A 57,671-nucleotide genomic window follows, 5' to 3' on the forward strand; every position below is an offset into this window, starting at 1 on the left:
GGCAAAAATGCGCTATACTAAAAAGGAAGCAAGAGAGCTCCGGACGGCTGTCTTAAGGATGCTGCTGTGGCTTGGCGATAAGCTGGATGCCGCAAAGCTGGCCTTGATCATGTCCGTGGCGGATTTATATTACAAGCCTGTTTCGCAAGAGGACGAGGACATTATCCGCCAGCTGCACGCGGAAGGATTACAAGGAGGGAGGAAGATCATGGAATTGATGCCGGCATGGAAGCGTTGGGGTTACGAGGAAGGTTTGGAAAAGGGCCTGGAGCAGGGAATGGAGCAAGGGATTGAAAAAGGTATGGAAAAAGGATTGGAAAAAGGTATGGAAAAAGGTATGGAAAAAGGATTGGAGCAAGGCATCCGAACGGTGGCCCGAAATCTGATCGCCATGGGGATTGATGACGCGGCTATCATCAAAGCAACCGGTCTTTCTCCGGACAAAATCCGCTCCCTGCGAAAATTGCTGGAGGATGACGCATCCGGCCGGCCCAATTGACAAAGTTCGCCGGATTGGATATAATATACCAACGTATATGGTAAAGCACTGAAGGAAATGAGTAGACCATAGCCCGCCGTGTTAGAGAGAAGGTTCCGGGTTTGCACCTCATGGAGGGCTTCCCGGCTGCAAGAACCTTTACGGTGAAGAATGGCCGAAGCCCTTTCCCGAGCGCGGAGCGAACTCCGCCGGCTAAGAACCGTTATCTTCCTTCGAGGAGACTTTGATGGCCTTGCCCGCAGCAGCGGCCGGGGCGCAAAGTAACCAGGGTGGTACCGCGATATTCAATCGTCCCTGTTTTCAGGGGCGTTTTTTTTTATGATTTTGAAGTGGTTTATATTTTTATTAGGGGGCTCCCCCAAAAGTACCCGGAATCTGCTACATAGCGTCACGTCACTTTTGGGGGAATTACCTGCGAGGAGGCAGAACCATTCATGAAAGCTAGTGAAATCAGAAGCAAGTGGCTTGAGTTTTTCGCCAGCAAAGGACATAAAATCGAGCCCAGCGCATCCCTGGTGCCCCACAACGATCCCTCTCTCCTGTGGATCAACGCCGGTATGGCGCCGCTGAAGCCCTACTTCGACGGCCGGGTGAAGCCGGAGAACCCGCGGATCACCAACGCCCAGAAGTGCATCCGCACCAACGACATTGAGAATGTGGGCAAAACCCGCCGCCACCATACCTTTTTTGAGATGCTGGGCAATTTCTCCATCGGCGATTATTTTAAGGAGGAGGCCATTACCTGGGCCTGGGAATTCCTCACCGGCCCCCAGTGGATCGGCTTTGCGCCGGAGCGGCTGTCCGTAACTGTGTATAACGAAGACCAGGAAGCCTTCGAGCTCTGGAACAAGAAAATCGGCATACCGGAAAACCGCATCTACAAGCTGGACCGGGACAGCAACTTCTGGGATATCGGCGAAGGCCCCTGCGGCCCCTGCACCGAAATCTTCTATGACCGGGGCGACAAATACGGCGATCTGAACGATCCCGAATGCTGGCCAGGCGGAGAGAACGAGCGTTTCCTGGAGGTCTGGAACCTGGTATTCTCCCAGTTCAACCACAACAAGGACGGCAGCTATACGCCGCTGCCCAACAAAAATATTGATACCGGCGCAGGTTTGGAGCGCTTTGCCTCCATTCTGCAGGATGTGGACTCCAACTTTGACACCGACCTGTTCCAGCCCCTTATCCAGAAAACCTGTGAGATTGCCGGCGTCGCCTACCAAAAAGACAATGACACCGATGTGGCTCTGAAGGTTGTGGCCGATCATATCCGTACCGTCGCTTTCTCCGTGGGAGACGGCGTGCTTCCTTCCAATGAAGGCCGTGGCTACGTCATCCGCCGCCTTCTGCGCCGTGCGGTGCGCTACGGGAAATCCGCTCTTGGGATGGATAAGCCCTTCCTGTATCTCCTGACCCCGGTAGTGGGCGAAATTATGGGCGTATATTACCCGGAAGTGGTGGAAAAGCGGGAGTATATCGAGAAGGTCATCCGCACCGAGGAGGAGCGCTTCCATGAGACGCTCTCCGACGGCCTGGCCATTCTGAACAGCCTGGCGGAAAAAGCCAAAGCGGCAGGCGCCAAGGAGCTGTCCGGAGCCGATGCCTTCAAGCTGTACGATACCTACGGCTTCCCCTTCGATTTGACTGAGGACTTCGCCATGGAGAACGGTCTCTCCATAGACCGGGAAGGCTTCGACAAGGCCATGGAGGAGCAGCGGGAGCGGGCCCGTTCCGGACGCCACGCCACGGAAAGCATGAAGGTGCAAGGCGGTCCTTTGTCGGATTTTACGGATAAAAGCGAGTTTATTGGGTATACTGATCTGATAGCAGAAGCCCGGATCATCGCCCTGGTTGTATCCGGCGAGCTGGTGCAGGAAGCGGCAGCTGGCGCAACCGCCCAGGTAATTCTGGACCGGACGCCCTTCTATGCCGAATCCGGCGGTCAGGTCAGTGACCTGGGCCTTCTGGAGGGAACAGGCGTGGTGGCCGATGTCCGCGAGGTGTCCAAGGCGCCCCACGGCCAGCATGTGCATACGGTGCTGGTGCGCGAAGGCGCATTGAAGGCAGGCGCCATAGTGTCCGCCCTGGTGGACCGGGTGAACAGAAGCCATATTGTCAAGAACCACACCGCCACCCATCTGCTGCACAAAGCGTTGAAGGAAGTGCTGGGCCAGCATGTCAACCAGGCCGGCTCCCTGGTATCCGCCGACCGTCTGCGCTTCGACTTCTCCCACTTTGGAGGCATTAGCGCCGAGGAGCTGCAGGATATTGAAATCCGGGTGAACCGCCAGATTTGGGAAGGCACGGAAGTGGATATTTCCAGCATGCCCATTGATGAAGCCAAAGCTATGGGGGCCATGGCCCTTTTCGGCGAAAAATACGGCGATGTGGTCCGTGTGGTGCGGGTTGGTGACTACAGCATCGAGCTCTGCGGCGGCTGTCATGTCAGCTCCACGGCGCAGATCGGGCTGTTCAAGATTATCAGCGAAAGCGGCATCGGCTCGGGCGTCCGGCGGATCGAAGCGGTAACCGGAAAGCAGGCCTACGAATACCTGGATGCCCAACTGGAGCTCTTGAAGGAAGCCGCCCAATTGCTGAAAACGGGCGTGGCGGATGTTCCCAAGCGGGTGGAGGCCACTCTTGGCCAAATGAAGGAGCTGTCCCGGGAGAATGAATCCCTGCGGGCCAAAGCAAGCCTGGCGGAAGCAGGCAGCCTCACTGACAAGATTCGCAGCATTGGCGGCATTCCGGTATTGGCCGAGCAGGTGCATGCGGGGGATATGGATTCCCTGCGGAACATGGTGGACAGCCTCAAGGCCAAGCTGGGCTCCGCCGTTATCGTGCTGGGCTCCGTCCAGGAGGACAAGGTGAATCTGGTGGCGGCGGTAACCCCTGATTTGGTAGCCAAGGGGCTCCATGCCGGCAAGCTGGTGAAGGAAGCTGCGTCGCGCTGCGGCGGTGGCGGCGGCGGCCGTCCGGATATGGCCCAGGCAGGCGGCAAGGACCCGTCCAAGCTGGCCGAGGCGCTGGAGCTGGCGGCCGAGCTGGCAGGCAAACAAGGCGCAGGTGTATAATGGCGGTATGGGCGGCTTGCAGGAATGCCGGAGAAGGCCGCCCGCCCTCGGAAATCTTCCGATACAAGTTTTATCATTCCGAATAAAGGTATTTTGACAGCCTTTGGAGAATATAACCAGAGTAACATGCGATTTCGTATACTCCTTATAGGCGGAAATTATTTCTCAAGCGGGAGGTGCCGGTTGTGAATTCGATGGACAAAACGATGAAGTTTGATGTCGTGCCTGAAGGAGTGGAGACTTCCCCGAAGGAAGTGCTGCTGGCCGTATACGATGCGCTGCAGGAAAAGGGGTATAACCCCATCAACCAAATCGTCGGGTACCTGCTTTCCGGCGATCCGGCTTATATTCCCCGGCATAACAATGCCAGGAGCCTGATCCGCAAACGGGAGCGGGATGAGCTGATTGAGGAACTGGTGCGGGCCTATCTGTCCCAGCACAAAACCTCCCAGAAATAGCCGGAGCGAAATATTTTGGGACCCGTGGAACAAACGAATTTTGTAAAAACAAGGGAGCACGGACGGACACATGCGATGGATGGGACTGGATTACGGCGACCGGAGAATCGGTGTGGCCTTAAGCGATGAGCTGGGCTGGACCGCCCAGGGGCACTCGGTGCTGGAGCGCCGCAAGCCCGAGGATGATACGGAAAAGCTCCGTCGGATTGCCGCGGAGCACGGCGTGACGGAAATTGTCGTCGGACTGCCGAAGAATATGAACGGCTCCATCGGTCCACGCGGTGAATTATGCCAAGCCTTTGCCGAAGGGCTTCGCGCCGAACTCGGGCTTCCCGTGCATCTATGGGATGAACGGCTGACCACGGTGGCAGCGGAGAAAACGCTGCTGTCCGCCGATGTCAGCAGAAAAAAGCGCAAGCAAGTCATCGACAAAATGGCGGCGGCAATTATTTTGCAAGGTTATATGGATGCCAAATCGAAAGGGTGAGCAGGATGGCGAACAAGCCGGTAAAGGAAGAAGAGCCGGAAATCATTTACATTCCGGATGAGGAAGGCAATGAAGAAGAATTTGAAGTCATCATGCGCTTTGAGGTGGACGGCAGCGACAAAAAGTACATGATGCTGGTGCCGGTTGTCGCCTCGGAGGAGGAAGAGGAAAGCGACGAGGTGTACGCCTTCCGGTATGAGGAAGAAGGAGACGACTTGCAGCTGTTCACCATCGACGATGAAGAGGAATGGAATATTGTAGAGGAAACCTTCAACACATTGATGGAAGAAATGGATGAAGAGGTCACTCCATGAAAACGCCTTCCTTGGACGATGTGAAACCCCTGTCCATTCTGAAGGAGGTCTTCGGGGAGGAAGTGCTCCTGGAGGATGAGACCGGCGCTTCGGAAGCGCAGCGGATTTTGGCGGAATTTGAGGTGGACGGCGTCCGTTATGCCGTGCTCCAAAGCCACCGGATGAAGCGCGAAGACGAAACGGCCCTGTACCACATTGTCACCGACGAGCAGGGAGAGCTCCAGCTGGCAGAGGTGCCGGATGATGACGAATGGGAAACCATCCTTGAATTATACGACGAAATGACAGTTTCTTTTGACGAGTAAGGCCGGAAAAATGGAACACGAAAGCGAAGTATGGTACGATGGAGGGAGCGGCTCTTTGGTCGCTCTTTTTTTCGTGAAGCTGCGATTTCAGATAGAGGAGGAACCCAGGCTTTGATGGCGGAGGCACTTGAGCAAAACCCGAAAAAAAGGAGCGGATGGAAAACCGCTCTGCTTATTTTATTGATTCTGCTTCTTCTGGGCGCCATGGCCGCGGGAGGCGTCGGCTACTATGTGTACCGATCTCTCTTGCCTATGGAGGCGGGAGAGCCGGTGGAGGTGTCCATCCCGTCCGGAACGGGCTCGGCTGCCATTGCCAAGCTGCTGGAGGAGCAGGGCATTATCAAAAACGGCTTGATCTTTTCCGCTTATTTGAAGGTCAAGCATGAGGGAGACCGGTTTCAAGCGGGCAATTACCAGCTGGCTCCCGGCATGACCCTTGCGGAAATTACCGACAAGCTCAACCGCGGCGATGTGATCAAGGAGGAGATGATTCGCTTTACCATTCCCGAGGGGTATACGGTGCTGCAAATTGCCGAGAAGCTGGCTGCCGACGGCATCGTCAACAAGGATTCCTTCCTTGCTTTGGCCAATGATTCCGGCAAGTGGACGTATCCCTGGATCACAAGCATCCCAAGCAATGCCCAGCTTCGTTACCGGCTGGAGGGGTATCTGTTCCCCGAAACCTATGAAATGAAAAAGGAAAGCACGGAGCAGGCTATTTTGGAGCGGATGCTGGCCGAATGGGACAAGAAGCAGAAGTCGCTGCCCCAGGGCTGGGAAGCCCAAATGGACAAGCTGGGGCTGGACCTTCACGGCATTCTCACCGTCGCCTCCCTGGTGGAGCGGGAAGTGGCGGTGGATGAGGAACGGCCGCTGGTGGCAGGGGTCATCTACAACAGGCTCAAGCAAAAAATGCCCCTGCAAATCGATGCTACCGTCCAATATTTGTTCGACAAGCAAAAGGAGCGTTTGTTTGAAAAGGATTTGCAAACGCAAAGCCCCTACAATACGTATTTGAACCCGGGCCTTCCTCCCGGCCCTATCGCCAGCCCGGGATTGTTGTCCATCAAGGCGGCGCTGTTCCCGGAGGAAACCAAATACCTGTTCTACGTTACCAAGAAGGACGGAAGCGGAGGCCATCTGTTTGCCGAAACCTTCGAGGAGCACAAGAAAAACAATGCGGCCAGCAAGCTGGAAAAATAAGAGACTGCCACGCAGCTCCTACCTTCTTCTGCCGCCGGAAAAAAGGAGTAGGCTTAAGAGATGAAACGTACGGAATTGCTTACAGCCGCCGGCTCCCTGGCGGAGATCCGGCATTACGCCGAAGCCGGGGCGGATGCCGTTCAGATCGGCGAGCACCGTTTCGGAGCCCGGCTGCCCGGAGATATTCCCGTTGGGTTGCTGAAAGAGGCTGTCCAAACGGCCCATGGCTGCGGCATGAAGGCTTATGTGGTGGCCAACCGGATTTTTGACAATGCGGCGGTGGCAGAACTCCCGGATTATCTGATCCAGGTTGCCGAGGCGGGAGCGGATGCGGTAGGGTTCGGCGATCCCTCGCTCCTGTCCGCCGCCAGGGAAGCGGGGCTTGACCATCTGCCCTTGCATTGGAATCCGGAGATGACCGCCACCAACTATATGACGGCCAATTATTGGGCGGACCGGGGAGCGGTCAGGGCTGTTCTGGCCCGGGAGCTGAACATGGAGCAGGTGCTGGAGTTTAAAAAGCGCTGCAAGGCGGATGTGCAGGTTCAGGTGCATGGAGCAACCAACATTTTTCACTCCAAACGCCGAATGGTCAAAAGCTACATGGAGCACCGCGGAGAATCCGCCGCCCAAGGCGCCTTCGGAATGGAGCAGGGGCTCTATCTGATCGAGGAGGAGCGTCAGGACGAGCGTTATCCCATCTATGAGGATGAGGCCGGAACCCATATCATGAGCGGAGATGACTTGTGCATGCTGGATGCGCTGGAGGAACTGCTGGCCGCCGGCATTGACAGCATGAAGGTGGAGAGCCTGCTGAAGCCCGTGGCATACAATGCGGCGGCGCTCTTTGCCTATCGCCAGGCCATTGACGCTTATGCCGCCGACCCGGAGGGCTACAGCTTCCGCGAGGAGTGGATGGAGCCGATTATCCGGCTGCAGCCGCCTAACCGCCCGCTCACCTACGGATTTTACTTTAAGGAACAGGTCTATTGAGCATGAAGCATCACACTATACCAAAGGCAGGCGAAAAGCGCATGGAACAAGCAGCATCTATTGTCAGACAGCAGCATACCCGCAAGCTGGCCAAACCCGAGCTTCTGGCGCCTGCCGGCAGCCTGGAGAAGCTGAAGTTTGCCGTACGCTATGGAGCGGATGCGGTATATATCGGCGGCCAAAAGTACGGCCTTCGTTCAGGCGCCGACAATTTCAGCTTTGAGGAAATGCGCCAGGGGGTGGAATTCGCCTCCCGGTATGGAGCCAAAATCTATGTGGCCGCCAATATTTTTGCCCATAATGAGGATATACCCGGACTGGAGGAGTATCTGGCCAATCTGCAGGAGGCGGGGGTAGCCGCCATTATCGTAGCTGATCCGGCTATTATCGAAACCTGCAAAAAGGCCGCTCCCCGGCTGGAGCTCCATCTGTCCACCCAGCAATCCACCATGAACTGGAGAACGGTGAAATTCTGGAAGGATGAGGGTGTGAACCGGGTAGTGCTGGCCCGCGAGGCCGGTCTGGAGGAAATTCTTGAGATCAAGCGCAATGTGGATATTGAGATTGAAGCGTTTATCCACGGCGCCATGTGCAGCTCCTGGTCAGGACGCTGTGTGCTGTCCAACCATTTTACGGACCGGGATTCCAACCGCGGCGGTTGCTGCCAGTCCTGCCGTTGGAAGTATGACCTGTTTGCGGCGGCCCCCGAGGAAGGAGACGGGCTGGCGTTGGCGGGACCGGAGGAGCACCAGTTTACCATGGGCGCCAAGGATCTGTGCATGATCGGGCATATCCCGGAGCTGGTGGAGTCGGGTGTGGACAGCTTCAAAATTGAAGGCCGCATGAAGAGCATCCATTACGTGGCCACGGTGGTCAATGCCTACCGGCAGGCGCTGGACGCCTATATGGCCAGTCCCGCGGAGTATACCCTCCGCCAGGAATGGCTGAACGAAATCCACAAGGCCGCCAACCGGCCGCTGAATACGGGCTTCTTTTTTGAGGAGCCGGGTCACGAGGATCATATCTACGGTCCCGAGGAGAAAATGATCGACTATGATTTTGCCGGATTGGTGGTGGATTATGATCCCGGCACCGGCTATGCCGTTGTGGAGCAGCGCAATCATTTCAAACCCGGGCAGGAAGTGGAGTTCTTCGGCCCCGAGGGACGGTTTTTTACCCAGAGGGTGGAGGCTTTGCAGGATATGGACGGTGTGCTTCTGGACGCCGCCCGGCATCCGCTGCAGCATGTCCGCATGAAGGTGGATAAACCGGTTAGCCCCTTCGATATGATGCGCAAACGGAAAATGTAAGCGTGGGGAAAGCTTCCAGTCAATTGTAAAAACCTCCAAATTATTTTTTATTGGAGGTTTTTATCTTTTGTAAAAAAACTATAAAGGAATTCATATAGATTTGTCGAAGAATGTATGGAGACGAGAATAAGACAGAATACATAGGATGGTGGATTATGAAAATTCAACTGCCTGACTCCAAGGGGATTGCGGACCGGATAAAGCAGGTTAGGGAAACGCTTACAAAGGATGGTGTGGAAGGCACTCTCTCTGGTAACACGAATAACCGAATGTCCTTTAATCCGGTAAGATCGGTAAGTGTGAAGCTCTTTTTGATTTTCTTCTCGTGTATTGTGCTTCTGGTTCTGGCGGTGGGCATTTTTTCATACATGGAATCCAAAGAGATTATCAAGAACAAGGTCGCCCAGGCTACCGAAAAGACGATTGAACTGGCCGGCAGCAATACGGAGCAGACCTTGAAGGTGTACGAGGACATCACCATGCAGATGCTGACGGACCAGGATTTCATGAAGTCGCTGCGCAATATTTCCGATCCCAGCCTGAGCGCTTACGACCAGCTTCTGGCCCAGCAAACCGTTAGCACCCGGTTAAGCTCATTCTTCTCCGGCAAGAACGATGTTTCCAGCGCAGTGCTGATCGGACTGGCCGAGAACGGCAAAAATATCGGCACGGACAGCAGCACGGTTGCCGTCCGCGAAAGCGCGAGGGAGCAGGAATGGTTTAAAAAGGTCGTGGACGGGGACGGCGCCGCAGTTTGGCTGCCGACCACTTCCGACAGCTATTGGGGCAACATCAAAGGCGTATTTGGCATGGGGCGCCTGCTGAAGGATATCCAGACCGGCAGCAAGCAGTTTGTGCTTTTGGTTGAGTTGAAGGAAAAGATGCTGCACGCGGGGCTTGAGAGACTGAACGCGGACGGCAGTGCCCCGGTTGTTATTATTGACCAAAACGGCAATCTGGTCCGGACCCCCGATCCGGAGCGGGTAGGCAAACCCTTCGATGTGGCTTTGAGCGGCGATGATCAGCTGCTGGGGGCGGAAAGAGCGGCCAACCGCACCATCGACGGCAAGCTGACCATCTTCAAAAAGCTGGGCGTCTCCCCCTGGACGGTGGCTACAGCTGTTCCGGTGGATGATCTGGTGAAGGACGCCGAGAAAATCTTTAACCTGACGGTTATCATGGTGCTGGTGGCCATGGCCTTCGCAATTGCTTCCGGCTTCTTCGTAGCCTGGATGGTGGGCCGGCCGCTGATCTCCCTGCGCAATCTGATGCAGCAAGGGGAGCAGGGCAATCTGACGGTGCGGACGCGCTTCACCAACCGGGATGAAATCGGCCAGTTGGGCATAAGCTTCAACCAGATGATGGAGCAAATCACCAAGCTGGTGCAGCAGACCAACCACTCCGCCCAGGAGGTGCTGAGCACCTCCAATGTGCTGCTGAACGTATCCAAGCAAACCGCCATTTCCGCCAAGGAAATCGCCGTTGCTACGGAGGAAATCGCCAATGGCGCGTCCAGCCTTGCCGTGGAGGCGGAGAAGGGCAACACCATCACCTATGAAATCGGGCTGAAAATGCGCGAGATGGCCAAGGCCAATGAGGAAATGAACCATGCCACCATCCAGGTGGAGCAGGTCAGCGAACGGGGCACGGTGTACATGGCGGATTTGATTGCCAAGACCAATGATACCGAGCAAATGACCCGCAATATGGTGGAAAAGGTGGATCACCTGAAGGAGAGCACCTCTTCCATCCGCAAGATTCTGGACATGCTGAACAACATCTCCAAACAAACCAACATTCTTTCCTTGAACGCAACCATTGAGGCCGCCCGGGCCGGCGCAGCAGGCAAGAGCTTCATGGTGGTCGCCGATGAAATCCGCAAGCTGGCGGAGCAATCCAAACAATCCATTGAGATTGTCGGCCAGATTACGGACACCATCCAGCGGGAAATTGATGAAACCGTAACGGCCTTGTCCGATGCCTATCCGGTTTTCCAGCAGCAGATTACCTCCGTGAAGGAAGCGGATTTGATTTTTGGCCAGGTCCGCAGCCAAATGGACGGATTGAGCGAGCGGCTTAACGGTGTCAACCTCTCGCTGGAATCGCTGGAGGAATCCCAGGGGACTCTGACCGAGGCCATGAGCAACGTCAGCGCCGTGTCCGAGGAATCCTCCGCCACCTCTCAGGAAGTGGCATCTCTAAGCAACGAGCAGCTGAATGTCAGCGAGGGTTTGGTCAAGCTGTCCGAAAGCCTGGAATCCTTGTCCGTATCGCTGCAGGAGCAGCTGAAGAAATTTACGGTATAACTTAATCTTGAGCCCTCTATTCAAGCAGGCTTCCCTTCAACTAAGGGGAGCCTGCTTTTGGTTTGGGCATGGAATTGTTGCCCATACTGGAGAGATAGAGAGGAATGATGAAGATGGATAAGCGCCGCGTATTCTTCATACTGCTTGGCCTTGTTTCGGCTATGGCGGTTCTGGTAGGCAGGCTTTTTTGGCTTCAGACGGTCCAAGAGGTGCAAAGAGCGTCCGTTCCCGTGGATCTGGTCCGCCAATCCGTGCTGCAGCGGGAGCAGCGGCTGATGCTGGATTCCGGCCGGGGCGATTTCTACGACCGGAACGGGCTTCCCCTGACGGGTGAAACCTATTCCGCCCTGCTGGTCTTCCCCGTGTCCATAACGGCCGCTGTCAGTCAGGAGGAGGCCAATACCATGGGCCGGCTGCTGGGCATAGAGCCCGAAGCCTGGGTCCGGTTCCGCCGGGAGCTGACGGTTCCCCGCTTCTGGACGGGCACTGCCGGGAATGCGCCGCTGCCCCTCTCCGCCGGCGCCGCCCAAACCATCCGCAGGCTGCAGCCGGCGGCTGTGGCGGTGGTGCCCTATAAGCAGCGTTATCTTCCCCCTTATGATGCAGCCCAGCTCATTGGCTATATCGGGCAGGACCCGGAGCGGGTGAAGGCGGAGTTTATGCCCATGGTCAAGGCGGGGCGGCTGGCTTCGGACAGCCTGATCGGCGCGTCAGGCCTGGAGAAATCCTTTCAGACCCTGTTAAACGGGCTGGGAGGCACCTTCCTGTCCCTGTATACCGATTCCCGCAATGAACCTATTCCCGACCTTGGCTACCGGCTGCACGCCCCGGAGAATCCCTATTATCCGCTGAAGGTGATGACAACGTTGGACGCCGGGCTCCAGAGCGGGTTGGAGGAGCTGGCGGACAAGGCAGGCCTGAAGGACGGGGCGATTGTGGTGCTGGACGCCCATACGGCGGATATTGCCGGTATGGTCAGCCGTCCGCGCTTTCGTCCGGACAGCAGCGTCGATCCGCAGGCTAAGGGCTGGGCCAACCAGGCTCTTTTGGAGGCGGCGCCGGGCTCCATCTTCAAAACCGTCGTGGCCGCCGCCGCCCTGGAAGCGGGCGCGGCCCGTCCCGATGAGCGGTTCGAATGCAACGGGGCCTGGGGCAAATACCATTTTACCTGCTGGAAAAAGGAGGGACACGGCGCCCTTACCTTTCGCCAGGCTTACGCCCAATCCTGCAATATCGTTTTCGGACAGATCATGCTGCGGCTAAAACCCGGGCAATTGGAGGAGACCGCCCGCAAGCTGGGAATCGGCAGCCCTGTGGGCTGGGCCGGGAAGCTTCTGCAGGACCCCGCTTTCCGCCAGCTGGACCGGGAGGACAGCGGAACAGTCTGGTCGTCCGTAGCAGCCCGGGAGGACGAAGGAGCCAAGCTTCAGACGGCCATTGGCCAACGGGATGTGCGTATGACTCCCCTGCAGGCCGCCAATATGGTGGTGACTCTGCTGAATGGCGGACAGCTCCAGTCCGTCCGGGCCGTGAAGGAGGTGCGCTACGGTACGGACCGGGTTCTGGCGGAATTTCAGGCCAAGCCTCTGGCCGAGGGGGAAGGCATCTCCAGGAAAACCTCGGAAACACTTCTGCGCTGGATGCAGGATGTGGTGTCCTCCGGCACGGGAACGGCGCTAAAGGGGGCCGTCTGGTCCTTGGCGGGCAAATCGGGAACCGCCCAGGTTCCGGAGGGGGGAGCCGATTTGTACAACCAATGGTTCATCGGATACGGCCCGGTGGAAGCCCCCCGTTATGCCGTTGCCGTTGTTTCTCTCAAGCAGAAGGCAAGCGGTGACCAGGCGGTTGCGCTGTTTCGGCAGGTGATGGATTTTTTGGCCGGATATGAAAAAAAGGAGCAGAAAAAATGACGTGCTCCCATATGTTTGCAGAATAGCTTCTTGACAAACGCAGGTTGTCAGAGAATGCCGGTAGGCGTTTATCTGCGTCACCGTTGGGCGGACAGAGAATTCGTTATTTTGCGAATGTGATCCGTTTTCGGATTTACACGGACAGAGGCTCCGCTATTTTGCTCCAGAAGCATGGATTCCCCCGCTTTTTCAGATTTAACGGATCGTGAGTCCGCGGGGGAGAAAAAAAGGCGGATTTTAGCGAAATAGCGGAGCCGGAGTCCGCGAAACTCAAACGCCAAAACTCAACCCCCAAAACTCAACCCCCAAAACCCGACCCCCAAAACCCAACCCCCAAAATTCAACCGTCTTGATGAACGCGCAGCTCCAAAGGACGCCGCAGGCGTTTTTTTAGGTTTTCGACAATAGCAACGAACATTTTATGACAAAATTCACTCTTTTCTGATATGATGGATGAAATCGAGTCTAAATTGGAGTTGGAGGGGTATTATGAATGAATTGGTAAAAATTGGACGGGGAATACGCCGGTTTCGGTTCAGTCTGCAATGGAAGACCATTCTGGTCTGTGTGCTGCTTTTGGCAGCCCCTGGTTTTACAATCGGCTATATCGGGTACAATACGGCCAAGTCCGAGATGAACATCCTGGGTGAAGCCGCCTTGAAGCAAAATGTGGACATGACGATTCAGCTGATCGACGCGTACCAGAGTATGGTGGATCAAGGCGCGATTACCCTGGAGGAAGCCCAGGAGCAGGTCAGAATCCGCACGGTGGGCCCCAAGAAGGCGGACGGGAAAACACGGGAGATTGTGAATAAAATCGGAGAGTACGGCTATACTTTCGCCATTGACGCCAAAGGCATGGATGTGATGCATCCCAGCCGGGAGGGAGAACTCCTCTGGGAGATGAAGGATTCCGACGGCGTATTGTACATACAGGAAATTATCCGCGCAGGCGCGGAAGAAGGCGGGTATGTCTATTACAGCAATCCCCTGCCCGGTACCGATGAAGCGGCCCGGAAGGTGACCTATTCCAAAAGCGAGCCCCATTGGGGCTGGGTGGTGGCCGCCGGCTCCTATCTGGTGGATTTTAATGCCGGCTCCGACAAAATCGGCGACATGATGCTGGTTGTTCTGGCAGTATTCACGGTGGCGGGATCGGTATGCGCGGCATTGTATGCCCGGCATATTGCCAAACCCCTCCGGCAGATCACCGGCCAGGTGGAGGAGATGGCGGGAGGCAATTTGCAGCTGGAGGAGCTGCGGGTCAGGAACCGCGATGAAGTGGGACGTCTGGCCGAGCATTTTTCCGTCATGAAGGAGCAGCTTCGCGGGCTGATCAGCCATGTATCCTCTTCCTCCCTGCAGGTCGCCTCCACAGGTGAGGAGCTTTTGGCCGGCAGCGGAGAGACCAGCCGGGTCGCCGAGCATATCGCCCGTTCCATCCAGGAGGTGGCGGAAGGGGCCCAGCTTCAATCCGGCATTATTGACGAGATCAGCCAGCTGACCCGCTCCGCCAACGACAGTGTGGCCAGAATCAGCCAGGGGTCGGAGTCGGCTGCCCAAGCCTCGACGGAGGCTGCCCGGACGGCGGATGAGGGAACCCAGACCATGGTGGAAACCATGGAGAACATGACATTGATCAAGGACAAGATCATGGGCATTGAAAAAACGGTGAGACTGCTGGAGGAGAAGTCCGGCGCCATCGGGGAAATTCTCGGGCTGATCACATCCATCGCCTCCCAGACCAATATTCTGGCGCTGAACGCCGGCATTGAGGCCGCAAGGGCAGGGGAGCACGGCAAGGGCTTCGCCGTGGTAGCTGCCGAGGTGAAGAAGCTGGCCTTGCAAACCGGCAGCGCGTCGGAGGAAATTGGCGCTTTGATTGACGAAATCAAGGGAGAGATTGCCCAGGCGGCGGCCGCAACCAGGGAAGAGGTAACGGCAGTAACGGCCGGTCTGGAATTGGCTTCCGCGGCCAATATATCCTTCCGGAATATTCTCCAGGCGGTGGGGGCGGCGGCGGAGCATTGCAGAACAGCGGCGGATGCCTCTGCGGATGTCTCCGTCCGTATGGACGGCCTGGCCGCTGCGGTGGAGCAAATATCGGCGATCTCCGCAGAGGCCGCAGGCCAGTCCCAGAATGTGGCTGCCGCCGCCCAGGAGCAGAATGCCTCCATGGAGGAGGTTGCCGCCGCAGCGCAGCAGCTGTCCCAAATGGCCGACGAGCTGCAAAGACTGGTATCTTTTTTCAGGGTGGATGGATAAAGCATGGTTTCCGCCGTCGAAAAATGGTATAGTTACTAGAAGTGCGGCAAAATGCTGCCATCCATGAATGTGACAATAGGGGGACGCGCAATAATGGAAGACAATAACGGAAAAAATGACAGCTGGGAACGGGATAGCGGCAACGCCGATCTCCCTGGAAACACCCAAGAGGAAAATCAGACTGAACGGGCTATCCCTACGGAGGGAGATGAATTCGGCCCTGAAGCGTTTGCGGATGAGCCGGCCGAAGAGGCAACGGCGGCTCCTGCCGTTGCTGCTCCCGCTAAGGCCAATCCCTTGCCCTGGTTCCTGTTTGCCATTACCCTGGCCGCTTTGGCAGTGGTTCTGTACCTGGGCCAAACGGACAAAGCCGGAATCGGCGGTGCGGCAGCCAAGGTGAACGGCGAGAAGGTCACCAAGCAGGAGCTGTACGACGCCATGTACAAGCAGGGCGGCGAATCCACCCTGGACAGCCTGATTTCGGAGAAGCTGGTGGCCCAGGAAGTGGACAAGGCCCAGATCAAGGTGGATGAAGCGGCGGTTGACGCGGAGCTGGCTCAGATCAAGGAGCAATTCCCGGATGAAGCCCAATTCAACAGCGCCATGGAGCAAAGCGGATTTACTCTGGATTCCCTGAAGGCGGAGATCCGCAAAAACCAGGAAATCAGCAAAATCTTCGAATCCAAGATGGATTTGAGCGATGCCAAGCTGAAGGAATATTTTGATAAAAATGTGGAGCAATACAATACTCCCGAGCAGCTGATGATCTCCCACATCCTTGTGGAGAACAAAGAGGATGCCGACAAGATTCTGGCCGATCTGAAGGCAGGCGCGGACTTTGCCGCTGTTGCCAAGGAGAAGTCCACGGATACCGGAAGCAAGGACAACGGCGGCTCCCTGGGCAGCTTCATTGCCCGCGGCCAAGGACTGGATCAGGCCTTCGAGGATGCGGCATTCAAGCTGAACAAGGGTGAAATGAGCGAAGTGGTGCAATCCTCCTTCGGCTACCACATCATCAAGGTTATGGACAAGAAGGAAGCGGTCCAGGCCAACTTTGACAGCCAGAAGGAAGATGTGAAGAAGAACATGGTCGGCGAAGAGGTGCAAACCAAGGGCGCCGAATGGCTGGAAAACCTCAAGAAGGACGCAAAAATCGAAAAGCTGTAATGCCGGGAGCATCCCGCATCCTGCATCCCGCCTGCAAACGGTCACCCGGCCGTTGTGGGGCGGGATGTTTGTCATTGTTGGAAACTGCGGTCAACATATGTTACCATTTGAAAAAGAAAAAGATTCTGCGACCTGGAGGTACCGCCCTTGACTGAACACAACAGGCAGCCTATTATCACCATCTGTTCGGATTCTGTGGGCGAAACCGCCGAAGCGGTAGTAAAAGCCACAATCCGCCAGTTTGATCTTCGCAACGCCAAAATCAAACGGTACAGCCATGTGCTGACGGAAGCGGAAATCCGCGATATTGTCGGCGAGGTGGCCCAGAACGGCGGCATGATCGCCTATACTCTTGTGCAGCCGGATTTGCGGGAGCTGATCCGCGAGGAGAGCCTGCGGCTGGGGGTTCGTTCTGTGGATGTGATGGGTCCGATGATTCAGGCCTTTATTGATTCCTTCGACGGTTCGCCCACACGCAAGCCGGGTATGCTGCACCAGATGGACGATGATTATTTCCGGCGGGTGGAGGCCATTGAATTTACCGTCAGCTGCGACGACGGCCGCGACCCCCGGGCGCTGCTCAATGCGGATATCGTTCTCATCGGCGTATCCCGAACCTCCAAGACGCCGCTTAGCATGTTTCTGGCCCACAAGGGCTACAAGGTGGCCAATCTGCCTCTGATTCCCGAGGTGAAGCCGGCGGCGGAGCTGTTCCAGATTCCGCCGGGCAAAATTGCCGGACTGATCATGGAACCGGAGAAGATGTTGAAAATCCGCGTGGAGCGCCTCCGGGCCTTGGGGCTGACCGCCGGAGCCAAATACGCCAATATGGATCGGATTATCTTCGAGCTGAATTACGCCAGAGAGCTGATGGAGCAATTGGGCTGCCTCACCATCAATGTCTCGGACAAGGCCATCGAGGAAACAGCGGGAATTATACTGGAGCATATGTAGGAAGGGGAAGGGGACGAAGCACGGATGATTTTTCTTCGTAGAGAAACATTTAAGCAATATCTGCAGTTTTATCCGGTGACCAGCGCCATTCTGGGAATTGTCGCGGTGCTGTTTGCGGCGATGGAGATTACGGGCAGCTCCAATTCCATAAGGACACTCCTGGATTTTGGGGCCATGTACAGCAACCAGGGCGAAACCCATGAATGGTGGAGATACATCAGCTCCATGTTTTTGCATATCGGGTTTTCCCATGTGCTGTTTAACGCCTTTGCCCTGTATGTGTTCGCTCCTCCCCTGGAGCGGCTGCTGGGGAAATTTCATTACGCCGCTTTTTTCCTGCTGTCGGGGCTGGTGGGCAATGCCTTCAGCATGCTGTTTACCGAACCGCCCTTTATTGCCGCGGGAGCTTCAGGGGCGATTTACGGGATTTACGCCGCATACCTGTACCTGGCCCTGTTCCACAGGCATGTGCTGGATGAGGGAACCCGGACCACGGTGATTATGATTGTGGTGATGGGCGCTATTTCCTCCATCGTCATCAGAAATGTGAACCTGTACGCCCATCTGGGCGGCTTTTTGACCGGATTTGCTTATTTTGCCGTGCTGACCCGGAGGTTAAGACGGCGGCGGTCCTAGGCCCTACCCGGATGCAAAATGAAAAGCCTGCTTGCGAAAAAATGCCCTTTTTTCGCAGACAGGCTATTTGGCGCTATTGTACGCAATGGGACGTTGCATGATTCGGCAGCGGCAGGGCGGAGGGTCAGCCCAAATATTCCATCCTGCGGTGAAGGGACACATTCTCTCCATAGGTGGCACGAAGGGTCTGGAGCAGATCCACCATCATCCAGTACATTTCCCTGGGACGCTGATTGGCAGGTCTTACGGTGTCGATCCGCACGCCATTCACAACTACATCAAGAACGATCATTACGCTTCACGACCTTTCCATGAGCTATCGTTTTGAGTAGACTATAACACAAATGGATAGGCCGTGTAAAAATATTTAATCAATTCAGATTATTAATTTTTTGTTGATTGTATGGATTGGTGGATAGCCGCGGCGGCTTTTTTGCCTGCGCCCATGGCAAGAATGACTGTTGCCGCTCCCGTCACCACGTCGCCGCCTGCATATACCCCGGGCTTGCTGGTTTCCATAGTGGTTTCCTCCACGATGATCCCGCCCCAGCGTTGAGTGGAAAGGCCGGGGGTTGTAGAGCGGATCAGCGGATTGGGGCTTTGGCCGATGGCGATAATGACTGTATCCAGCTCCATGGCAAAAATGCTGTCCGCTTTCTCCACCGGACTGCGGCGGCCGCTGGCATCAGGCTCGCCCAGCTCCATCTCCACGCATTCCATGCCGGTGACCCAGCCGTTCTCGCCGGTAATCCGGACCGGGTTGACCAGGAGCCTGAAGCGGATGCCTTCCTCTTCGGCGTGATGGATCTCCTCCCGGCGGGCGGGAAGCTCCTCCATCCCTCTGCGGTAAACGATGGAAACCTCCTCGGCCCCCAGCCGCAGGGCTGTCCGGGCTGCGTCCATGGCTACATTGCCGCCACCCACCACAGCCACCTTTTTGCCTACACGGACAGGGGTTGGGCTGTTGGGGAACTCATAAGCCTTCATCAGGTTCACCCGGGTCAAAAACTCATTGGCGGAATATACGCCGTTCAGGTTTTCACCGTCTATGCGCATAAACCGGGGCAAGCCGGCGCCGCTGCCTACGAAAACGGCCTGAAAGCCGTCCTCGAACAGCTCATCCACGGTAATGGAGCGTCCCACCACCACATTGCGCTCGATCTTGACGCCCAGGCTGACAACCTTCTCGATTTCCTCCTCCACCAGTGACTTGGGCAGGCGGAATTCGGGAATGCCGTACATCAGCACGCCGCCAAGGGCGTGAAGGGCTTCAAACAGCGTTACCTCATAGCCCAGCTTGGCCAGATCGCCGGCGCAGGTCAGCCCTGCGGGACCGCCGCCTACAACGGCAACCTTGCCGCCGTTTAAGGGCGGAGCCGGCTCCTCCGGCAGCTTGTGGGCCATGCCGTAATCGGCGGCAAACCGCTCCAGGCGGCCGATACCCACAGGCTCGGCTTTTTTGCCCCGGATGCAGCTGCCCTCGCATTGGGATTCCTGCGGGCATACCCGGCCGCACACGGCAGGCAGATTATTCTCCTGCTTGATGATCCGGTAGGCGCTCTCAAAGCGCCCTGCGGCGATTTCGCCGATAAAATCGGGGATCGGCACATTAACCGGACAGGCGCTCACGCAGGGTTTGTTCTTGCATTGCAGGCAGCGGGTGGCCTCCTCCATGGCCTGCTCAGCCGTATAGCCAAGGGCCACCTCCAGGAAGTTGCGCCCCCGCTCCAGGGGCGGCTGTTCGGGCATTGCCACCTTTACCGGGCTCATGTTCGCTCTAGGCATTCTCCGTCACGCTCCTGTTCCGATACGGCAGGCATGGGCTTCCATTTCCTTGTACATGCCCTGTCTGCGTATACATTCGTCAAAGTCCACCAGCAGCCCGTCAAAATCCGGCCCGTCCACACAGGCAAACCGGGTTTCATTGCCTACGGTGACCCGGCAGCCGCCGCACATGCCCGTGCCGTCGATCATGATGGGGTTAAGGGATACCCCGGTGGGAATCCCCAAGGGTTTGGTAATGTCCACCACCGCCTTCATCATGGGAAGGGGGCCGATGGCAATCACTTCGTCGTAAACATGCCCGTTATGTAGAAGCTGCTTCAAAATATCCGTCACAAACCCCTGGATGCCGCAGGAGCCGTCATTGGTGGCCATGTAGGTTTGTCCGCAGAAGGCGGCAAATTCCTTCTCCAGGATAATAAGGTCTTTGCTTCTTCCGCCCAAAATCACATCCACGTGGGCTCCGGTTTCCTTCCACTTCCGCAGCTGGGGGTATAAGGGCGCCGCGCCTACGCCGCCGCCGATGCCGATAATCCGTTTTTTGCCGGGATGGATGTCTGCAGGACGGCCCAAGGGGCCCGCGAAGTCCGCAATGCCCTCGCCCGGGGCTTTCTCCGCCAGCCTGCGGGTGGAATAGCCGACTATTTGATAAATAATGGTTACCGATTGCTTCTGCCGGTCATAATCGGCGATGGTCAGAGGAATGCGCTCTCCGCCTTCCTCCACCCGGACCATGACAAATTGCCCGGGTTCGCATTTGCGCGCCACATACGGCGCATGCACGACCATGAGCTCCACGGCGTCGTTGAGCTTGCGCTTTTCGAGAATCGTGTACATGTTGGCTTGGCTCTCCTTCTTAAGTCGAATGCTTATTCCATTATAGCGCCTTCCATCCGGGACATTTGTTTGCGACTATGTATATTTCATGAAAAAACGGGCAAAACAATCCCCCAAAGCATTTCCATAAAAAAAGCCCTCCGGATCAACCGGAGGGTCAGCGCCCGGACAGGCTTATCACCTTGCTGCGGAATTGCGGCAGGGTTAATTGATCGAAGGCGGCAAAGCCTCCATTGGCCAACAGAGAGACGGACTTGCCGCCGTACAGGGGGTATAGTCCCTGCCACAGGCCAGCCAGGGTGTAATATTCAGTGGCCCCGGCTTTTCGCAGAAAGAAGACATAATCTCCCGATTCCAGCGGCCCCGTATAGGTTTTGTTTAAGGGATCGGCCGCATCCGGCAGCGGCTCTACCCCTGAGGTAAGCAGCTTCACCGGGGAGGAGGCGGAGCCTTTCCAGACGCTGGTCACCCGAATCTGCTGAACATAGTGGACGATTTTTCTGCCGGAGATTTCTCTGCCGGTGGGATAGGCTTGCTGGGATTCCTCCAGATGGCCCTCCACAATCAGGTCGGCGCTTTGGGTGAGGTCCCTCTCGGAGGCTACTGTCTGGACGGGAACGGGAATGTCGGCAGGCTGCGGGGCTGCCGCCGCGGAAGGGGACCATACCGTCAAGATAGCTGCAGCGGCAGCTATATGTATAAAGGCAAGCTTCAAGCCTGCCTGAAACGGTTTATTCATTGGCAGCCATCCTTTCAGTCATTGGTGATGATGACCCGGGTTTTCAACGGAATATGCCGGTACAGGTATTCCACATCCTTGTTCCGCATGCGGATGCAGCCCGAGCTGGCGGACAAGCCGATGGACCAGGGGCGGTTGGTGCCGTGAATGCCGTATTTGTAGCCGCCGTCAATGCTTAAGCCCATCCACCGTGTGCCCAATGGATTGTCCGGATGGCCGCCGGCAATGTTTTTGCGCATGTAATACGGCTTGTGAACCTTGGTGACGATCCGAAATTCGCCTTCCGGCGTCAAATTCCCCCGTCCCGTTGCCACCGGAAAGGCGTATATCACCTGACCGTTCATGATCACGTGCAACTTATGCCTTTTTTTGTGGATAGCCAGATACAGCTCTTCCTCTCCCACAATAGGGCCGGGGGGAGCCGCCTGATTCAACTGGGCCGCATCCTGAGCGGGATCGGCTCTGGCCTCGGCTGCCGATGCATCGCCTAAACAAAGCAGCATAATGACCGCTGCAAGGAGCAGTTGTGCCGCCTTCCTCCATGAACGCGCCGGAAAACCGTGGATTTTCGCTAATAAGAGCCGGGCTGTGCGCAAGACATTCACCTCCACATTAGCCTGTGCAGGAAACTGTTCGCCCATTCATGTAAAACCATTCCTCCAAACGTGACAGAGGCTTCACGGAATAGAAAAAAGCCCGCCGAGGCGGGCTTGCAGCACAGTCCATATTACAATGCAGTCTATTGGGAAAGCCACTCCAAAGCCTTGACGGCATTGTCCATTTTATTGGCATTCACCCGAATCAGGGCGATTTTTTCCACATCCGGCAGCTTCAGCTCCTTGATGGCCGGATGGTTGGAAACATCAATGCCTGACCAAACGGTTTCTCCCGTCTCCGTCTCTGCGGTAAGCCGTTTGTCTTTGGGGACAGAGGCCAGAGCGGAAACGCCGTCCAAACGGAGGAAAGCTCCTTGTTTGCTGAACTTGGCGTAGTTGATTTTGTCCATGATGTAAATATCGGCCTTGTCGGCGGCCATGGAGATAATGGCCTTCTGCAGCATCGCCATGCCGTATTCATCCTTGGGATCGGTGGGGGCGTACTGGTTGACAATGTGGATATCCTCCCAGTCCTTCATGTGCTCCAGCGCCTTTATTTCAAAGCTGTCCAGCTCTCCCGAGATTTGATAGTCCGTAAAAAAGGTCACCTTCAGATCCGCCCGTTCGATCCGTTTCTCCTCACTGCGGTTCTGGATGATGCTGGAGGCGGTAAAAAAGACAATCAGCACCGCGGCGATGGTTCCGATGATATGCCACCGGTAATATTCATACACATACTCGATTTTGCCCAGTGTTTTGTTCTTCGGTTCCTTCTTGCGGATTTCTTCCTCAATGGCGATGCCTTTAATGAAATTATACGCCTTGGTAATCTCATCCATGGAGGGGGCACCAGGCTCTTCCCCGCCCGCCTGTTTCTTTCTGCGGAGCAGGAGCACCGTATACCGCTTCTCTACCTCTTCATCTGTGGCGTTTTCATCCAGACCCAGCAATGCATAAGCGCTTTTTTTGTCCATCATGCTCTCGAAATCCTCCTGAAATATAAATTAACCCTGATCCGGCAGTTCTGCCAGGAAAGCTGCGGCTTCTTTCAGCGTGGCTACGGGAATCAGCTTCATACTGGTGGAATAGCTTTGGAGGAAAGCCTCGGCTTCCTTCTGGTTGCCGTCGGTTTCCTGCACATCCTTGGGACACAGAAAGTACGCCGCGCCTTCCCGGCTGGCCGCCACCAGCTTATAGCGGATGCCTCCGATCTGTCCCACATTGCCCTTGGCGTCAATGGTGCCGGTTCCGGCAATTTTGAGCCCCCGGGTGTAATCCTTTTGCTCCAGCTTGGATATGATGTCCAGCGTGAGCATCAGACCGGCGGAGGGGCCGCCGATATCATCCAGCTTGAAGTGGACGGGAATGTCGGGAAGCACCTTCCTCACCGGGGAAAAGTAAAAACCGATGCCTGCCCGGGAAGTCCCGCCGGTATCCTCCAGCTTCACCAGGGTCACGGTTTCCTCCAGGGTCTTTTTGCCCCGTTGAATCTGTACCTTAACCGTCTCGCCGGGTTTGCGGTTCTTCAATTGAAGGGCCAGCTCCTCGGAGTTGCGGATGGTTTTGCCGTCGATGCCGTTGACAATATCGCCTTCGTGAAGCTTGCGGGAGGCCAGGGTATCCTTTAAGAAGGAGCGGATAATGACACCGGTTTCCTCCACTTGAAGGGGTTTGTTCAAATAATCGTAGGCCGCCATTACGGCGCTGGCCTCCGAATCCACCCGCATCCATTCCGTTAGTTGGTTATACGCATCAACATCGGAGACGTTCCCGATTGCCTGCTCTACCGGAACGGTTTCCGTATATTTTTCCTTCAGCCGGACAAATGCATATTCCAGAATGCTGGGTTTGATATGCTGGAGCACGGTGGTAAACAGAAAATCCCCTTTTTCCTGCCAAGCCGAGCCTTCCACACTAACCCTGGTTTTCAGCGCTTCTGCCGATCCCGGCGTTTTCACGAAATAGGGAAGCGGATAAAACAGCAAAAATCCCAGAATGGCTGCCAGAGCCAATGTGCCCGTCAGCCGGGCCTTGCTCCAGGAGGACCTGTTGTTGGACATGCGCGTTACCTCGTTAGTGGATTTTACCTAATCATACCGGGTTTGGAGAGCGGATTCAATCGCTTAGGCGGCAGCTAATTTGCGGAATGGAAGGATTCGGGTGCAAACGGAAGGAAAACCGGCAAATTCACCCGGTAAACCTGGTTAACGGGACAACAGCCTCCCTGGTTCCCGGTATCGGCCCATTGCTCCGGCCGGCTGGTGATTCCGGCTCTCCTGCCGGTGTTATAATAAAATTAAGCGCGCTTTTCCAGGATTATACGGAAGAAGGAAAAGCTGCGGCCAATTTTGTATGACGGGAGGACAAGTTTATGTTCGTCAAGCTTCAGGCAGAACCGCGCAGCACATTCAGCAAATCGGCCAAAACCGAATTGCGCAAGGCGGGGCGTGTTCCCGCTGTTGTGTACGGCAAGAAATGTTCCGGCACCCCGATTACGGTCAATGAAAAAGAAGTGCAGCAAATTTTGAGCGCCCGTCCCAATGCTCTAATTGAGCTGGAGGTGACTGGCGAGTTCAAGGGTACCGCCGTCATCCGGGAAGTCCAGCGGGACAGCTTCAACCGGCGGCTTCTCTCCGTGGCGTTCCATCAGGTCACTGCCAATGAGCCCATCCGGGTCAAGGTCCCGCTGGAACTGGTGGTGACCCCCGAGGACAAGGAGCTGGAGGTGCAGTTCCTCCATCACGAGCTGGAAATCCAGTGCTTGCCGGATCAGATTCCCCAGGCACTTCAGGTGGAACCGGGGCCTCTGCGTCATGGACGGGCTTTGCTGGTAGAGGATATTCCGCTGCCGGAGGGCGTTAAGGCGCTGTTGCCTCCGGAGGAGGTAGTGGCCACCGTGCTGCATGTGGCAGTGGCGCAAACTCCCGCCGAGAGTGAAGCGGAGGCTACAGCTTAAGCGCGCTGCCGCTGTCCGCCCACTGCTGGCGGGTGGTCTGGGTGGAGCAGGCATGTTGCGGAATCATAAATAAGGTACGCCGCTTGTTTCCCTGACGGGGAGACAGGCGGCTTTTTTGTTGGGGAGCGGCGAAAGAGAGTGTTTGGCGGGAGTTTGGGCGGCGGCCGCGGCAATTCGGCTTGATTTCTGCGGCAGATTTGCTAGACTTAACGGCAGGCTGGTCCATTGCGGCGGTGGCATGGGGCAGGGGGCGGCCAACTCAGCTTAAGCTTACGAAGCAAACTTTGCTTAACAGCAAAGTTCTCAGGAGGGAATATATTGCTGCGTCAATTTTTTGCCTACTACCGTCCATACAAACGGCTGTTCATTCTGGATTTTAGCTGTGCGGTTGTAGTGGCCTTGCTGGAGCTGGTGTTCCCGCTGGCGGTGAATCAGGTGGTGGACAAGCTGCTGCCTACCGAAAACTGGAGCTGGATCGTCTGGGCCTGCCTGGGCCTTCTGGCTATCTATCTGATCAATATGGTGCTGCACTTTATTGTTACGTATTGGGGGCACAAGCTGGGGATCAACATCGAAACGGATATGCGCAAAAAGATGTTCGATCATCTGCAGAAGCTCTCCTTCCGCTACTTTGACAATACCAAAACAGGCAACCTGATGTCCCGCATCTCCAACGATCTGCTGGAGATCGGCGAGATGGCCCACCACGGGCCAGAAGATATGTTTATTGCCGTGATGACACTGCTGGGCGCTTTTTTCCTGATGCTGGGGATCAACTGGAAGCTGGCGCTGCTGACCTTCGTGGTGGTGCCTTTCCTGCTCAGCTTTACCTTGTACTTCAACCGGAAAATGATGGGCGCCTTCCGCAGCATGATGTCGGAGCTGGCAGAGGTGAACGCGCGGGTGGAGGACAGCATCGGCGGCATCCGGGTGGTGCAGGCGTTTGCCAATGAAGCCTACGAAAAGAAGCTGTTCGCCGTCAACAACGGCCGCTTCCGCCAGACCAAGCTTTTATCCTATAAAATTATGGCCTGGAACACTTCCATCAGCTACATTCTGATGCGGGTAGTCACCGTATTCGTGCTCCTGTGCGGAACCTGGTTTGTGCTGCAAAAGGAGATCAGCTACGGGGAGTTTCTGGCGTTTATCCTCCTGACCAACGTCTTCCTGGGGCCCATTCAGAAGATCAACACCATCATCGAAAGCTATCCCAAGGGGATTGCCGGCTTCAAGCGGTATATGGAAATTCTGGAGACGGAGCCTGACGTGGCGGACCGCCCGGGTGCAAGGGAGGCAGGGGCGCTGCGCGGGAATATCCGCTTCGAGGGAGTCACCTTCGGGTACGATCAGGAGCGGCCGATATTGCAGAGGGTGGATCTGTCCATACAGGCCGGGGAGACCGTTGCTTTTGTAGGGCCTTCAGGTGCAGGGAAAACCACCCTGTGCAGCCTGCTGCCCCGGTTCTACGAGGTGCAGGAGGGACGCATTACTGTGGATGGAAAGGATATTCGCTCCTATACCCTGAACTCCCTGCGCAGGCAGATCGGCATTGTCCAGCAGGATGTGTTTCTTTTCTCCGGTACCATCCGGGAGAATATCGCCTACGGGCGCCTGGGCGCTTCGGAGGCGGATATCCTGGAGGCGGCCCGCCGGGCCAAGCTGGGGGAGCTGATCGAGTCCCAGCCGGAGGGGCTCGACACCATCATCGGCGACCGGGGCGTGAAGCTCTCCGGCGGGCAAAAGCAGCGGCTGGCCATCGCCCGGATGTTCCTGAAGAATCCGCCGATTCTCATCCTGGACGAGGCCACCTCCGCCTTGGATACGGAAACCGAAGCGGCCATCCAGCAGTCCCTTGCCGAGCTGTCCCAGGGGCGGACCACTCTGGTCATCGCCCACCGCCTGGCCACCATCCGGAACGCGGACCGGATTGTTGTCGTCACCGAGGACGGGATTGCTGAAGCCGGCACCCACGAGGAGCTGCTGGAGCAGGACGGCCTTTACAGCCGTCTGCATAACGCCCAGTTCCGTTAAGCATACGGAAGCGGCGGAACATAACAAACCGGGTGAGGGCATAGGCCCCTTCCCGGTTTGTTGGTTTTACCTCCAGTATTTCACTTCTCCGGCGCTGTATTCGGCCCAGGCAATAGCTGTGGGCGAAACCCAGCCCAGGAAATGTCCGATCCCTACAAAACGCTGCTTGTCCCCGGTTAAATCCGTCACCCATATTTCCATAAAAAATCCGTCGTTGGAGCGGGTGATATAAACCAATCTGTTTTGGTCAGGTGAAAAAAAGGGGAAAATCTCCCGTTCTTTTTCCTCAAGCTTCCTTAAAAGCTCCTGATGCTGCTGCCCCACGTCCGGCACTTCCACAGCCGTCTGCGCAGCAAGATCAAACTCCCTGTAACCTCGATACTGCTTCTCCGGCAATTCAGTTCTGACCCTCACTCTGTTATCGTTCACCCATTCCAAAGGATAAATATTGATGTAGCCATCACTGTGGGAAATATAGGCCGCTTCCGGGAAGGTGTTCCGAACCTGTCCTTTCTCGTTAATGATGACTAAATCCGCCTCCGACAGAAAACGCTCGTCCTGAAGCATTAGCCCGATGAGCTTGCCGTTGGGAGAAGAAGACATGCCCACAATCGGCTTGGCGGAAGTATAAATCAGGCGGGCTTGTTCGGTCCGGGTGTTGATCCGGTAAACCTGCGAGTGGGACATGACGGCATAAATGGCATCTTCGTAAAGAATTTTGGGCAGGATTACGGCTTCATATCCATGCAGGCCCTTCAGGCTGAAGCGGTCTTCCGCAGCAGGCAAGGGCAATGTCCGGACAGCGCCGTCGGATAGACTGGCGATATACAGTCCTGCATCGTCATAAGCCAGCGTATAGGACAATCCCGTCTCCGCATGTTTGGCCATTTGCTGGAATGGTTTGGCGGAAGGCAAATAGCGATGCTGGAACGGCTCTAATTCTGTTACTACAGTGGCTGCAGCCAACCCGCTTTCCCGGTATTGGACAGCGCCTCCGGACAAGTGGGGCATCTCTTCATTTATCCGTCCATGCCCATCGGCAGGCGGATAGTCAGCCTGGAAATGAATGATTTCCCGCGGCAGCAAATCCGAAAAGGTCAAGGCAAACTCCTTGCCGGACTGCCACTCCAGGGTGTAGGATAAGCTCGCTCTTCCGGGATGATTGCTTGCCAGCTGCTTGGGCAGAGCTTGCTCCAGAAGGCTCCGGTTTAGCTCCAGGTTGGAGGAAAACCGGAATGTGACAGAATTCCGGTCCGTAACAGGGAACCGCTTCTCATCGGGATTCATCCGCAAATATTGAGGTTCACCGGGGGGAAGCTCAGTCGGACTTGGAGAAATGGCCGGGGTGGGGCTTGGAGCCGGAGGAACACTGCCCGCTTCCGGGGACGCGGCTTGAAAACAGCCGGACAAAACGGCTGCAAGAACGGAAAGGCAGAGCATCAAGCGAATGTTCATATAATCCGTCACTCCCATTTTCAATCATGTCTAATATAAAACTAGACGCAGGAAGCGGGTTGGAAGTTTCCCTGCAACAAAAACAACCGCCAGGAAAAACCCTGACGGTTGTTGTTATGCTGCGCTTAAGCCCTCAGCCGGTTTCGCTTGGCTACCACCATGGAGATGGCGAAGAAGGCCAGGGCGAAGCCTGCGGTGATCAGCATGTTGTTGAAAACGGGAGACAGGCTGGACCAGGAGAAGTCCGTCAGGCTGCCGATTTTGCTGTTGGCCTGGACGTACCAGTAGGTCGGCGTGAAGCTGGCCAGGCGCAGCACCGGGCTGGCGAGAAACTCCTGGGGAACGAAGACGCCGCTGATAAAAGCGGGGCCCAATGACGCCACATTGGCGATGGCGCTGATGGCATTGCGGCTTTTCACCAGATTGCCGATGAGGAAGCTGGCGCTGGCCAGGCAAAGGGTGAAGACCAGGGAATTGAGCAGCAGGTAGATCATATTTTGGGTCAGCGCATCCTTCGGATCGAAAATAAAGCAGGCTCCTGTCATTAAAATCCAGGCGGCGCCGGTAAACACCAGATTGGCCAGGAAAAATTGCAGGTTGATGCTCCCTGCCGGCAAAGGCGAGCAGAAATTCCGGCGGCTGAGGTCCCGGTTATTGAAGACGATCATGATGGCGGATACGCCCAGAATCAGCACCGAGGTCAGCGTATAGGCCAGAAAGTTAAAATAGTACACGGAGAAGCTTTGGGAGATATCCTTTTTGCCGCCGGAATTGGAGATGTTCACCTCGGTGTTTGCGGCCATATCCTTGGCCACCCGCAGGACGGTCTCCTCCTGGGAAATGCCGGGGCTGTTCTGGGAGTGCAAAGCAGCCAGGCGCCAGTATTGATTGACGGTCAGATCCACATAGATGTTTTCCATGGAGCCCGGAACCACTGTTTTCTGCAGCTGGAGCCCGCCGCCCTGCAGGAAGGAGCCGGTAAAGCCTGCAGGAATGCGCAGAATGTACGTGACATCCCGGAAAAACAAGGCGTCCTGCAGCTTCTCTTTTTCGTCGGGAAGCTCCACCAGTTGGTTCGTCTTGGACAGCTCCTCTTTGAAACCCTCCACAAGGGGAGTGCTTTCCTCTGCCAGAAAAGCGATTTTGGCTTTGGTCTGGCTGAACCCTTGGGTTTGCTGATTCACATTGGAAACGGTGATCAGTGTAGAAATCACCAGAAAAATGATCACATAAATAGAAATGGACGGCAGATTCTTCTTGATAATTTTCAGGCAAAGGTTAAAGACTGGCATATTTCCGCCTCCTGATGATGGAATAGGTTCCCAGGCAGAAGATTGCTGCAAAGACGCCCATCAGGCCCAAATTCAACAGATATCGGTTCAGGGTATCGTAATAGTACAGCGAATAGAAGGCGTCCGTCAGCAGATTGACGGGATTGAGATAAGCCAGAAGAGGCGCTTTTTGGGCGATGATATATTTCATATTGAGCATCATCATGCCGGACAGGAAGGAGCCTACCATGGTGACGCAGATCAGGATGGCGGTTTTGAGACCCTCGCCTTTTTTGACGGCGGCGCTGATCAGAGCGCCGAAGGACAGCCCCAGGATACAGCCGACGAAGGCTGTCAGCAGCACATAACCAACCCGCGGGCCAAAGTCCACATGGACAAAAAACGCCAGGTAAGCCAGCAGAATGAGAATCTCCGCATACAGAATGACAAGCGCCGCGGAAAGCCCCGCCACAAACGCCTTGAGCTTATGAACCGGGGACATGTTGATCCGGGCCGCCCGGGCGGACAGATCCGCCTGGATATCCGTTACCTCCTGGAGGCCGAAGAAGCTGCCGTAAAAGCAAGTCATGGCAATCAGGCTGTAGAAATAGTTGAGGATATTATTGGGGGCGGCGCTGCCGGCGGCCACTTCCGTTACATACCCGCGGGAGAGGCCCAGGTTTTCGAGCAGCCCGTTTTGCAGGGCCTGCGGATTGGCGGCGAGAATTTGACCCACCGCAGACGCGGTTTGCCGGTACTGGTCGGCAAAAATTTTGATGATGCTTTGGTTCAGACCCGATTTTTTGACGGTTAAGGCAAGACTTTCCGCAACGCTGAAGTAGCCTTCAATTTCGTCCGATGCAAGAAGCTGCTCCGCCTCCTCCTGGGTGGATACCTCCCGGAGATTGAAAATCCGGCTGTCTCCGCTGGACACCATCGTCAATGTCTGCTGAAAGCCGGCATCCTGCTTGTATCCGGCATCGTTTACCACGGCGACGGCAACAGGCTTAAACGTCTCGGCGCTGTTCAAATTGGAAAAGGCCATGTTAAAGAAGGTGGACATGAGAAGCGGAAACACCAGTGTCCAAAACATCAGCTCCTTGTTGCGGAGCAGACATTTCATGCGCGTGAAAAACAGATGTGAGAACATCAATACCGCCTCCTAATCCCGCAATTCCTTGCCGGTGATCTCCAGGAACACATCATTCAAGGTGGGAAGCTCGGAGTAGATGCGTCCGAAGCTGATTTCCCTATTTTTCAGAAACTCCAGCACATTCTCCAGATTGTTGCGCCCTTTGCCGGATTTAATGGACAGGGTTCTGTCGGTGGCTTCAGCGGATTCGATGCCCGGCACTTTCCGCAGCGCAGCCAACGCCTCCGGCTGGACGGGGGCAAAGGTTTCCACAGTAATTTTTTCACCGGTGGCGATCATGCCCTTCAGCTCCTCCTTGCTGCCCGCGGCAATCACCTTGCCCTTATCCATAATCACGATCCGGGAGCAAATTTGCTCCACTTCCTCCATGTAGTGGGAGGTATAGACAATGGTGGCCCCTTGCTCGTTCAAGCGCACAATGCCCTCCAGAATTTTATTCCGGCTTTGCGGGTCCACGGCTACGGTGGGTTCGTCAAGAATGATCAGCTTGGGCTTATGGGCAATGCCGCAGGCAATATTGAGACGCCGCAGGAGACCGCCGCTGAGCTTCTTGGGGTAATATTTGGTGAATTCCTCCAGCCCGACGAACTCGATGGCTTCCTGTACCAGCTTCTTGCGCTCTCCTTTGTCCCGGATATAAAGCCCGCAGAAATAATGGATGTTCTCATACACGGTCAGCTCGTCAAAAACGGCGACATTCTGCATAATAATGCCGATATCCCGCTTCAAATCATAGGAATCCGGCTTCATCGGTTTGCCGAATACCTCCACCTCGCCCTTGTCATAATCCAGAAGCGCCAGGATACAGTTGATAATGGTGGTTTTGCCGGAGCCGTTGGGGCCAAGCAGTCCGAAGATTTCCCCCTCCTGCACCTCCAGGGACAGATGATCCAATGCCAGCAGATCCTCGTACCGTTTCACCAGATTTTTCACTTTGATTACCATATGGACCTCCGCCTCCTCATCCTTTAATGCCATGTTAAGCCTTCCGGACCAGGGAGATAAGTGCGCGGTGTCAGAAGGCTGCGATGACAAATGTCATTTCCGGTGTGAACTTGTCCATCTGCAGCTCCGGGGCTGTGATAGAATAGAAGCTGCAAGGATTCCGCCTCTAAGGATGAATGCGATGATGAATTTAACGGATAAAGTGATATTGTTTGCTTCCTGCCTGGTGGTTTATTTATTCGATCCTGCCTCCGGCATGGAAATTGCCCCGGTGCTGATCGCCGTGATTATCAGCAGCCTGATGTTCTATTACGACGGCAAACGCGCCAGTCTCCTGCTGGCCTCTCTGTTTATCGCCGCTTGTCTGCCCCTGCCGGGGTTGCTGTTCTTTCTGCCGCTGGTGGGTTATGACTTGTTTTTTCGCCCGTGGCAAAAGATCGGGTTTGCCGCGCTTGCTCCTGTTTTCCTCCACTGGGAACGGTCGGATGTGATGATGGTGATGCTGGTGCTGCTGCTGGGGTTTGCCGCAATTCTGAAGCGGAGGACGGATGCCCAGCTGAAGCTGGTGGCTAAGTTTTATGAGCTTCGGGATTCCTCACGGGAAATGGCCCTTATCCTGAAACGGCAGAACAAGGAGCTGATGGAGAAGCAGGATGACCGGATCAGCCTCGCCACCTTGAACGAGCGCAACCGTATTGCCCGGGAAATCCATGATAATGTGGGACATCTGCTGTCCAGCGCGCTTTTGCAGATGGGGGCTTTGCTTGCGGTGACCAAGGATGAAAAAGCCCGGCAGCCCCTGTTGACCCTAAAGGCCACCCTTTCCGAGGCTATGGACAGCATCCGGCAGAGTGTGCATAATTTGTACGATGAATCTGTAAACCTGCAGGCCCAGCTTCAGGAGCTGGCGGATAAATTCACCTTCTGCACCCTGGAGTTTGACTATGAAATCCAGAGCAATCCGGACAAACGGCTGAAATATGCGCTGATCTCCATCGTCAAGGAGGGTTTGTCCAATATTGTCCGCCACTCGGACGCCACTTGGGCCAGCGTCGCCTTGCGGGAGCATCCGGCCTTTTACCAGCTGGTGATCCGGGATAACGGACGGGTGAAGGAAGTCAATATGGAGAGCGGCATCGGATTGAAGAATATTGAAAGCCGTGTGGAAGCCTTTCATGGGATCATGCGCATCCTTTCAAAGGACGGTTTTGCGCTGTTTATTTCTATTCCTAAGGACTTTCCGTCAGGAAAGTCGGCATCGTAAGGATAGGCTAAGGACTTTCCCACAGGAAAGTCGGCATCGTAAGGATAGGCTAAGGAGGAGGCTGCGGAATGAGGGTTGTGGTTGTGGATGACGACAGGCTGGTAACGGCTTCGCTCAAAACGATTTTGGAGGCGGAGGAGGATATTGCGGTTGCAGGCGTCGGCAATAGCGGACGGGAGGCGGTGGAGCTGTCCCGGGGGCTGCGGCCGGATATTCTGCTGATGGATATCCGCATGGAGGGGATGACGGGCATTGAAGCGGCGGAGCTGCTGCTGGCCGAGGAGCCCTCCCGGAAAATCCTGTTTTTGACCACCTTTTCCGATGATGAATATATTGTCAAGGCTCTCCGGATCGGGGCCAAGGGATACATACTGAAGCAGGATTTTGAGAGCATTGTGCCTTCTCTGCGCACGGTGTACGGAGGACAACGGGTATTCGGGGATGAAATCATCACCCGTATTCCGGCTCTGCTGAACAAGGGCGTCAAGGCGGACTTGGCCCGGTTAGGGTTAAACGAGAAGGAATGGGAGATTATCGTCCAGGTAGCCGATGGGCTGTCCAACAAGGAGATCGCCAAGAAGCTGTTCTTAAGCGAGGGCACAGTCCGCAATTACATCAGCATTATTCTGGAAAAGCTGGAGCTGCGGGACCGGACCCAGCTGGCCATTTTTTATTTCCGGAATGGTTGAGTTGGCGGGGAGAGAAGGGAGCCTATGAATTCATACCGCAAAATGATGCTGCTGGCTGCTTTGTTTTTACTGGCGCTGACCAGTGTGCGGATAGTTTGGCTGGTTGCCCGCAGCGAACCCCTTGATCCGGCCGCGCAAAAAGGAGTGCTGGATTTGCGTCCGTACGGGCTGCCCGGCGGCCGCACGATGAATCTGGACGGGGAGTGGGAGTTTTACCCCTCCCAATTGCTGGAGCACGTGGAGGCAGAGGCCGGGTCTGCCCCGGTTTTTGCACAGGTTCCCGGCTTATGGGACAGTGAACGCTTTGAACGGGGAGGCGGAGCATATGGTTACGGAACATACCGCCTCCGCATTTTGCTTCCGGAAGGGGATCACGAAGTTCTTGGGCTTTCCTTCAAGGATGTCAAACAAGGCTCTGCCCTTTATGTGAACGGCCGCTATTACGGCGGTTCGGGAAAGCCGTCCGCGGAGGCAGAAAGCTTTGTCTCCGGAGTAATGCCGTACGAGGCTTTTTTTGTACCCTCGGGCAATGAATTGGAGATCATGGTTCAGGTCTCGGCCGACGGCTCCTACCGCTACAAGGGAGGAATCACCAAACCCGTTAGCTTCGGGACCGCTGCTGCCATCCAACGGGAAAAAGCAAAGAGTATCATGCTGCAGGGGGCTGTTATTTCCCTGCTTCTTCTGGCAATGCTTGTGGTGCTGATGACCTATCTGCTGGGAACCCGTTCACGGCTCTTGCTGAGTCTCCTGCTCGGGTTGGGGATGGGGGCAGGCACCTTGTTCATCTCCGACGATAAGCTGGGAATGGAGCTGATTCCCCTCACATATGGGGGGGTAATCAAGGTGACTTGGTTTCTGGTGCCGGTAATGGTGGCGGCCTGCTTTGATTTTATTGTCAGGCTTCTGCTCCCTGCAAGGGTGAACCGGCGCTATCGGGTACTGATGGGCATCTTCTGTTTTTGGATGCTCCTTGCGGCGCTGCTTCCGGCCCGCACCGTTGCCTCGCTTGACTTGTTGAACCGCAGCCTATCCATGGGCTTCCTGCTGGCCATCATTGCTGTTATTGTGATTGCTGTCCTGAGGGGGAAGGAGGACAGCATCTATTTGCTTCTGGCAGGCTCGAGCATGGTATCCAATCTGCTCTGGAGCACCTACAAAAACCATACCACCGTTAATATGGGCTTCTACCCGGTGGATCTGATCGTGGTTTTCCTAAGTCTGTCCGCGTATGCCATGCGGCAGTATTTCCGAAAGGTGGAGCAAGCCAAGGAGCTGGCCTTGCGATTGCAGCAGGAGGATCGGCGCAAGGATGAGTTCCTGGCCAACACCTCCCATGAGCTGCGCAATCCCCTTCACGGCATGATGAATATTGCCCAGACCTTGCTGGAGAGCGAGCGAAAAACCGGAGGAGCCGATGTTGTCCGGAATTTGGAACTGCTCCTGACCATCGGCGGCAGGATGTCGTGGATGCTGGGCGATCTTCTGGAGCAGGCGCGGCTTAGGGAGAAGGGCGTCAAGCTGCAGCTTGCTCCGGTGCAGCTGCAGCCCCTTGCTGCCGGTGTGATTGACATGCTGGCTTATCTGACGGAAAAGAAGCCGGTGCGGCTGCAGGCGCTGGTTGCCCCGGATTTCCCGCCGGTGCTGGCGGATGAGATGAGATTGATCCAGATTCTCTTTAACCTTGTCCACAACGCATTGAAATTCACCGAGGAAGGTTCGGTTACCATTTCCGCCCGGTTGGCCGGCAAGGAGGCGGAGCTGGAGGTGCGGGATACGGGGATAGGCATGGATGAGGCTGCCGCCAGGAAAGTCTTCGAGGCCTATGAGCAAAGGGCATCCGGCTATAGCGCCGCAGGCGGGGGATTTGGCCTGGGTCTGTCCATCAGCAAGAAGCTGGTTGAGCTCCATGGCGGTACGATCCAGCTGCAGACGGCCCCCGGCAAAGGAACGGCGTTTTTCTTCCGGCTGCCTCTTGCCCAGACGGCTGCGGCTCCGGCGGAGACTTGCAGTCCGCTCCAGGAGGAGAGTTTCCCTCAACAACCGGAGCTTCCGCCTGCTGCCCATCTGCCGGGACGGACCGACAAGCCCAGGGTGCTTATGGTGGACGATGATCCGGTAAATCTGAAGATTCTTACCGGGGTATTGTCCCCGGACCAGTACCGGATTGCTACTGCCGGCGGCGGGCGGGAGGCGTTGAAGCGAATCGAGGAGGAGGAGTGGGACCTGCTGATTTCCGACGTGATGATGCCGGGCATGTCCGGCTATGAGCTTACGGCTATCCTGCGTACCCGCTACTCCCTGCTGGAGCTGCCTGTGCTGCTCCTGACGGCCCGCAGCACCCCGGAGGACATTCAGGCAGGCTTCCGGGCCGGAGCCAATGATTACGTTGCCAAGCCGGTGAATGCGGTGGAGCTGCGGACCCGGGTGGAGGGCCTGACCCGGCTGAAGCAAACCATGGATGAGCTTCTGCGGATGGAGGGGGCCTATCTCCAAGCCCAAATCGAGCCGCATTTTCTTTTCAACGCCATGAACTCCATCTCCGCTCTGGGGAATCTGGATGCAGAGCGCATGCGCCGGATGATTGATGCATTCAGCTCGTATCTGCGGATCAGCTTTGATTTTCTCAATACCAAAGACGTGGTTCCTCTTCGGTATGAGCTGGAGCTGGTCAAGGCTTATCTTTATATCGAGCAGGAGCGGTTCGGCCAGCGGCTGGCTGTGAAGTGGGAGCTGGAGGAGGAAGCGGAAACCAGCAGGCTTATGCTTCCGCCCTATTCGATTCAGCCCCTGGTGGAGAATGCGGTGAAGCATGGCATCCTGTCCCGCTCCCAAGGAGGGCAGGTAACCGTGCGGATTCAGAGGGAGGGCGATTCGGTGCTTGTGGCCGTGGAGGATGACGGGGCGGGAATGGACGAGGCGCGCTGCGCCGGGCTTCTTCAACCCGCAGCCTCCCCGGGGAGCAGGGGGGTAGGGCTGATGAATACGGACCGGAGGCTCCGGAAGCGGTATGGCAGCGGCTTGTCCATTGCAAGTCGGCCGGGACAGGGCACGGCGGTTTCGTTCAAAATTCCCAAGCGGTTCGCCGCGGCTACGGGGGAACAGGCATAGGGATGGCGGGATATTGATCTGCCGTCCCATTTTTAGACCTCTTTTCGTGACACGTAAAGTCCCTCAGGCGGCACCCCGCCGAAAAATGGCGCATCCGCGTTGGAATGGGGATCAAGGGCAGACGTAATGAGGGGAGAAGACCATGGCGCATGGTGGGCATGGATGATGCATTTGTCTCATTAGATGATTGGTTGTGGATTGCGGTTGCGGACAGAGCGTCCGTTATTTTCTTTATTTAGGGTCTTTTTGGATTTTCGCGGACAGACGATCCTTTATTCTGTTTCAGAAGCGTGGAGAATCCCTGGTTTCTGAGATTTAGCGGAACCTGAGTCCGCTCCGGAGAAAAAAGGGCCAATTTTTGCGAAATAACGGAACCAGGGTCCGTACAATGAGATGTATGACGTAGGGAGTCCAGCAGATGCCCATTGAGGGAGGGGGGATTTTTTAAATAGAAAAACCATCCCAAAGCCGAGCCTTGGGATGGTTTGGATGAAGGGATGCGCAATATGGCGCAGGGTTACTTATAAGTCTCTTAGGAAATGCCAAGGCCGGCACTTGCATAACCGGCGATGGCGGCTGCTAGATCGACACCAGCGGTGACTTCTGCAGAGAATACCAAAAGCAATCTGGTTCCTGCGGTGACAGGAATGTTCAGCCCAGTGGTGATACCGCTGCTGACATCTCCGATAGAAATTAATCCCGTGAGAGGGGGCGCTAAGGTGACTACTGCACCCGGCACCGCAACGAAGGTGTCGTCAGGTGTGGCGGATTGGAATAATTGGGCGGATACCGTTACAGTCGAGCCAATCAGGCTGAGTCCGGCGCTAATGCTCAAATAACCGGCCAAGGAGGTGATAACCCCATCCCTGGGCATGGAGAATGCATAGTTGGCCAGACCAGACAGATCGATTGTTCCGCTGGCTGCGGAGATACCGGGAAGGTTAAGTCCGAATCCAACCGCGCTGGAGGTGTTAAGCAAACCTCCAAGTACAGTGCTCAAAGCAACAGGTGTGCCGGACGCAAAGGGAATAATGGCTCCATCACCCGCCAGACCGGTGGGCCCGGTGACGCCGTCAGCGCCGGTAGCGCCAGTGGGCCCGGTGACGCCGTCGGCGCCGGTAGCGCCGGTGGGCCCGGTAACACCGTCAGCGCCGGTAGCGCCGGTGGGCCCGGTAACACCGTCGGCGCCGGTAGCGCCAGTGGGCCCGGTGACGCCGTCGGCCCCGGTAGCGCCGGTGGGCCCGGTGACGCCGTCGGCGCCGGTAGCGCCGGTGGGCCCGGTAACACCGTCGGCCCCCGTAGCGCCGGTGGGCCCGGTGACGCCGTCGGCGCCGGTAGCGCCGGTGGGTCCTGTAGCACCCGTGGCCCCAGTAGCTCCGGTAGCGCCGCCCCCTCCAGGATTCAGATCCTCGGCGTCCATAAGGACAACTTCATCCACCAGCATGTTGCTGGTAGCCGGCCGCGGAGCCAAACTAACGGAAAGCTGCGCAAACGCGATTCCTGCAGGCGCAGGAGTGGTGACTCCCTCAAAAACCTGCCATTGCGAGTTGGTAAAGAAACCCGGCGGCACAATCAACAAATAGCCGGCGCCAAGATACTGCTGGGAGCTGTCGAGATAGTTAACGGTGACAACAACCGCGGGGCTTGCCCCGCCGAAGGGATACCCCAGAGACAAAGATACGTAGAGCCCTTGCCCCGGAACGACAGACACCATCTGCTGCAAGGAAGCGTCGGGAAGCCCGCTCAGCAGTTGGGCGCTCTGGAAGCCTTCTTTGGAGATGGAGCTGGTTGTGGTATTTACTGCTGTCCAGCTGCTTAGTCCCCCCTCAAAACCTCCATTGATAATGCGATTGCTTAATTGAATGGCCAATACTATCACCTCAGTTTTCAATAATGTGAAGTGGCTTACAGGAGAGTTGTGCCATAACAGGGATTTTTTGCACAACTCTCGCTGGCAGTCAATATATTGTATAGAAAATGAAAGATTTGGAGACGGCACATTTGCGCATTTATTCGTGGTGAAATTTACAAAATTTTCATTTGCATTAGGGAATTGAACCGGGAGCGGCCAAACATGATCAATAAAATAGGGCAAGGAATCCTCCCCAGGAGGTTCCCTTGCCCCGTCAATTTGGGTACAGAGCCTATCTTTTAGACGACGAAGAAGTATTCATTCACAAAGCAGATGGTAATCACCGTATTGAGCATAATCAGCAAGGCAACCGCGCTGCTTCGGATGATGGGGTGGCGGGCCGTAAGATCATGCAGATAAAAGTACATGGGAATGGAAACCATCATGTATCTGACAATGCTGGTTAAGAGATCCGGCGAGCTGCTGAAGGGAATGGCGATCAGGAAAAAGCCGTAGACAAAAAACAGCAGCTCCAGCAAATTGCCGAACAGCTTCCGCCAATGTTTTACCGCATAGAGGAAAAACACCAGCAAAGCGAAGGTGGCCATAACGAAGGAGATGACACCGTTATCCCAGCCGCCTCCTCCCAGAATGAAGTACGGCTTGCTCAGATAGTGGAGGTAATTCCCAAACGGAAAGGCCGTGGCCCGCCCCCAATTATCCTGCTCGTGCATAGGAGCCAGGAAATCTCCGGTGAGATGCTTCATATAGGCCAGATAGCTCAGCATCGGCAATATCGCCATTACAGCGTAAGCCAGGAACCGGGCATCCGCCCAAACCAGCCGGCGCCGCCGGAACAGCTCCACCAGAATGGCCCCTCCGGCGAACACCAGGTTGGCTATGCCCGGCACCCGCGTCACCGTGGACAATCCGGCAGCCAGCATCGCCCAGAAAAACCGCTTCGTATGCGCAAAATACAGGGTTGCCGCACAGAGAAGAAGAAACAGACTTTCCGTATACATCAGCGAAAAGTAGATGGAGGCGGGATACACCACCACCGTGAACAGAATAAAGCCGATTCCTTCCTTGGCGACTCCCCGGGCCAGGGCGGTCAAGTGAATGAAGTACAAAGCGAAGACCAGCAGCACATTGGACAGCACCAATCCGATGGTGTGCAGACTCCAGGGGAGGAGATAGGACAGTCCTTTGACCATAAGCGGATACAGCGGGAAAAAGACCCAGTTGGCGGGAGGATGAGGCTCGTCAATCCGATATGTATGGTACCCGTCCCGGGCAATGCTCATATAGGAATATACATCGAACTTGTATACATGGGAGGGCTTCAGCACCTGCGTATCCGACAGCTTCTCCGGCAGGTCCATAACCCGGAGCACCTGCCCGTCTCCCAGATCAAAGGTTTTGTAGGTGGGCTCCATGGTGTATATCGAAAACAAATTCAATCCCAGATAGCCTATTCCGTACAGCAAAAGACGGCTTACGAGCACAAGCAGCAGCGCATATCCCAGAATGGCCGCGTGGCGCTTCCAACCCGGTTTTTCCAACGAGGGGGCAGTGTTAACGGGCATGTTATCTCTCCTATTGTTCTCTTTATGTATATAGACGCGACTTTGCACGTTTTTGTTGCCAGATTAATGGGAATCATCCAAAAAGGGTTTGTTTACGTAATAATACATCACTCCCATGAGAATGCCGCCGCCGATAAGATTGCCGATGGTAACCGGAATCAGATTATGAAATACTCCGTACCAGGAAATGGTTCCCGGGTGGTGCAAAACCAGGGCGATGGCGAAGGTGCACATATTGGCAATACTGTGCTCGTACCCGGAGATGAAGAAGCAGAAAACGAAGAGCATCATGGCAAACATCTTGGCCCCGTCGCTTTTCATAGCCATGGGCACGAAGAAGGCCAGGCAGACCAGCCAATTACAGAGAATCGCCCGGAAAAACAACTGGCTGGCCGGCGCCCCCATCTTGTGGGCCACTACATCCAGCAGGAATTGGTTGACACTGGAGGAATTGAAGAGCCCGGTGAGATAAATCAGAAGAGCAAAGGCGGCGGCCCCGAGAATATTGCCCATGTAGCTGACGCACCACATCCGCGCAACCTCCACCCACTCTATTTTTCGGCGCAGGGCGGCGTAACTGTAATAGAAGGTGTCGCCGGTGAACAGATCTCCGCCGCCGTAGGAGATCAGAATAATGGCTGCGCCGAAGGTGATAGCCGCCATGGGGTAGGTGAGAGGCGATTTTTCCAGGAAAAAATAGTTCCCCGTTTTGAAGGCGACAATCACGCCGAAGCCGATGAACATGCTGGCCAGCATGGCTCTCGCAATGTAGCGCAGGACGCTTTGACGGTAAATTTTTTGCTTCTTGAGGGCCAAGGCCTCTACCTGTGCTAGCATTTCCATTTCCATCGCCGCGTAAGCCTCCTTATGCATAGTTGGAGAAACATACAGGATCTCCCTGTTTGAATTAAGGTTTATTATACCCAATTACCCCAAGGGAATCGAATGAACCGGGAGCGTTTGGTTTTTTGCCTGCGGTACAGGCACAAGTAGGCGGATACCCACATAAACTGTTACTACTTTGCTTACGCTCATGCTACTCCTTCAGCGGGGCATGGTGCATATTGCTGACAAGGGGTGACTGCCGTGCCGGGATTTTTCGCCATGATTGCCTTATTCATTAAAGAGCTTTCCTTATTGGTTTCGTATGTGAAAAACAATGCCTTCCCGCAGCCCTTATCGGAAAGCGAGGAGGCAAAGCATCTGAAGCTGATGGCCGGGGGAGATCTGAACTCCCGCAATATGCTGATTGAGCATAATCTGCGCCTGGTAGCCCATATCGTCAAGAAGTTTGACAATACCGGTGAGGACCTGGAGGATTTGATCTCCATCGGCACCATCGGGCTGATCAAGGCCATCGAATCCTTTTCGCCGGATAAGGGGACGAAGCTGGCTACCTTCGCTGCGCGGTGTATTGAAAACGAAATCCTCATGCACCTCCGCTCCCTGAAAAAAACGAAGAAGGATGTATCCCTCCATGATCCCATCGGAACGGATAAGGAGGGCAACGAAATTACGCTCATTGATATATTGGGCAGCGAATCCGACGATGTGGCGGAAATGGTGCAGATGAAAATCGAGAAGTCCAAAATTTACGCCCATCTGGATATTCTGGATGAACGGGAGCAGGAGGTCATTCGGGGACGGTTCGGCCTCGACACCGGGGGGGATGAGCGGACCCAGCGGGAAATCGCCAGGGAGCTGGGAATCAGCCGCAGTTATGTGTCGCGGATCGAGAAGCGGGCGCTGATGAAGCTGTATCATGAGTTTTATAAGGCGAAGCGGTAAAAATGTGAACACGGCGGATTTGATGTGTTGTGAGAATAGGGGCGCTGAGCGCCTCTTTTTTCTATTGGAATGCAGTGAACCATTCTTATATTTACATGGAACGGAAGTATGCGATATAATAATTTCATGGACTTTCTTTATTGACTAAATAAAGTGATTAAAAATAGGGAGGTTACAGTATGCATTCATTATCCATAGAGGAATCGAAGCAGCTCATACAATCTTCTTCGTTTGCTCAATTGTTGGAAGACATGTACGGCAACAATGAGTATACAATTCAAAAGCAAAGGTACCTAAGCCTTCTTGAATCATTCAGGAAGGAATTCGGTGAAGGGAAAGTAAGTTTATTTAGTGCGCCGGGAAGAACTGAAATTAGCGGGAATCATACTGACCACAATTACGGGAAAGTGCTGGCTGGCAGCATCAACTATGATACGATTGCCGTCTCACGACAGATTAATGAAGACACGATAACCATCTTATCAGAAAGTTATACAGATAAGTTTATAATCAGTATTACAGACCTCAAACAGAATCCGGGGGATAATGGCACGGCAGCGTTAATTCGCGGTATTTGTGCAGGTTTCCTTGAATTTGGATTTAAGGTGGGCGGGTTGGATGCTTACATATCCAGCAATGTATTGTCAGCCAGTGGATTAAGTTCCTCAGCATCCTTTGAAATGCTGTTATGCTCAATCATGAATGATTTTTATAACGAGGGTTCAATTGATCCGATTACTTTAGCAAAAATCGGTCAATATGCGGAGAACCATTATTGGAATAAACCCTCGGGCCTCCTTGACCAGATGGCATGTGCAATCGGAGGTGCCATTTCGATAGACTTTGGGAATCCCAACACTCCGTTAGTCGAACAAATTGACTATGATTTTAGCAAAGACAACTTTAGTCTTGTTATCGTGAATACAGGCGGAAACCACGCGGATTTAACAGATGCTTATGCCTCTGTCCCCAACGAGATGTTTTCAGTTGCAAAAGCTCTGGGGAAAAAAGTGCTCATGGATTTATCCATAGAGGATATATTAGCCAATTTGTGCCAACTTCGAGAAAAGCTTGGCGATAGAGCTGTGCTGCGCGCCCTTCATTTTTATAAGGAAAATGAGCGTGTGGACATGCAGGTTGAGGCCTTAAAATCCAATGACTTTGATCGTTTCTTAATCCTAATCAAGGAATCCGGCAACTCCTCATGGAAGTGGCTTCAGAATTGTTATCTTAATCAAGAACCGCGGGAACAAGCGGTATCCGTTGCCCTAGCTCTTACAGAAATCTTTATAGACACGATAGGCAGGGGGGCTTGTCGCATTCATGGCGGCGGGTTCGCGGGTGTCATCTTAGCGATAATTCCCAATACTTCTATTGAGCAATATGAGAAATTGATCAGAAAGACTTTAGGGACTGATCTCTTTAAGATTAACATCCGTAAGCAAGGGGCCATTTGCCTAAATAGAACAATCGCCGCCGTTCATTAACAAATCCAACAAAGTGCGATGACCAGATTATTTTTGAAAAAGGGGGGGGATCAGCATTGCAGGAGTTTGCCTCCGACCGGCTAACGGAGCTTGATATCCGCTTTGAATTGGATAATGTGCGGGCCCATATTCAATGGTTCCGCACCATGCATCATCCGGGAGCCGGGTGGTCCATTCCGAGACATGTCCATTCCTATTATGAATTGCATCTTGTCCGCTCCGGGAACAGCCGCGTTCTGTTGGACGACAGGGACTTCCTGGTGCAGGAAGGGGAATTATACGTCACCGCTCCAGGCGTCTACCATCAGCAAACAGGCGCCGGAGACGCCGGCTACCTGGAGTATTGTCTCTGTGTGGACATGTTCCTGGAATCGGAGGAGGCAACGGAGGGGGCGCAGCTCCTGGAGATTCTGCATCAAACCCCCTGCGGCCCATGTCCCGATGCCTTCGGCGCGTTGGCCAGGTTTGAAGCGGCCTTGAAGGAGGCGGAAGCCCGCCGGGTTGGCTACGTGGGCTTAATCGGCAATGCAGCCTCCGATATTGTGATTCTTGCGGCCAGAGCTTTAAGCGGGGGGATGGAGGGCCGCCATTCTTCGCCGCTGAAGCCGGTTCGAGTCTCAAGCAAGGAGTACCGGTTCGCCCTCGTCAAGAGCTATATCGAGGAGCACATTATGGAGCCGGTCAGCCCGAAGGAGATCAGCAGATGGATGCATCTGTCCGAGAAGCAGGTGCTGCGTACCGTAAAGGACAAGACGGGAATGTCAACCAAGGCGTATATCAGCGCCAAAAGGCTGGAGAAGGCGAAGGAGCTGCTGTCCCGGACCGAGGCCACCGTCAAGGAGGTCTCCAGGGCTATGGGTTTTTCCAGTGAATATTACTTCAGCCAATTCTTCCATCGGACCTATGGGATATCGCCAACGGATTTTAAGAAAAAAGTACTTTAAGATGTCTGAAAATATTAAGTTATTGCCCTTTTCTCGGATTCAAGGCGTCTGTGGTCCGGCATTACAATAGGATCATGGCAGGCATGGATCTTAATGGAGGCGAGGGCATGACGTTAAGCAAAGAATGGAAAAACCGGGTGGAGCTGTGGAAGAATGAACTGCCCAAACATTACTATACCCCGTTGGATACCATTGTGCTGGAGGGGTATACGACCTTCGACAGGCTGTCGATGGAGGAGGCGCTGAAGGGCGGCTTCCAGCCGTTCCCGCCGGGTACCCTATGGGGAGCCAAATGGGAATATGGATGGTTCCGGGGAAGCATTGTGCTGCCGTCGGCCGCCCAGGGGAAGCGAATTGTGCTGCGTCTGGACGTTGGCGGGGAGAGCACGGTGTTCATCAACGGACGCGCAGCGGGCTGTGTCAGACGGTATGAAGCCTGGCAGGCCATGAACCCGGTTCATGTAAATATCCTGACCTTGGAGAGGGCTGCGCAGGCGGAAGCCGAATACGAGCTGGTGATCGAGTGTTATGCCGGGCATGGGGCGCGTGTTGCCCACGTGGGGCCTGTGCCCCCCGGAAGGGAGACCATTCCCGAGCCTCCGGCGCAGCAGGCTGCTATGGGGGTATGCACCTATGGGATATGGAACGAGGAAATCTACCAGCTATGGCTTGATGTAGAGGCGCTGTACCAGGTGCGGGGGCTTCTGGACCCCAATTCCCTGCGGGTTGCGCAGATTGATAAGGCGCTGATGGATTTCACGCTTCTGGTTGACGTGGAGCTGCCCTTCGAGGAAATGCTGGCTACGGCGGCGGCAGCCAGACAGCGGCTCAAGCCCCTGCTTGCTTGCACCAACGGGACCACGGCGCCGGAGATGTTCGCATTCGGGCATTCCCACCTGGATATCTGCTATCAGTGGACCTTGGCCGAAACCCGCCGCAAATGCGCCCGAACCTTATCCACCCAGATGACCCTGATGGACGAGTACCCCGATTACCGCTTTCTGCTCAGTCAGCCGTATCTGTATGAGATGACGAAGCAGGATTATCCGGAGCTTTATGAGCGCTTGAAGGAGAAGGTAAGGAACGGGCAGATTATGCCGGAGGGAGCCATGTGGGTCGAAGCGGATACGAATATCCCCTCCGGGGAGAGCCTGATCCGCCAATTCCTGCACGGTATGGAGTTTTTCCGTTCGGAGTTTGGCATCGACAGCCAGCTCTTATGGCTGCCTGATGTATTCGGCTATACCGGGGCGCTTCCGCAGATCATGAAAGGGTGCGGAGTCAAGTATTTTTCCACGGCCAAGCTGTTGTCCAGCTTTGTGACGGGCGAACCCTTCCCCTATAACACCTTTACCTGGAGGGGAATTGACGGCACGGAGGTTCCGGTTTCACTGTGCGAGAATTATTGCGCCCATATGTATCCCGAGGCGGTAACGGAGGTATGGAGCCGGCGGGTGCAGAAGGACGGGGTATCCTCATTCCTGTATCCCTTCGGCCATGGAGACGGGGGAGGAGGCGCAACCCGCGATCATCTGGAGTTTCTGGGGCGGGTCCGGGATCTGGAGGGGGTGCCGCGGGTGAAGATCAGCCATCCGGTGGACTTCTTCGAAGACCTGGAGGCAAGGGGATTCCCGGAGGCTGCTTATGTAGGGGAGCTTTACTTCCAGGCCCACAGAGGGACATATACCTCCCAGGCCCGCATGAAGCGTTGGAACCGGAGGAGTGAAACCGCCTTAAGGGAGACCGAGCTGTGGGGAGCCGCCGCCCAAATTGTGCAGAATTATGCCTACCCCCGGGAGACGATGGACCGGATCTGGAAGGAGCTCCTGTTCCTTCAGTTCCATGATATATTGCCGGGCTCCTCCATTCATCAGGTTTTTGTGGAAGCGGAGGAGAGCTACCGGAAGCTGTGGGGGCACAACGCGGAGGTCCGGCATGAGGCGCAGTCCAGCCTGCTTCAGGACCGGCCGGGCTGGATTACAGTATTCAATAGCACTGGATGGGACAGAAGGGAGCTGGTGCTTTTGCCTCCGGGGACAGCACAAGCGGTTGACTCCGCAGGGAAGGAGCTTAAGCTGCAGGAGGTGGAGGGCAGGATCTATGCGGAGGCGGATGTGCCTTCCTGCGGCTGGACTGCTCTGCAGGTGGGTAAGAAGGCCCAACTAGCGTCTGCCGGAGAGCCGCGGCCGCAGGTTGCGGCCGGCGAGGGCTGGCTCGAGAATGATCTCCTGCGCCTTGAGTTGAATGAGTACGGCGAGCTCACCGTTATTCTGGATAAGTCAACCGGCCGCAATCTGGCTGCCGCGCCATGCAATGTGTTCCGGATGTACAAGGATGTGCCCGGAGTATGCGACGCCTGGGAGATCGAAATCATGTACGAACAGCAGCCCGTAGCCCTGACGGACATGGCTTCTATTGAAGTGGTTGCCCAGGGAGAGCTGTTCGGTCAGCTGCGGGTGTCCCGAAGGCTTCATGCTTCGGAGCTTGTGCAGACGATCACCCTGAGACAGGGCAGCCGCAGAGTAGACTTCGAGACAACAGTCGAGTGGAGGGAGAAGCACAAGCTCCTTAAGGTAAGCTTTCCCGTAGATATTCATACCGATGAGGCGATGCACGAAATCCAGTACGGTTATGTCAAACGGCCGAACCACCGCTCCCGGACTTATGATGCGGACCGCTTCGAGGTGTGCCAGCACCGCTGGAGCGCGCTGGCGGAGGCGAACCGGGGCTGCGCTTTGCTCAATGACTGCAAATATGGCATCAGCGTTCTCGGAAACAGCATGAATCTTACGCTGCTGAAGGCGGCCCTGGCGCCGGATATGACGGCGGACTTGGGCAGACAGGAATTTACGTATTCCTTCACCTTCTGGAATGGCCCCTTCGTGGAGAGCAATGTGATCCGCGAGGCGTACGGTCTGAACACGCCGGTGATTTCCATGGAGGGCTGGGCAGATGAACGTTCGCTGTTTGGCATAGATTGCCCTGCGGTTGTCCTGGACACGGTCAAGCCCGCAGAGGATGGAAGCGGGGATCTCATCCTGCGGCTGTACGAGTCCATGGGAACCAGTGCAAGCTGTACCTTGAACACCTCCATCCCCATACGGAAGGTTGTTGAGACGACGATGAGGGAAGCGGCGGTGACGGAGCTGGCATTCGGCCCTTCGGGAATCCCCTTAAGCTTGCGTCCCTTTGAGGTGAAGACAATCCGTTTAAGCCATCGGACGGAATAAGGCCGCCTGTTATCAGAATATCCAATCCGCCTTTTAGAATGGCGATCCAACCAGAATTCCGGTGATCCGGGGTTCTGGTTTTCTATTTTTCTATTTTGTCCATACGAAAATTACGGAGTCTTTTAGTCGCAATGTCATCATCCTGAGGCTAAACCATATGTTTGTCTCTGTTAATTTTATCCAGAAAATCCACCATAGTCTTGATAAATTTATCGGGCTGCTCAAAATGGATGTCGTGTCCCGATTTTATCGTGATCATCTCATTTCCCTTGATCAGCGCATGGACCTTTGCGGCGTCCTCATCGCTGTTGGCGGCATAGAGAACTCCGTCCTTGCCGTATTGGGTGGCAGCCTTCAAGTATATGGATGGAGAGCTTATCCTGGACAAGGTTTCCTCCTGGTCAAAGCCGTTAAACCATGAGCCGGTATAGAAGCTTTCCGCAAAATCCAGATCAAAGTGATCCAAGTAACGGGTGCCGTGAATCCATTTGTAGGGCACGTACCACAGCTTTAGCGGCTCTCCCGGATGGCTGGCCCGGTATTTCCTGGTGCTGGCGGACAGAAGCTTCCTTAAATCGCCGAACAGCCCCCACAAGTAGCTGTTTTCCATGCTGTACTCTACGTAATCCTCCACCGCGGTCTGATTTTTAAAGCTGTGCACAGTCTCAAAGCTTTCCCGCCACACAAATGTATTCTGCATTTCAGCAGGCTCCACCTTAAAAAAGGGCGGGTCCTCCAAAACGACGCCCAGCACCTGTTCCGGCGCATAGGCTGCAATCCATGCCGCCAAAAGACCGCCGGAGGAATGGCCCGATATGACGCTTGGTTCGCCGATGACATGCTCAATAAACCAGACAAAATCCCGTCCCATGGCAACCCCTGTATACTTGGAAGGATCGCGGCCGGATTCTCCGTGTCCATGGCAATCAATGGCATACACATGATAATGCTTGGCCAGCCCCGGAAGCACTCTCGAATAGTCCTCCCATTCCATGGACTGCCCGTGTATGAGCAGAAGCGCAGGGCCGTTGGCGGGTCCTTCGGCATAATTCAGCACGGTTCCATCCTCAAGCATCGCCTGCTTTTCCTTATACCCTGCGTTGTAGGTTTTCTTTAACGGCTTCTTGTCATAATTCATGTTCCGGTAAGCATAAACCCCAAGTGCGCCCGCGGCGGCGATCATGACGCAGAGCACAAGCAGGACTATTTTCAGCATTTTAACTTCCCCCTCCCCACTCCACTACTCCTCCGTCTGCTCTTCGGCTTGAAGCACCGCTTCGATAAAATGCTTGAATTTGTCATATTGGATCAGCGCGATTCCCTGAGCCTCGTCCCCTACAACCAGCAGGCTGTCTCCGGGACAAATGGCGAATATCTCTCTGGCTTTTTTGGGAATGACAATCTGCCCCCGTTCCCCAACCTTGACCAGGCCGAATAGGTGCTTTCCCTTGGGATGAAGCGACATTCCTCTTTTCTCATCCAAATCCTTGACCAGATCATCCAACGCCACCTCGTATAACTCCGCCAAAGCCAAGCAATTATTGATATCCGGGACGGTTTTTCCTTTTTCCCATTTGGCAACGGCTTGCCTGGAAACGCCGATCCGGTAAGCGACCTCTTCCTGGGTATATTTTTTCCGTTCCCGCAGCTTTTTCAAATTCATATTGATCATACTTTTCACGTCCTTTGTGATCATTATACGGGACTTTGCGGAGCAGTCCACCCACTTCCAATAACATATCCTGTTACTTTCAGTTTACATTCCCGGAGCAGACGCAATTTTTGGAAGAACATATGTTTCGTTTGACTTTGCCAAAGTCCATTGCTATCTTAAAGTGGATAACAGGCGCAGACAGGGGGGAGACGGAGCGTGTACAAGCTGCTTTTGGTGGACGACGAACCGGCGATTCGCGCCGGCTTGCGGAATCACTTTGACTGGATGGCGTACGGCATTGAGATTGCCGGGGAAGCGAATAACGGAGTAGCCGCTTTGGAGCTGCTGGAGCATCAGGGGATCGATATTGTGATGACCGATGTCCGGATGGCGAAGATGGATGGAATTGCTTTGTCCAGGGAAATTAGAAAACGTTTTCAGGATATCAAAATCGTCTTTATCAGCGGGTACGACGATACGGATTATTTGAAGTCCGCTCTTCAGCTCAATGCAATGGATTATATTTTCAAGCCGGTTAATATGGATGAGCTTCAAAAAGTGGTGGAAAAGGTTATCGCGGAGCTGAAGGCATCAGAGGTGCGCCAACTGGTGCTGCAGGATATGCAGGTGAAAATGAGGGAGAGTCTGCCGCTGTTGCGGACGGAATTCTTCATGGCCTTGATCCGCCGGGAAATTACAAGCGACGGGGCGCTGGAGGAGAGGAGCCGGTTTCTTGAGCTGCGGCTTCCTGCGGATGCTAGCTACGGGGTTATTGTGATCTCGGTGGACAACTCCGCTTCCGTCATTGACTCGTATTCGGAGAAGGGCTGGCGGCTCATTTCCTATGCCGTGCAGAATATTGGCCAAGAGCTGATTCACAAGCATATGGAAGGCTATATTTTTCAGTCGCAAACGGAGGAATACACAGGTATTCTAAGAGCCTTTGGTTCGGCGGAAATGTTCGGGGACCGGCTCATTGCCCTGGCTTCGGATATCCGCGACAATCTGCTCCGTTGGCTGCGCATCAGCGTGACCATCGGCGTCAGCCAGCAGGTGAAGCAGCTCCGCTCCTTGGCCGATTCCTACGACCAGGCAAGGGAGATCGCCGCCCGCAGATGGTATCTGGGCAGCAGCCGGGTGATTACCGTGGACAGTCTGGAGGAGAATGACGGCGGCGGCTACAGCTTCGGCCAGAAGCAGCGGGAGCAGCTGCTGGCGTGCCTGAAGGCGGCGGACGAATCCCAATTGCGCCTGCTGCTGGACGATATCTTCAGCGGGCTGTCCCGCAACCGTTCCGACGGCATCCATTACGGGCGCAATGTGTGCCTGCAGATGCTCCTGCTCTCCGACCAGCTTCTTCTTGGTCTGAATATTGATTCGCCTCTTGTCGAATCCATGGAGGATCAATGGAAGCTGCTGCTGACGAAGGAGACCATCATTGAGCTTCACGGCATGCTGGAGGGGCACATGCTGTCCGTATGCCAGCGTATACAGGAGAAGCGGACCGGCAAAACCTTCAAGCTGGCGGAGCGGGTCAAGGAAATCATTGAGGAGCGTTACTCCGACAACCAGCTGACGGTGGGCCTTATTGCCAAAGAGGTGTTCCTTACGGACTCCTATGTCAGCCTTCTGTTCAAGCAGGAAACGGGCCAGACCATCAATGATTATCTGACGGAGGTGCGCATTGAAAAGGCGAAAAGCCTCCTGTCGGAATCGGATAAGCGGCTGAACGATATTTGCCAGGAAGTCGGGTTTTCCGATATCGGCTATTTCCGAAAGCTGTTCAAACGGCATACGGGGCTGCTGCCCAAGGATTACCGGCAGCGCTTCATGTAGGGCGGTGATGGGGATGCTGACTTTTCTAACAAAGGGAATGCGGCTGCTTGCGCGGCTCAAACGCAAGTATGCCATGCCAAGGTCCTGGTTATTGCTCTACGTGCTGCTTATTGTGGTTCCGTCGTCCGTTCTGCTATATTCCTACTACCAAAGAACGGTTTCCATTCTGGAGGAGGAAGTAAGCGGCTCCATGCTGGAGGCCCTCAAGCAGGCGGGCAGCAATCTGACCTACCGGATGAACCATGTGGAGGACATCTCCAACTCGGCTTTGACCAGTTCGATGCTGCAAAATTTTTTGGAGCTTTCCGGAAAGGAAACCGCAATCGCCGAGCAGATGGAGATCAATAAGGAATTAAATAAATTCATTCAGTCGGTTCAGGCCGACCGCAATATTTTCCGCGTACGGCTGTTTGTGGACAGGTCCCTGCTGATATCCGGAGAAAACTATAACTTCTTCACTCTGGACAGCATCAGGCAGGAGCCCTGGTATGACCGCGTCATCAAAGCCAACGGCGGTATGGTCTGGACGGGAGTGTACAAGGAAAGCTACATCGACAGGGAGGACACCTACATTTTGTCCTGCGTCCGGATGCTGCGCAGCCCCAACCGGTATGATCAGGTTGCAGGCGTGCTGATGATCGACATGGAAGCCAAGATGGTCAACGACATCCTGAGCAATATCTCCTTTACCGAAACAAGCAACATCTATGTAACGGACACCGAAGGCATGATTATTTCCCATGAAGACCCTTCGATGATCGGCAGCGCCAGCCTGGCCGGACCGTTATTGGCGCAAATGGCGGCGGCCAAGGACGGAATTTCCGCCAAGACGGACTTGAACGGCGGGGAAAGGTATGTGCTGTACACGGAGATTTCCACCCAGGGCTGGAAGCTGGTGGGGGATATTCCGGTTACGGATATCTCCAGAAGGGTTCTAAAGATGAACCAGTCCTCCGGCGTAGCCACTTTTCTGGTAATTTTCTCGCTGTTTCTGGTGGTGATGTTTGTCCTGATCGCCTTCATTGTCCGCTATATGAACCGCAGGGTGAAGGTAGTCATTTCCATGATCAATAAAAAAGGGATTGAGCGCCTTGAGGATCTGGATTCCGCCTATGGCGATTTCAACATGCTGGAACGGACTGTGGACAACCTGATACGCCGGGTGAATACCTTGATGCAGAAGACCTACAAAGCCGAGATGTATGAGCGGGAGGCTCAGCTGAAGGTGCTGCAGGCGCAAATCAACCCGCATTTTCTGTACAACACGCTGGATACGATTAATTGGCTTGCTCTCGACCGGGGGGCCAAGGATGTCAGCATGATGATCGGCGCTCTCGCCCAATATTTCCGCTTGAGCCTGAATAAAGGCAAGGATATTGTCAGTGTGGCCGATGAGCTTGAGCTGGCCCGTGTCTATCTGGAGATTCAGACCAAGCGTTTCCCCGATCTGTTCCAATTCCAGATTCAATCGGAGCCGGGGCTTGGCGATTATGTCATGCCTAAATTGACGCTTCAGCCCATTGTGGAAAATGCCCTTCTGCATGGGGTTCTCGGCAATGACGGGGAGCATTCCATGATTCGGATCGAGGCGCGCACGGAGGCCGGAGATTTGATCATCGTCGTTTCCGATGACGGAGCCGGCATGGAGGAGGAGCAGGTCAAACGGCTGCTGCTGCTTCCCCCGGAAACCCGTGCGGAAGGCAAGGGAAGCTCTTATGGTTTGTTCAATGTCAATCAGCGGATCAAATTGTATGCGGGAGAGGAATACGGCATCATGATTCATTCCCGGCCGGGGAGCGGAACGACGGTTACGGTCCGGCTGAAGGCGGTGCGCAAGCAGCCATAGGCAGAACCTGTTTTTCCCGGCCGCGGCCGTAAAGCCCTCCGGCTTAAGCATACCCACAACCTGGCGGTAGTCTCCCGCCGGGTTTTTTTGCGGCCCGGAGCGGGGCTTCAGAGCCGAAAGTTTAAAGAAATGACCCTCTTTTTTATGAATTGTCCATCTATATCAAGGGCGGGATTCCCGATATAATGAAGCCACAAAGAGATAAAGAGAGGAGCCACAAGATGAGCACGCTGCTAACGGAGAAGAAAAAGTGGGATCGTACCGCAATCAAAACGGGCAAATTAAAGCGGTTCCGGCAGGTTTACGCCTATTTCGATTTATATTTGCTGCTTGTGCCGGGGCTGCTGTTTTTGCTGATATTCAAATACACGCCCATGTACGGAATTATCATCGCCTTTCAGGATTTCAACATCTTCGAAGGCATTGCCGGAAGCGCATGGGTCGGCCTGGAGCAGTTCCACAAATTAATTCAATCCAGCGAATTCGGCCAGGTATTCTCCAATACCTTGCTGATCAGCCTCTACAAAATCGTGCTGTTGTTTCCGATTCCCATCTTCGTCGCTTTATTCCTGAATGAAGTTTCCAAGATGTGGTTCAAACGGAGCGTGCAAACCATCATCTATTTGCCCCACTTTTTATCATGGGTAATCGTCTCCGGCTTGTTCGTCAACATCCTGTCCCCGTCGGGCGGACTGGTGAATCAGGTTATTCAATGGTTCGGCGGCGACGCCATTTCGTTTATGGCGGACAATAGATTTTTCCGGAGTGTGGTGGTGTTTACGGCAGGCTGGAAGGAAGTGGGCTGGAATGCGATTATTTTTATCGCCGCCATTGCCGGAATCGACCAGGACCAATACGAAGCGGCGGCCATGGACGGCGCAGGGCGGATCAAGCAAATGTTCTACATCACCCTGCCCAATATTGCTCCGACGATTATGCTCATGCTCATCCTGCGGATCGGCAATTTGCTGGATGCGGGAACGGAGCAGATTCTCACCATGTACAACCCCGTTGTATATGATACGGGCGATGTCATCGGAACCTATGTGTATCGTATGGGCTTAGGCCACATGGATTACAGCTTCAGCACGGCGGTAGGGTTGTTCAATTCCGTCATCGGCTTCACCCTGCTGGTGTCCGGCAATTTCCTCAGCAAAAAGTTCATGAAACGAAGCATCTGGTAGGAGGTTACAATGAAAAGAAGAACAGTCGGAGATATTTCCCTGGATGTTGTCATTTATCTCGTTTTGCTGTTGTTTGCCGCATCCACCCTGCTTCCCTTTGCCAATGTGTTCGCCAAAGCGGTTAGTGCGGAATGGGCCGTTATTTCAGGCAAAGTGGGTATATTGCCCATCGATTTCCAGATCGATACCCTTAAATTTGTCGTCACCTCCCAGCAATATGTCCGCGCATTCCTGATATCGGTGGGCGTGATGGCCTGCGGAACCTTGCTTTCCCTTCTCATAACGGCCGTAACCGCCTATCCGCTGTCTAAGAAGACCCTGCCCGGAATTAAGCTGGTCATGCTGCTGTTCATATTCACCATGATGTTTAACGGAGGCATTATTCCCAACTATCTCTTGATACGGAACCTGGGACTCATCGACAGCTTATGGGCCCTTGTGCTGCCCGCCCTTATCAGCGTATTCAACCTGCTGGTGATCAAGAGCTATTATGAGACTCTGCCCGAGAGCCTGGAGGAATCCGCCCGGATCGACGGAGCGCGGTACATGACGATTCTGTTCAGGATTATTCTTCCCATCAGCGGCCCGGTTCTCGCCACCATTGCGCTGTTCTATGCCGTGTATTACTGGAATGATTTCTTTCACCCCATGCTTTATATAAACAGCACCTCCTTGAAAACACTCCAGCTGTATTTGCAGAGCATTGTCATGGATGCCGATTCGGCCACTGCAAGCATGGACAAAAGCGCCGACGAGCTGATGAATATCGCCCCGGAAGGAGTGCGCGCCGCAGCCGTTATTGCTTCAACCGTTCCGATTCTGCTGGTATATCCATATCTGCAAAAATATTTTATCAAGGGTGTTATGATCGGGTCTGTGAAAGGCTGATAATGGTATCATCCTCAGGCTTCATCTCCGGGGTTGATTATACATGCACTTTATACCACATTTTTTAAGGGAGGGTTTCATTTGCTACAGAAAAAAAGTGCTCAACGATTAACGGCGCTGACATTATCCGCCGTGCTTGCCGCCAGTGTGGCCGCCTGCTCCTCAGGCCAAAGCCAAACGGCCAATTCTTCCGCTCCTTCTGCTGCTTCTGCATCGCCCGCTGCCACCGAAAAGCCCAAGCCGGAATTGAAGGTGCTGTCCGTATGGCAAAAGGAGGATTACAACACCTATCCGCTGGCTAAAGACATTGAGGATAAGACTGGCTACAAGGTGAAGTATGACATGCTTCCTCAAGACAAGCCGCAGGACAAGCTGAACCTGCTGATTGCCTCCGGCGAGGCCTATGATGTGGTTACAACCGGCGGCGGCAGCGATATGAAGGCGCTCTACAGCGATTATGCCAAAAAAGGCGCGCTGGTGGACCTGGGACCGTTGATCGACCAGTATGGGCCGAATATCAAGGCTTCGATTTCCGCGGAAACCTGGGAGGCTGCCAAGGTGGACGGGAAGATTTACGCCATTCCCACATTGGCGCTGGACAATATCGGTCTGAATTTGCTGATTCGCGTGGACTGGCTGGAGAAATTGAATCTGAAGATGCCGACTACGCTGGATGAATTTACCGCCGTGCTCCAGGCGTTTAAGGAAAAGGACCCGGCAGGAACCGGAGACACCATTCCGCTTACGGCAGTTGCCAGCGCTCCGTTTGTAGAGAATATTTCCGGAGCCTTCGGCCTCCCCAACACCTGGAACGTGAAGGACGGAAAGATTGTTTCCCGTCCGCTGGACCCGAATTACAAGGACTATGCGGCTTATATGGAAGGCCTGTATAAGCAAGGCTTGCTGGACAAGGAATTTGTCGTGAACAAGGACGGAAACGCCAAGGAGAAATTTACAAGCGGAAAAGCCGGCGTTCTGTCGGTAGGCTGGTATGATATCCCCACCATTGCCGATGCTCTGACAAAGAATAACCCCAATGCCAAGTATGCCTATATTCCGGCCCTGAAGGGGAAGGACGGGGCAGTCGGCTTGGGCTCTCCCGGCGGCGGCTTCGACCGTATTTCCTATATTCCCAAGTCCTCCAAAAATCCGGAGGAAACCGTCAAATGGATGAACGCCAAGCTGGAGAAGGATATGTTCAAATTGATTGCCATCGGTGAGGAAGGCAAGCACTATACCTTCAAGGACAATGCGTATACCCCGATTCTCCCGCTTTTCAATGACGAGCGGAACCAGGCGGTAAACTTCCTGACCGGTATTGATGAGCAGAACTATCCCATCTATTGGCAGGCCAGAGTCCGCAAGGACCCCCGGCTGTTCGCAGGCTTCGAGGAGCTGAATGTGAAGCAGACGGCAAAGGTCAGCAGCCCCTTGGGAATGGCGCCGTATCTGCCCGAATTCTCCAAGACCAATCAAACGCTTAACACCCTGATCAATGACCAAACCATCAAGTACATTGCAGGCGCAGATTCTCTGGCCAACCTGGATTCCTTCCTTGCCAAATATAAATCCTCCGGCGGGGATGCGGCAACGAAAGAGCTGAACGACTGGTACGCCACGGTGAAGAAGTAACCGCAGGCCAAACGGAAAGAAGAAGGCAGACGGGTATCGTCTTCTTCTTTCTTTACTTCATTCGGTTGGAACCGTTTCCACTTGCGGAAAACGCGGAGAGTGGAAGTGGAAGAAAGGAGCATATATCGTGATTTTTATTCCCAACAAAAGGATAAGGAAAGCAACCGCTGTTTTTTTGACCATTGTCATGATGCTTGGAGCTCTGTTCGGTTCCGGTTTACCCGTTGGCCTCCAGGCGAAAACTGCCCATGCAGCAAGCACGCAGCCGGTTAAGCTTATTTCTGCGGAGGATGCGTATGTAAGAGGCGGAAAATATATCGATAACAACTATGGCAAGGAACTGAATTTGTATTTTGTAAACGATCCGAATGATGACGGCAAACGGAAATCATTCCTGAAATTCAATTACTCCGATGTGGAATCCGTATACAGCGCAAAATTAAGAGTGTACGGCAAGCTGGATTCCACGGTGATCCCCAGTGTGACTCTGATGGTGTACGGTGTGGATACCAATGAGTGGTCGGAATTGACCATCACCTGGAGAAATGCCCCCTCCCCTTCGGGAGAACCGCTAGGCTCGCAAACTGTGACCAGCACCGCTCAATATTTCGAGTTTGACGTGACGGACTATTTGCAAAGCAAGCTGGGCGGCGAGCAGATCGCGTCTTTTGTCCTGATGAATGGAACACAGACAGAGAAGGAGGCACGGGTTCTCAGCAGAGAGAATACAATTAAGCCGGAGCTGGTCATTATTGAGCAGATGCCGGAGATTCCCGCAGAATATATTGTCGATAATAAAGATTCGGGCTTTACCACCTCGGGGGGCACATGGCCCTCCAGCACCACATTGGGAGGCTATTACGGGGACGATCTGGTTCACGACGGAACAGCCACAGCGGATTCCCCGGACAAGTGGGCCAAATGGACGCCGTACATCCTCAAGGCCGGAGACTACGATATCTATATGCGCTGGGTGGCCTTCAACAACAGACCAAAGGCCGCGCCCATAGAGGTCAAGTATGACGGCGGAA

The 57,671-nt window shown here is 54.8% G+C and carries 45 protein-coding genes and 1 pseudogene (1 of these 46 running past the window's edge); 30 read left to right on the forward strand and 16 right to left on the reverse strand.

The genetic code is table 11. From position 1 onward, the window contains the following. From DQG13_RS20535 to DQG13_RS20605, 15 genes and pseudogenes are all read left to right on the forward strand, one after another. Positions 1 to 499, forward strand: a pseudogene (locus DQG13_RS20535) (hypothetical protein); the annotation flags it as partial. A gap of 434 nt (positions 500 to 933) precedes the next feature. Beyond that, complete coding sequence (alaS, locus tag DQG13_RS20540) at positions 934 to 3,576, forward strand: alanine--tRNA ligase (RefSeq protein WP_113021659.1); 2,643 nt, start codon at positions 934 to 936, stop codon at positions 3,574 to 3,576. Between the two features lie 185 nt (positions 3,577 to 3,761). Then, positions 3,762 to 4,034, forward strand: coding sequence for an IreB family regulatory phosphoprotein (locus DQG13_RS20545; RefSeq protein WP_113021661.1), 273 nt, complete (start codon positions 3,762 to 3,764; stop codon positions 4,032 to 4,034). 70 nt (positions 4,035 to 4,104) lie between these two features. Continuing rightward, entirely contained in the window at positions 4,105 to 4,521 is a 417-nt protein-coding gene (gene ruvX / locus DQG13_RS20550) for a Holliday junction resolvase RuvX (RefSeq protein ID WP_113021663.1), read from the forward strand. A 5-nt stretch (positions 4,522 to 4,526) separates the two neighbouring features. After that, positions 4,527 to 4,835 (forward strand): DUF1292 domain-containing protein, encoded by a 309-nt coding sequence (locus DQG13_RS20555; RefSeq protein ID WP_113021665.1) that lies wholly within the window; start codon positions 4,527 to 4,529, stop codon positions 4,833 to 4,835. Beyond that, positions 4,832 to 5,140, forward strand: coding sequence for a DUF1292 domain-containing protein (locus DQG13_RS20560; RefSeq protein ID WP_113021667.1), 309 nt, complete (start codon positions 4,832 to 4,834; stop codon positions 5,138 to 5,140). The genes DQG13_RS20555 and DQG13_RS20560 overlap by 4 nt, the downstream gene beginning before the upstream one ends. A gap of 114 nt (positions 5,141 to 5,254) precedes the next feature. After that, positions 5,255 to 6,343: an endolytic transglycosylase MltG gene (mltG, locus tag DQG13_RS20565; RefSeq protein ID WP_113021773.1), complete on the forward strand. Its 1,089-nt coding sequence runs from the start codon at positions 5,255 to 5,257 to the stop codon at positions 6,341 to 6,343. A gap of 60 nt (positions 6,344 to 6,403) precedes the next feature. Further along, positions 6,404 to 7,336: a peptidase U32 family protein gene (locus DQG13_RS20570; RefSeq protein ID WP_113021669.1), complete on the forward strand. Its 933-nt coding sequence runs from the start codon at positions 6,404 to 6,406 to the stop codon at positions 7,334 to 7,336. Positions 7,337 to 7,377: 41 nt separating this feature from the next. Beyond that, positions 7,378 to 8,646, forward strand: a complete 1,269-nt coding sequence (locus tag DQG13_RS20575; RefSeq protein WP_113021671.1) for a peptidase U32 family protein — start codon at positions 7,378 to 7,380, stop codon at positions 8,644 to 8,646. Between the two features lie 155 nt (positions 8,647 to 8,801). Beyond that, the gene (locus DQG13_RS20580) at positions 8,802 to 10,952 is read left to right on the forward strand and encodes a methyl-accepting chemotaxis protein (protein WP_258525784.1); all 2,151 of its coding nucleotides are present in this window, start codon (positions 8,802 to 8,804) and stop codon (positions 10,950 to 10,952) included. Positions 10,953 to 11,056: 104 nt separating this feature from the next. Then, a complete protein-coding gene (locus DQG13_RS20585; RefSeq protein ID WP_113021673.1) occupies positions 11,057 to 12,862 on the forward strand; it encodes a peptidoglycan D,D-transpeptidase FtsI family protein in 1,806 nt (601 codons plus the stop codon). 489 nt (positions 12,863 to 13,351) lie between these two features. Further along, complete coding sequence (locus DQG13_RS20590; RefSeq protein ID WP_181592884.1) at positions 13,352 to 15,127, forward strand: methyl-accepting chemotaxis protein; 1,776 nt, start codon at positions 13,352 to 13,354, stop codon at positions 15,125 to 15,127. 93 nt (positions 15,128 to 15,220) lie between these two features. Then, positions 15,221 to 16,294 (forward strand): peptidyl-prolyl cis-trans isomerase, encoded by a 1,074-nt coding sequence (locus tag DQG13_RS20595; RefSeq protein WP_181592885.1) that lies wholly within the window; start codon positions 15,221 to 15,223, stop codon positions 16,292 to 16,294. A gap of 147 nt (positions 16,295 to 16,441) precedes the next feature. After that, positions 16,442 to 17,248 carry a pyruvate, water dikinase regulatory protein gene (locus DQG13_RS20600; protein WP_113021679.1) on the forward strand — a complete coding sequence of 269 codons (807 nt, stop codon included), beginning with the start codon at positions 16,442 to 16,444 and terminating at the stop codon, positions 17,246 to 17,248. 24 nt (positions 17,249 to 17,272) lie between these two features. Continuing rightward, complete coding sequence (locus DQG13_RS20605; protein ID WP_113021681.1) at positions 17,273 to 17,884, forward strand: rhomboid family intramembrane serine protease; 612 nt, start codon at positions 17,273 to 17,275, stop codon at positions 17,882 to 17,884. A gap of 124 nt (positions 17,885 to 18,008) precedes the next feature. Here DQG13_RS20605 and DQG13_RS30930 read toward each other — a convergent pair whose 3' ends face one another. The 7 genes from DQG13_RS30930 to DQG13_RS20635 all read right to left on the reverse strand — a co-directional run bounded on the left by DQG13_RS30930 (position 18,009) and on the right by DQG13_RS20635 (position 23,898). Beyond that, entirely contained in the window at positions 18,009 to 18,176 is a 168-nt protein-coding gene (locus DQG13_RS30930) for a hypothetical protein (RefSeq protein WP_181592886.1), read from the reverse strand. Between the two features lie 92 nt (positions 18,177 to 18,268). Next, positions 18,269 to 19,669 carry an NADPH-dependent glutamate synthase gene (gene gltA / locus DQG13_RS20610; protein WP_113021683.1) on the reverse strand — a complete coding sequence of 467 codons (1,401 nt, stop codon included), beginning with the start codon at positions 19,667 to 19,669 and terminating at the stop codon, positions 18,269 to 18,271. Positions 19,670 to 19,675: 6 nt separating this feature from the next. Then, entirely contained in the window at positions 19,676 to 20,503 is an 828-nt protein-coding gene (locus DQG13_RS20615) for a sulfide/dihydroorotate dehydrogenase-like FAD/NAD-binding protein (RefSeq protein ID WP_113021686.1), read from the reverse strand. A gap of 157 nt (positions 20,504 to 20,660) precedes the next feature. Continuing rightward, positions 20,661 to 21,242, reverse strand: coding sequence for a hypothetical protein (locus DQG13_RS20620; RefSeq protein ID WP_113021688.1), 582 nt, complete (start codon positions 21,240 to 21,242; stop codon positions 20,661 to 20,663). Positions 21,243 to 21,256: 14 nt separating this feature from the next. Beyond that, a complete protein-coding gene (locus tag DQG13_RS20625) occupies positions 21,257 to 21,883 on the reverse strand; it encodes a L,D-transpeptidase (RefSeq protein WP_258525785.1) in 627 nt (208 codons plus the stop codon). Between the two features lie 98 nt (positions 21,884 to 21,981). Then, on the reverse strand, positions 21,982 to 22,815 hold the full coding sequence (locus DQG13_RS20630) for a hypothetical protein (protein WP_113021690.1): 834 nt from the start codon (positions 22,813 to 22,815) through the stop codon (positions 21,982 to 21,984). Positions 22,816 to 22,842: 27 nt separating this feature from the next. After that, positions 22,843 to 23,898, reverse strand: coding sequence for a YlbL family protein (locus DQG13_RS20635; protein WP_113021692.1), 1,056 nt, complete (start codon positions 23,896 to 23,898; stop codon positions 22,843 to 22,845). Between the two features lie 311 nt (positions 23,899 to 24,209). On the opposite strand from DQG13_RS20635, the gene DQG13_RS20645 reads away from it, so the two are divergent. Beyond that, positions 24,210 to 24,794 (forward strand): 50S ribosomal protein L25, encoded by a 585-nt coding sequence (locus tag DQG13_RS20645; protein WP_113021696.1) that lies wholly within the window; start codon positions 24,210 to 24,212, stop codon positions 24,792 to 24,794. 318 nt (positions 24,795 to 25,112) lie between these two features. Further along, the gene (locus DQG13_RS20650) at positions 25,113 to 26,825 is read left to right on the forward strand and encodes an ABC transporter ATP-binding protein (RefSeq protein WP_113021698.1); all 1,713 of its coding nucleotides are present in this window, start codon (positions 25,113 to 25,115) and stop codon (positions 26,823 to 26,825) included. A gap of 66 nt (positions 26,826 to 26,891) precedes the next feature. On the opposite strand, the gene DQG13_RS20655 is transcribed toward DQG13_RS20650, so the two are convergent. From DQG13_RS20655 to DQG13_RS20670, 4 genes are all read right to left on the reverse strand, one after another. Beyond that, the gene (locus DQG13_RS20655) at positions 26,892 to 28,280 is read right to left on the reverse strand and encodes a TolB-like translocation protein (RefSeq protein WP_113021700.1); all 1,389 of its coding nucleotides are present in this window, start codon (positions 28,278 to 28,280) and stop codon (positions 26,892 to 26,894) included. 125 nt (positions 28,281 to 28,405) lie between these two features. After that, positions 28,406 to 29,572, reverse strand: coding sequence for an ABC transporter permease (locus tag DQG13_RS20660; protein ID WP_113021702.1), 1,167 nt, complete (start codon positions 29,570 to 29,572; stop codon positions 28,406 to 28,408). Then, a complete protein-coding gene (locus DQG13_RS20665) occupies positions 29,559 to 30,701 on the reverse strand; it encodes an ABC transporter permease (RefSeq protein ID WP_113021704.1) in 1,143 nt (380 codons plus the stop codon). The genes DQG13_RS20660 and DQG13_RS20665 overlap by 14 nt, the downstream gene beginning before the upstream one ends. 12 nt (positions 30,702 to 30,713) lie before the next feature. Next, complete coding sequence (locus DQG13_RS20670) at positions 30,714 to 31,682, reverse strand: ABC transporter ATP-binding protein (RefSeq protein ID WP_258525786.1); 969 nt, start codon at positions 31,680 to 31,682, stop codon at positions 30,714 to 30,716. Positions 31,683 to 31,830: 148 nt separating this feature from the next. Between DQG13_RS20670 and DQG13_RS31260 the strand changes: the two genes are divergently transcribed. The 3 genes from DQG13_RS31260 (at position 31,831) to DQG13_RS20685 (ending at position 36,713) form a co-directional block, all read left to right on the forward strand. Further along, positions 31,831 to 32,913, forward strand: a complete 1,083-nt coding sequence (locus DQG13_RS31260) for a sensor histidine kinase (RefSeq protein ID WP_220094428.1) — start codon at positions 31,831 to 31,833, stop codon at positions 32,911 to 32,913. 68 nt (positions 32,914 to 32,981) lie between these two features. Next, positions 32,982 to 33,602 (forward strand): response regulator, encoded by a 621-nt coding sequence (locus DQG13_RS20680; protein WP_113021706.1) that lies wholly within the window; start codon positions 32,982 to 32,984, stop codon positions 33,600 to 33,602. 24 nt (positions 33,603 to 33,626) lie between these two features. Continuing rightward, a complete protein-coding gene (locus DQG13_RS20685; protein ID WP_113021708.1) occupies positions 33,627 to 36,713 on the forward strand; it encodes an ATP-binding response regulator in 3,087 nt (1,028 codons plus the stop codon). Positions 36,714 to 37,245: 532 nt separating this feature from the next. On the opposite strand, the gene DQG13_RS31765 is transcribed toward DQG13_RS20685, so the two are convergent. The 3 genes from DQG13_RS31765 to DQG13_RS20700 all read right to left on the reverse strand — a co-directional run bounded on the left by DQG13_RS31765 (position 37,246) and on the right by DQG13_RS20700 (position 41,000). Continuing rightward, positions 37,246 to 38,583, reverse strand: coding sequence for an NTTRR-F1 domain (locus DQG13_RS31765; RefSeq protein WP_181592887.1), 1,338 nt, complete (start codon positions 38,581 to 38,583; stop codon positions 37,246 to 37,248). Between the two features lie 281 nt (positions 38,584 to 38,864). Continuing rightward, positions 38,865 to 40,151: a hypothetical protein gene (locus DQG13_RS20695; RefSeq protein WP_113021709.1), complete on the reverse strand. Its 1,287-nt coding sequence runs from the start codon at positions 40,149 to 40,151 to the stop codon at positions 38,865 to 38,867. Positions 40,152 to 40,214: 63 nt separating this feature from the next. Then, the gene (locus DQG13_RS20700) at positions 40,215 to 41,000 is read right to left on the reverse strand and encodes a formate/nitrite transporter family protein (RefSeq protein ID WP_113021711.1); all 786 of its coding nucleotides are present in this window, start codon (positions 40,998 to 41,000) and stop codon (positions 40,215 to 40,217) included. A gap of 237 nt (positions 41,001 to 41,237) precedes the next feature. On the opposite strand from DQG13_RS20700, the gene sigK reads away from it, so the two are divergent. The 4 genes from sigK (at position 41,238) to DQG13_RS20720 (ending at position 47,600) form a co-directional block, all read left to right on the forward strand. Next, positions 41,238 to 41,939: an RNA polymerase sporulation sigma factor SigK gene (gene sigK / locus DQG13_RS20705; RefSeq protein ID WP_113021713.1), complete on the forward strand. Its 702-nt coding sequence runs from the start codon at positions 41,238 to 41,240 to the stop codon at positions 41,937 to 41,939. A gap of 179 nt (positions 41,940 to 42,118) precedes the next feature. Further along, positions 42,119 to 43,426 carry a galactokinase gene (locus DQG13_RS20710; protein WP_113021714.1) on the forward strand — a complete coding sequence of 436 codons (1,308 nt, stop codon included), beginning with the start codon at positions 42,119 to 42,121 and terminating at the stop codon, positions 43,424 to 43,426. Positions 43,427 to 43,482: 56 nt separating this feature from the next. Further along, positions 43,483 to 44,370, forward strand: a complete 888-nt coding sequence (locus DQG13_RS20715) for an AraC family transcriptional regulator (RefSeq protein WP_113021716.1) — start codon at positions 43,483 to 43,485, stop codon at positions 44,368 to 44,370. Between the two features lie 107 nt (positions 44,371 to 44,477). Then, on the forward strand, positions 44,478 to 47,600 hold the full coding sequence (locus DQG13_RS20720) for an alpha-mannosidase (RefSeq protein ID WP_113021718.1): 3,123 nt from the start codon (positions 44,478 to 44,480) through the stop codon (positions 47,598 to 47,600). Between the two features lie 148 nt (positions 47,601 to 47,748). Here the strand turns inward: DQG13_RS20720 and DQG13_RS20725 are convergent, their stop codons facing one another. Both DQG13_RS20725 and DQG13_RS20730 read right to left on the reverse strand, forming a co-directional pair. Next, on the reverse strand, positions 47,749 to 48,816 hold the full coding sequence (locus DQG13_RS20725; RefSeq protein WP_113021720.1) for an alpha/beta fold hydrolase: 1,068 nt from the start codon (positions 48,814 to 48,816) through the stop codon (positions 47,749 to 47,751). A gap of 24 nt (positions 48,817 to 48,840) precedes the next feature. Continuing rightward, complete coding sequence (locus DQG13_RS20730; protein ID WP_113021722.1) at positions 48,841 to 49,272, reverse strand: helix-turn-helix domain-containing protein; 432 nt, start codon at positions 49,270 to 49,272, stop codon at positions 48,841 to 48,843. Between the two features lie 198 nt (positions 49,273 to 49,470). Between DQG13_RS20730 and DQG13_RS20735 the strand changes: the two genes are divergently transcribed. The 6 genes from DQG13_RS20735 to DQG13_RS20760 all read left to right on the forward strand — a co-directional run. Next, the gene (locus DQG13_RS20735; RefSeq protein WP_113021723.1) at positions 49,471 to 51,090 is read left to right on the forward strand and encodes a response regulator; all 1,620 of its coding nucleotides are present in this window, start codon (positions 49,471 to 49,473) and stop codon (positions 51,088 to 51,090) included. Positions 51,091 to 51,103: 13 nt separating this feature from the next. After that, positions 51,104 to 52,936 carry a sensor histidine kinase gene (locus DQG13_RS20740; RefSeq protein WP_181592888.1) on the forward strand — a complete coding sequence of 611 codons (1,833 nt, stop codon included), beginning with the start codon at positions 51,104 to 51,106 and terminating at the stop codon, positions 52,934 to 52,936. A gap of 221 nt (positions 52,937 to 53,157) precedes the next feature. Next, on the forward strand, positions 53,158 to 54,120 hold the full coding sequence (locus DQG13_RS20745; RefSeq protein ID WP_113021727.1) for an ABC transporter permease: 963 nt from the start codon (positions 53,158 to 53,160) through the stop codon (positions 54,118 to 54,120). 9 nt (positions 54,121 to 54,129) lie between these two features. Beyond that, the gene (locus DQG13_RS20750; protein WP_113021729.1) at positions 54,130 to 55,008 is read left to right on the forward strand and encodes a carbohydrate ABC transporter permease; all 879 of its coding nucleotides are present in this window, start codon (positions 54,130 to 54,132) and stop codon (positions 55,006 to 55,008) included. Between the two features lie 81 nt (positions 55,009 to 55,089). Then, positions 55,090 to 56,640 (forward strand): extracellular solute-binding protein, encoded by a 1,551-nt coding sequence (locus tag DQG13_RS20755; RefSeq protein ID WP_113021731.1) that lies wholly within the window; start codon positions 55,090 to 55,092, stop codon positions 56,638 to 56,640. A 127-nt stretch (positions 56,641 to 56,767) separates the two neighbouring features. Then, positions 56,768 to 57,671, forward strand: partial view of a CBM96 family carbohydrate-binding protein gene (locus DQG13_RS20760; RefSeq protein WP_113021733.1) — the 5' end (the start) only. Its footprint extends 5,924 nt past the window's final position; the window shows 904 of its 6,828 coding nt (coding positions 1-904); the start codon lies at positions 56,768 to 56,770; its stop codon lies beyond the right edge, outside the window.

The organism is Paenibacillus sp. YN15 (assembly GCF_003285005.1).
GTDB lineage: Bacteria > Bacillota > Bacilli > Paenibacillales > NBRC-103111 > Paenibacillus_AR.

Excerpts from the sequence above, each read along its gene's own strand:
- DQG13_RS20750 (WP_113021729.1), top strand. The coding sequence starts at position 54,130 with ATGAAAAGAAGAACAGTCGGAGATATTTCCCTGGATGTTGTCATTTAT.
- DQG13_RS20700 (WP_113021711.1), bottom strand. The coding sequence starts at position 41,000 with ATGGAAATGGAAATGCTAGCACAGGTAGAGGCCTTGGCCCTCAAGAAG.
- DQG13_RS20625 (WP_258525785.1), bottom strand. The coding sequence starts at position 21,883 with ATGGGCGAACAGTTTCCTGCACAGGCTAATGTGGAGGTGAATGTCTTG.
- DQG13_RS20660 (WP_113021702.1), bottom strand. The coding sequence starts at position 29,572 with ATGCCAGTCTTTAACCTTTGCCTGAAAATTATCAAGAAGAATCTGCCG.
- alaS (WP_113021659.1), top strand. The coding sequence starts at position 934 with ATGAAAGCTAGTGAAATCAGAAGCAAGTGGCTTGAGTTTTTCGCCAGC.
- DQG13_RS20710 (WP_113021714.1), top strand. The coding sequence starts at position 42,119 with ATGCATTCATTATCCATAGAGGAATCGAAGCAGCTCATACAATCTTCT.
- DQG13_RS20585 (WP_113021673.1), top strand. The coding sequence starts at position 11,057 with ATGATGAAGATGGATAAGCGCCGCGTATTCTTCATACTGCTTGGCCTT.
- DQG13_RS20740 (WP_181592888.1), top strand. The coding sequence starts at position 51,104 with ATGCTGACTTTTCTAACAAAGGGAATGCGGCTGCTTGCGCGGCTCAAA.
- DQG13_RS20630 (WP_113021690.1), bottom strand. The coding sequence starts at position 22,815 with ATGATGGACAAAAAAAGCGCTTATGCATTGCTGGGTCTGGATGAAAAC.
- DQG13_RS20725 (WP_113021720.1), bottom strand. The coding sequence starts at position 48,816 with ATGCTGAAAATAGTCCTGCTTGTGCTCTGCGTCATGATCGCCGCCGCG.
- DQG13_RS20665 (WP_113021704.1), bottom strand. The coding sequence starts at position 30,701 with ATGTTCTCACATCTGTTTTTCACGCGCATGAAATGTCTGCTCCGCAAC.
- DQG13_RS20720 (WP_113021718.1), top strand. The coding sequence starts at position 44,478 with ATGACGTTAAGCAAAGAATGGAAAAACCGGGTGGAGCTGTGGAAGAAT.
- DQG13_RS20570 (WP_113021669.1), top strand. The coding sequence starts at position 6,404 with ATGAAACGTACGGAATTGCTTACAGCCGCCGGCTCCCTGGCGGAGATC.
- DQG13_RS20590 (WP_181592884.1), top strand. The coding sequence starts at position 13,352 with ATGAATGAATTGGTAAAAATTGGACGGGGAATACGCCGGTTTCGGTTC.
- DQG13_RS20555 (WP_113021665.1), top strand. The coding sequence starts at position 4,527 with ATGGCGAACAAGCCGGTAAAGGAAGAAGAGCCGGAAATCATTTACATT.
- DQG13_RS20695 (WP_113021709.1), bottom strand. The coding sequence starts at position 40,151 with ATGCCCGTTAACACTGCCCCCTCGTTGGAAAAACCGGGTTGGAAGCGC.
- DQG13_RS20620 (WP_113021688.1), bottom strand. The coding sequence starts at position 21,242 with ATGAATAAACCGTTTCAGGCAGGCTTGAAGCTTGCCTTTATACATATA.
- DQG13_RS20655 (WP_113021700.1), bottom strand. The coding sequence starts at position 28,280 with ATGAACATTCGCTTGATGCTCTGCCTTTCCGTTCTTGCAGCCGTTTTG.
- DQG13_RS20580 (WP_258525784.1), top strand. The coding sequence starts at position 8,802 with ATGAAAATTCAACTGCCTGACTCCAAGGGGATTGCGGACCGGATAAAG.
- DQG13_RS20645 (WP_113021696.1), top strand. The coding sequence starts at position 24,210 with ATGTTCGTCAAGCTTCAGGCAGAACCGCGCAGCACATTCAGCAAATCG.
- gltA (WP_113021683.1), bottom strand. The coding sequence starts at position 19,669 with ATGCCTAGAGCGAACATGAGCCCGGTAAAGGTGGCAATGCCCGAACAG.
- DQG13_RS20615 (WP_113021686.1), bottom strand. The coding sequence starts at position 20,503 with ATGTACACGATTCTCGAAAAGCGCAAGCTCAACGACGCCGTGGAGCTC.
- DQG13_RS20685 (WP_113021708.1), top strand. The coding sequence starts at position 33,627 with ATGAATTCATACCGCAAAATGATGCTGCTGGCTGCTTTGTTTTTACTG.
- DQG13_RS20680 (WP_113021706.1), top strand. The coding sequence starts at position 32,982 with ATGAGGGTTGTGGTTGTGGATGACGACAGGCTGGTAACGGCTTCGCTC.
- DQG13_RS20605 (WP_113021681.1), top strand. The coding sequence starts at position 17,273 with ATGATTTTTCTTCGTAGAGAAACATTTAAGCAATATCTGCAGTTTTAT.
- DQG13_RS20670 (WP_258525786.1), bottom strand. The coding sequence starts at position 31,682 with ATGGCATTAAAGGATGAGGAGGCGGAGGTCCATATGGTAATCAAAGTG.
- mltG (WP_113021773.1), top strand. The coding sequence starts at position 5,255 with ATGGCGGAGGCACTTGAGCAAAACCCGAAAAAAAGGAGCGGATGGAAA.
- DQG13_RS20575 (WP_113021671.1), top strand. The coding sequence starts at position 7,378 with ATGGAACAAGCAGCATCTATTGTCAGACAGCAGCATACCCGCAAGCTG.
- ruvX (WP_113021663.1), top strand. The coding sequence starts at position 4,105 with ATGCGATGGATGGGACTGGATTACGGCGACCGGAGAATCGGTGTGGCC.
- DQG13_RS20560 (WP_113021667.1), top strand. The coding sequence starts at position 4,832 with ATGAAAACGCCTTCCTTGGACGATGTGAAACCCCTGTCCATTCTGAAG.
- DQG13_RS20745 (WP_113021727.1), top strand. The coding sequence starts at position 53,158 with ATGAGCACGCTGCTAACGGAGAAGAAAAAGTGGGATCGTACCGCAATC.
- DQG13_RS30930 (WP_181592886.1), bottom strand. The coding sequence starts at position 18,176 with ATGATCGTTCTTGATGTAGTTGTGAATGGCGTGCGGATCGACACCGTA.
- DQG13_RS31260 (WP_220094428.1), top strand. The coding sequence starts at position 31,831 with ATGATGAATTTAACGGATAAAGTGATATTGTTTGCTTCCTGCCTGGTG.
- DQG13_RS20730 (WP_113021722.1), bottom strand. The coding sequence starts at position 49,272 with ATGATCAATATGAATTTGAAAAAGCTGCGGGAACGGAAAAAATATACC.
- DQG13_RS20595 (WP_181592885.1), top strand. The coding sequence starts at position 15,221 with ATGGAAGACAATAACGGAAAAAATGACAGCTGGGAACGGGATAGCGGC.
- DQG13_RS20635 (WP_113021692.1), bottom strand. The coding sequence starts at position 23,898 with ATGTCCAACAACAGGTCCTCCTGGAGCAAGGCCCGGCTGACGGGCACA.